General features: G+C 66.5%; 51 protein-coding genes and 2 pseudogenes (1 of these 53 only partly in view). 28 read left to right on the top strand and 25 right to left on the bottom strand.

Annotated features, from left to right (window positions below; genetic code table 11):
* The first annotated feature begins 19 nt into the window (after nt 1–19).
* Nucleotides 20–883 carry a helix-turn-helix domain-containing protein gene (locus tag KTC28_RS16000; RefSeq protein WP_216709828.1) on the top strand — a complete coding sequence of 288 codons (864 nt, stop codon included), beginning with the start codon at nt 20–22 and terminating at the stop codon, nt 881–883.
* Nucleotides 884–1,047: 164 nt separating this feature from the next.
* On the opposite strand, the gene tnpC is transcribed toward KTC28_RS16000, so the two are convergent.
* The 3 genes from tnpC to tnpA all read right to left on the bottom strand — a co-directional run bounded on the left by tnpC (nt 1,048) and on the right by tnpA (nt 3,521).
* Nucleotides 1,048–2,634, bottom strand: a complete 1,587-nt coding sequence (tnpC, locus tag KTC28_RS15995) for an IS66 family transposase (protein ID WP_219773985.1) — start codon at nt 2,632–2,634, stop codon at nt 1,048–1,050.
* An 81-nt stretch (nt 2,635–2,715) separates the two neighbouring features.
* On the bottom strand, nt 2,716–3,078 hold the full coding sequence (gene tnpB, locus KTC28_RS15990) for an IS66 family insertion sequence element accessory protein TnpB (protein WP_255602092.1): 363 nt from the start codon (nt 3,076–3,078) through the stop codon (nt 2,716–2,718).
* Nucleotides 3,075–3,521, bottom strand: coding sequence for an IS66-like element accessory protein TnpA (tnpA, locus tag KTC28_RS15985; RefSeq protein WP_223132255.1), 447 nt, complete (start codon nt 3,519–3,521; stop codon nt 3,075–3,077). Before tnpA ends, tnpB begins: the two co-directional genes overlap by 4 nt.
* A 127-nt stretch (nt 3,522–3,648) precedes the next feature.
* On the opposite strand from tnpA, the gene KTC28_RS15980 reads away from it, so the two are divergent.
* The 5 genes from KTC28_RS15980 (at nt 3,649) to KTC28_RS15960 (ending at nt 6,215) form a co-directional block, all read left to right on the top strand.
* Complete coding sequence (locus KTC28_RS15980) at nt 3,649–3,969, top strand: cupin domain-containing protein (protein WP_216708110.1); 321 nt, start codon at nt 3,649–3,651, stop codon at nt 3,967–3,969.
* A gap of 26 nt (nt 3,970–3,995) precedes the next feature.
* Entirely contained in the window at nt 3,996–4,820 is an 825-nt protein-coding gene (locus KTC28_RS15975; protein WP_216708109.1) for an alpha/beta hydrolase, read from the top strand.
* Between the two features lie 66 nt (nt 4,821–4,886).
* On the top strand, nt 4,887–5,306 hold the full coding sequence (locus tag KTC28_RS15970; RefSeq protein ID WP_255602091.1) for a carboxymuconolactone decarboxylase family protein: 420 nt from the start codon (nt 4,887–4,889) through the stop codon (nt 5,304–5,306).
* 75 nt (nt 5,307–5,381) lie between these two features.
* Complete coding sequence (locus tag KTC28_RS15965) at nt 5,382–5,645, top strand: hexameric tyrosine-coordinated heme protein (RefSeq protein WP_216708107.1); 264 nt, start codon at nt 5,382–5,384, stop codon at nt 5,643–5,645.
* A 36-nt stretch (nt 5,646–5,681) separates the two neighbouring features.
* A complete protein-coding gene (locus KTC28_RS15960) occupies nt 5,682–6,215 on the top strand; it encodes a TolC family protein (RefSeq protein WP_216708106.1) in 534 nt (177 codons plus the stop codon).
* 141 nt (nt 6,216–6,356) lie between these two features.
* Here the strand turns inward: KTC28_RS15960 and KTC28_RS15955 are convergent, their stop codons facing one another.
* The 5 genes from KTC28_RS15955 to KTC28_RS15935 are packed head-to-tail and all read right to left on the bottom strand — an operon-like array spanning nt 6,357 to nt 12,342.
* Nucleotides 6,357–7,613, bottom strand: a complete 1,257-nt coding sequence (locus KTC28_RS15955; protein WP_216708105.1) for a TolC family protein — start codon at nt 7,611–7,613, stop codon at nt 6,357–6,359.
* The gene (locus KTC28_RS15950; protein WP_216708104.1) at nt 7,606–10,035 is read right to left on the bottom strand and encodes an ABC transporter permease; all 2,430 of its coding nucleotides are present in this window, start codon (nt 10,033–10,035) and stop codon (nt 7,606–7,608) included. The genes KTC28_RS15955 and KTC28_RS15950 overlap by 8 nt, the downstream gene beginning before the upstream one ends.
* A gap of 11 nt (nt 10,036–10,046) precedes the next feature.
* Complete coding sequence (locus KTC28_RS15945) at nt 10,047–10,727, bottom strand: ABC transporter ATP-binding protein (protein ID WP_216708103.1); 681 nt, start codon at nt 10,725–10,727, stop codon at nt 10,047–10,049.
* A 10-nt stretch (nt 10,728–10,737) separates the two neighbouring features.
* Nucleotides 10,738–12,015 (bottom strand): efflux RND transporter periplasmic adaptor subunit, encoded by a 1,278-nt coding sequence (locus KTC28_RS15940; protein WP_255602090.1) that lies wholly within the window; start codon nt 12,013–12,015, stop codon nt 10,738–10,740.
* 27 nt (nt 12,016–12,042) lie between these two features.
* Nucleotides 12,043–12,342 (bottom strand): UrcA family protein, encoded by a 300-nt coding sequence (locus KTC28_RS15935; protein ID WP_216708102.1) that lies wholly within the window; start codon nt 12,340–12,342, stop codon nt 12,043–12,045.
* Between the two features lie 207 nt (nt 12,343–12,549).
* Here KTC28_RS15935 and KTC28_RS15930 point away from each other — a divergent pair.
* Nucleotides 12,550–13,935, top strand: a pseudogene (locus tag KTC28_RS15930) (sigma-54-dependent transcriptional regulator).
* Complete coding sequence (locus tag KTC28_RS15925; protein ID WP_216708101.1) at nt 13,925–15,259, top strand: sensor histidine kinase; 1,335 nt, start codon at nt 13,925–13,927, stop codon at nt 15,257–15,259. The pseudogene KTC28_RS15930 and the gene KTC28_RS15925 overlap by 11 nt, the downstream one beginning before the upstream one ends.
* Before the next feature lie 165 nt (nt 15,260–15,424).
* Here KTC28_RS15925 and KTC28_RS15920 read toward each other — a convergent pair whose 3' ends face one another.
* Entirely contained in the window at nt 15,425–16,195 is a 771-nt protein-coding gene (locus KTC28_RS15920) for a hypothetical protein (RefSeq protein WP_216708100.1), read from the bottom strand.
* 186 nt (nt 16,196–16,381) lie between these two features.
* On the opposite strand from KTC28_RS15920, the gene KTC28_RS15915 reads away from it, so the two are divergent.
* Genes KTC28_RS15915 through KTC28_RS15890 form a run of 6 tightly spaced genes read left to right on the top strand, consistent with a single transcriptional unit; the run spans nt 16,382 to nt 22,384 of the window.
* On the top strand, nt 16,382–17,014 hold the full coding sequence (locus KTC28_RS15915) for a hypothetical protein (protein ID WP_216708099.1): 633 nt from the start codon (nt 16,382–16,384) through the stop codon (nt 17,012–17,014).
* Nucleotides 17,011–18,261, top strand: a complete 1,251-nt coding sequence (locus KTC28_RS15910) for a DUF4350 domain-containing protein (RefSeq protein ID WP_216708098.1) — start codon at nt 17,011–17,013, stop codon at nt 18,259–18,261. The genes KTC28_RS15915 and KTC28_RS15910 overlap by 4 nt, the downstream gene beginning before the upstream one ends.
* A complete protein-coding gene (locus tag KTC28_RS15905; RefSeq protein ID WP_216708097.1) occupies nt 18,251–19,207 on the top strand; it encodes an AAA family ATPase in 957 nt (318 codons plus the stop codon). The genes KTC28_RS15910 and KTC28_RS15905 overlap by 11 nt, the downstream gene beginning before the upstream one ends.
* Complete coding sequence (locus KTC28_RS15900; protein ID WP_216708096.1) at nt 19,204–20,505, top strand: DUF58 domain-containing protein; 1,302 nt, start codon at nt 19,204–19,206, stop codon at nt 20,503–20,505. Before KTC28_RS15905 ends, KTC28_RS15900 begins: the two co-directional genes overlap by 4 nt.
* A complete protein-coding gene (locus tag KTC28_RS15895; RefSeq protein ID WP_216708095.1) occupies nt 20,502–21,488 on the top strand; it encodes a stage II sporulation protein M in 987 nt (328 codons plus the stop codon). Before KTC28_RS15900 ends, KTC28_RS15895 begins: the two co-directional genes overlap by 4 nt.
* Nucleotides 21,485–22,384 (top strand): RDD family protein, encoded by a 900-nt coding sequence (locus tag KTC28_RS15890; protein ID WP_216708094.1) that lies wholly within the window; start codon nt 21,485–21,487, stop codon nt 22,382–22,384. The genes KTC28_RS15895 and KTC28_RS15890 overlap by 4 nt, the downstream gene beginning before the upstream one ends.
* A 197-nt stretch (nt 22,385–22,581) precedes the next feature.
* On the opposite strand, the gene KTC28_RS15885 is transcribed toward KTC28_RS15890, so the two are convergent.
* From KTC28_RS15885 to KTC28_RS15865, 5 genes and pseudogenes are all read right to left on the bottom strand, one after another.
* Nucleotides 22,582–23,478 carry a glycerophosphodiester phosphodiesterase family protein gene (locus tag KTC28_RS15885; RefSeq protein WP_216708093.1) on the bottom strand — a complete coding sequence of 299 codons (897 nt, stop codon included), beginning with the start codon at nt 23,476–23,478 and terminating at the stop codon, nt 22,582–22,584.
* Complete coding sequence (locus KTC28_RS15880; RefSeq protein WP_216708092.1) at nt 23,471–24,268, bottom strand: glycerophosphodiester phosphodiesterase; 798 nt, start codon at nt 24,266–24,268, stop codon at nt 23,471–23,473. Before KTC28_RS15880 ends, KTC28_RS15885 begins: the two co-directional genes overlap by 8 nt.
* Complete coding sequence (locus tag KTC28_RS15875) at nt 24,265–25,548, bottom strand: MFS transporter (RefSeq protein WP_216708091.1); 1,284 nt, start codon at nt 25,546–25,548, stop codon at nt 24,265–24,267. The genes KTC28_RS15880 and KTC28_RS15875 overlap by 4 nt, the downstream gene beginning before the upstream one ends.
* 91 nt (nt 25,549–25,639) lie before the next feature.
* The gene (locus KTC28_RS15870; protein ID WP_216708090.1) at nt 25,640–28,360 is read right to left on the bottom strand and encodes a TonB-dependent receptor; all 2,721 of its coding nucleotides are present in this window, start codon (nt 28,358–28,360) and stop codon (nt 25,640–25,642) included.
* Between the two features lie 178 nt (nt 28,361–28,538).
* Nucleotides 28,539–29,518 (bottom strand): annotated as a pseudogene (locus KTC28_RS15865) (LysR substrate-binding domain-containing protein).
* A gap of 169 nt (nt 29,519–29,687) precedes the next feature.
* On the opposite strand from KTC28_RS15865, the gene KTC28_RS15860 reads away from it, so the two are divergent.
* Nucleotides 29,688–30,578 (top strand): PEP-CTERM sorting domain-containing protein, encoded by an 891-nt coding sequence (locus tag KTC28_RS15860; protein WP_216708088.1) that lies wholly within the window; start codon nt 29,688–29,690, stop codon nt 30,576–30,578.
* Nucleotides 30,579–30,893: 315 nt separating this feature from the next.
* A complete protein-coding gene (locus KTC28_RS15855) occupies nt 30,894–31,214 on the top strand; it encodes a glutathione binding-like protein (protein WP_216708087.1) in 321 nt (106 codons plus the stop codon).
* A gap of 199 nt (nt 31,215–31,413) precedes the next feature.
* On the opposite strand, the gene KTC28_RS15850 is transcribed toward KTC28_RS15855, so the two are convergent.
* The 3 genes from KTC28_RS15850 to KTC28_RS15840 all read right to left on the bottom strand — a co-directional run bounded on the left by KTC28_RS15850 (nt 31,414) and on the right by KTC28_RS15840 (nt 33,870).
* Complete coding sequence (locus tag KTC28_RS15850; protein WP_216708086.1) at nt 31,414–32,028, bottom strand: rhomboid family intramembrane serine protease; 615 nt, start codon at nt 32,026–32,028, stop codon at nt 31,414–31,416.
* A 133-nt stretch (nt 32,029–32,161) separates the two neighbouring features.
* Nucleotides 32,162–33,145 carry an amidohydrolase family protein gene (locus KTC28_RS15845; protein ID WP_216708085.1) on the bottom strand — a complete coding sequence of 328 codons (984 nt, stop codon included), beginning with the start codon at nt 33,143–33,145 and terminating at the stop codon, nt 32,162–32,164.
* 11 nt (nt 33,146–33,156) lie between these two features.
* On the bottom strand, nt 33,157–33,870 hold the full coding sequence (locus KTC28_RS15840) for an SDR family oxidoreductase (protein WP_216708084.1): 714 nt from the start codon (nt 33,868–33,870) through the stop codon (nt 33,157–33,159).
* Between the two features lie 470 nt (nt 33,871–34,340).
* On the opposite strand from KTC28_RS15840, the gene KTC28_RS15835 reads away from it, so the two are divergent.
* Nucleotides 34,341–34,700 (top strand): GIY-YIG nuclease family protein, encoded by a 360-nt coding sequence (locus KTC28_RS15835; protein WP_216708083.1) that lies wholly within the window; start codon nt 34,341–34,343, stop codon nt 34,698–34,700.
* 107 nt (nt 34,701–34,807) lie between these two features.
* Nucleotides 34,808–35,065 (top strand): glutaredoxin domain-containing protein, encoded by a 258-nt coding sequence (locus KTC28_RS15830; RefSeq protein WP_216708082.1) that lies wholly within the window; start codon nt 34,808–34,810, stop codon nt 35,063–35,065.
* A 132-nt stretch (nt 35,066–35,197) separates the two neighbouring features.
* Here the strand turns inward: KTC28_RS15830 and KTC28_RS15825 are convergent, their stop codons facing one another.
* Nucleotides 35,198–38,386, bottom strand: a complete 3,189-nt coding sequence (locus tag KTC28_RS15825) for a DEAD/DEAH box helicase (RefSeq protein WP_216708081.1) — start codon at nt 38,384–38,386, stop codon at nt 35,198–35,200.
* Nucleotides 38,387–38,707: 321 nt separating this feature from the next.
* On the opposite strand from KTC28_RS15825, the gene KTC28_RS15820 reads away from it, so the two are divergent.
* Nucleotides 38,708–39,568 carry an alpha/beta fold hydrolase gene (locus KTC28_RS15820; protein WP_216708080.1) on the top strand — a complete coding sequence of 287 codons (861 nt, stop codon included), beginning with the start codon at nt 38,708–38,710 and terminating at the stop codon, nt 39,566–39,568.
* 340 nt (nt 39,569–39,908) lie between these two features.
* The gene (locus tag KTC28_RS15815) at nt 39,909–40,382 is read left to right on the top strand and encodes a BLUF domain-containing protein (RefSeq protein ID WP_216708079.1); all 474 of its coding nucleotides are present in this window, start codon (nt 39,909–39,911) and stop codon (nt 40,380–40,382) included.
* Between the two features lie 77 nt (nt 40,383–40,459).
* Here the strand turns inward: KTC28_RS15815 and KTC28_RS15810 are convergent, their stop codons facing one another.
* From KTC28_RS15810 to hpnI, 4 genes are read right to left on the bottom strand one after another with little or no spacing between them, the layout of a single operon-like run.
* Nucleotides 40,460–41,449 carry a lysylphosphatidylglycerol synthase domain-containing protein gene (locus KTC28_RS15810; protein ID WP_255602088.1) on the bottom strand — a complete coding sequence of 330 codons (990 nt, stop codon included), beginning with the start codon at nt 41,447–41,449 and terminating at the stop codon, nt 40,460–40,462.
* The gene (gene hpnK / locus KTC28_RS15805; protein WP_216708078.1) at nt 41,416–42,213 is read right to left on the bottom strand and encodes a hopanoid biosynthesis-associated protein HpnK; all 798 of its coding nucleotides are present in this window, start codon (nt 42,211–42,213) and stop codon (nt 41,416–41,418) included. The genes KTC28_RS15810 and hpnK overlap by 34 nt, the downstream gene beginning before the upstream one ends.
* Nucleotides 42,214–42,217: 4 nt before the next feature.
* A complete protein-coding gene (gene hpnJ, locus KTC28_RS15800; RefSeq protein WP_216708077.1) occupies nt 42,218–43,639 on the bottom strand; it encodes a hopanoid biosynthesis associated radical SAM protein HpnJ in 1,422 nt (473 codons plus the stop codon).
* The gene (gene hpnI, locus KTC28_RS15795) at nt 43,632–44,906 is read right to left on the bottom strand and encodes a bacteriohopanetetrol glucosamine biosynthesis glycosyltransferase HpnI (RefSeq protein WP_255602087.1); all 1,275 of its coding nucleotides are present in this window, start codon (nt 44,904–44,906) and stop codon (nt 43,632–43,634) included. The genes hpnJ and hpnI overlap by 8 nt, the downstream gene beginning before the upstream one ends.
* Before the next feature lie 67 nt (nt 44,907–44,973).
* Between hpnI and hpnA the strand changes: the two genes are divergently transcribed.
* The 8 genes from hpnA (at nt 44,974) to KTC28_RS15755 (ending at nt 54,372) form a co-directional block, all read left to right on the top strand.
* On the top strand, nt 44,974–45,966 hold the full coding sequence (gene hpnA, locus KTC28_RS15790; protein WP_216708076.1) for a hopanoid-associated sugar epimerase: 993 nt from the start codon (nt 44,974–44,976) through the stop codon (nt 45,964–45,966).
* The gene (locus tag KTC28_RS15785; RefSeq protein WP_255602086.1) at nt 45,963–47,219 is read left to right on the top strand and encodes a glycosyltransferase; all 1,257 of its coding nucleotides are present in this window, start codon (nt 45,963–45,965) and stop codon (nt 47,217–47,219) included. Before hpnA ends, KTC28_RS15785 begins: the two co-directional genes overlap by 4 nt.
* Nucleotides 47,216–48,019, top strand: coding sequence for a squalene synthase HpnC (hpnC, locus tag KTC28_RS15780; protein WP_216708075.1), 804 nt, complete (start codon nt 47,216–47,218; stop codon nt 48,017–48,019). The genes KTC28_RS15785 and hpnC overlap by 4 nt, the downstream gene beginning before the upstream one ends.
* The gene (gene hpnD / locus KTC28_RS15775; protein ID WP_216708074.1) at nt 47,989–48,852 is read left to right on the top strand and encodes a presqualene diphosphate synthase HpnD; all 864 of its coding nucleotides are present in this window, start codon (nt 47,989–47,991) and stop codon (nt 48,850–48,852) included. Before hpnC ends, hpnD begins: the two co-directional genes overlap by 31 nt.
* Nucleotides 48,849–50,093, top strand: a complete 1,245-nt coding sequence (gene hpnE / locus KTC28_RS15770) for a hydroxysqualene dehydroxylase HpnE (protein WP_216708073.1) — start codon at nt 48,849–48,851, stop codon at nt 50,091–50,093. The genes hpnD and hpnE overlap by 4 nt, the downstream gene beginning before the upstream one ends.
* Before the next feature lie 103 nt (nt 50,094–50,196).
* Complete coding sequence (gene shc, locus KTC28_RS15765; RefSeq protein ID WP_255602085.1) at nt 50,197–52,140, top strand: squalene--hopene cyclase; 1,944 nt, start codon at nt 50,197–50,199, stop codon at nt 52,138–52,140.
* Between the two features lie 10 nt (nt 52,141–52,150).
* The gene (locus tag KTC28_RS15760) at nt 52,151–52,741 is read left to right on the top strand and encodes a phosphorylase family protein (RefSeq protein WP_216708071.1); all 591 of its coding nucleotides are present in this window, start codon (nt 52,151–52,153) and stop codon (nt 52,739–52,741) included.
* Nucleotides 52,738–54,372 (top strand): amidohydrolase, encoded by a 1,635-nt coding sequence (locus KTC28_RS15755; RefSeq protein ID WP_216708070.1) that lies wholly within the window; start codon nt 52,738–52,740, stop codon nt 54,370–54,372. The genes KTC28_RS15760 and KTC28_RS15755 overlap by 4 nt, the downstream gene beginning before the upstream one ends.
* A 222-nt stretch (nt 54,373–54,594) precedes the next feature.
* Here the strand turns inward: KTC28_RS15755 and KTC28_RS15750 are convergent, their stop codons facing one another.
* The 3 genes in view from KTC28_RS15750 to ispH are tightly spaced (at most 10 nt apart) and all read right to left on the bottom strand, a layout consistent with a single transcriptional unit that may run on beyond the window.
* Entirely contained in the window at nt 54,595–54,954 is a 360-nt protein-coding gene (locus tag KTC28_RS15750) for a hypothetical protein (RefSeq protein WP_216708069.1), read from the bottom strand.
* A 10-nt stretch (nt 54,955–54,964) separates the two neighbouring features.
* A complete protein-coding gene (gene hpnH, locus KTC28_RS15745) occupies nt 54,965–56,110 on the bottom strand; it encodes an adenosyl-hopene transferase HpnH (protein ID WP_216708068.1) in 1,146 nt (381 codons plus the stop codon).
* A 9-nt stretch (nt 56,111–56,119) separates the two neighbouring features.
* Nucleotides 56,120–56,244: the final stretch of a 4-hydroxy-3-methylbut-2-enyl diphosphate reductase gene (ispH, locus tag KTC28_RS15740; protein ID WP_216708067.1), read on the bottom strand. It continues 859 nt past the right edge of the window; 125 of the gene's 984 nt are visible here — the last part of the coding sequence; its start codon lies beyond the right edge, outside the window; it ends in the stop codon at nt 56,120–56,122.

Genomic DNA, 56,244 nt, shown 5'->3' with positions numbered 1-56,244 from the left:
CGCAACTAGCAACCTCGACATGGCGTATTTCGAGGCACCCGAGACACAGACCATTATCACCAACACACTCGATCGTGGCGTCGTCAGTTTCTCGCGGGTCCGCGCTCTGCATGCATTGGGCTATATTACAACGCCGGTCCGGGAAGATGCCATCATGTTGGGCTTCCAGCACCGCGACCTTCAAGCCGATCTTTTCCTCGATAGCCGCAAGGTCGACGTGCGCGGACCGAATTATGGTGCATTCACGATGTACGATTACCGGCGCGAGTGGGCGTGCTCGATCAACACCGGCTTCGAGGCGACGAACCTCTACGTGCCCCGAGCGGTGCTGGACGCTGCCTCCGACGACGGCCGGTCGGGCGACCTGGTCATCGAGGCCGGCGTCTGCGTCGTCGATCCTGTCATCGCCGGACTCGTGATGGCGCTGGGCGGCGTCTTCGGCGGCAGCAGCCGACCAACGACCCTCTTTCTTGATCATCTCGGCTGGGCGCTGGCCGCGCATTGCGCGAACAATTTCCTCGCTGCCCGCGGGCCCTTGACCGTGCCCACGGGCCAACTTGCGCCTTGGCAATTGCGCATTGCCAAGGACTTGATGGCCTCACGGCTAGACGGTGACATTCGGCTGAGCGAGATAGCTGCCGCCTGCGGCCTGTCGGTCAAGCACTTCGCACGGGCATTCCAGCGGTCGACGGCTTCACCGCCGCACCGCTGGCTGATGCAGCGTCGGATCGAGCGAGCTGAGAGCCTGTTGCTGTCGACGACCCGTCCACTGGCGGCGATCGCACTCGAGTGCGGCTTCACCGACCAGAGCCATTTCACGACGGTGTTCCGGCGGATCGTTGGCGTCCCACCAGGTGCCTGGCGTCACATCAGAAGAAACTGATCGACAGCGCGGCTTTCGTGCAAGTCGAGCGCCTTTCCTGAAAGATCGGGTGGCACCGTCAAGCTAGGTCCCCGAAATGAGACGTACGGTCGGGGCGCCTATTCCATGAATGCTAAAAGTCTTTCGGTCATGCTGCTGCTGCGTAAGCGATGTTTTGAGGCCCTTTAGCTGCGGAAGTTCCAGGGCATGAGCTGATCGAGGTTTTGGCTGGAGTGGCCGCGGGCGAGGCGCTCGAGGGTGTCAGTCAGCCAGGCGAGCGGATCGACGGCATTGATCTTGGCAGTCTCGATGAGGCTGGCGATGACGGCCCAGTTCTCGCCGCCATCGTCGGAGCCGGCAAACAGGGCATTCTTGCGATTGAGGGCAATAGGCCGGATGGCGCGCTCGACGATGTTGCTGTCGAGCTCGACGCGGCCGTCGTCGACGAACAGCGTCAGGCCTGTCCAGCGCGTGGTCGCGTAGCGGATCGCTTCGGCGAGCTTGCTCTTGGCACTGACCAGGCCGAGCCGCGCGGTCAGCAACCGGTGCAGGGCGATGATTATCGGCAGGCTCTGTTCCTGACGGACCGACCGGCGCATGTCCGGCGACTGACCGCGGATCGCGTCCTCGACGGCGTAGAGTGCCTTGATCAGCTGCAGCGCCTCGGTGGCTGTTGGTGAGGCGTCGGCCTTGGCGAGCTCGAAGAACTTGCGGCGCACATGGGCCCAGCAGAACGCCAGCGCCACGTCATTGCGGCGGCCGAGCTTGTTGTAACCGGCATAGCCATCGACCTGCAGGATGCCGCTAAATCCGGCGAGATGCGCCAGTGGCCGCTCGGACTTCCGGTCGGGCGCGTAGATGAATGCCACTGCCGGCGGATCGGCGCTGCCCCATGGCCGGTCGTCCCGCGCATACGCCCAGATCTGCCCGGTCTTGGTACGTCGTCGTCCCGGATCGAGCACCGGTGCCGTCGTCTCGTCGGCGAACAGCCGTGGTCCCCGCTTCAAAACGGCGAGCAGGTGGTTGCGCAGCGGGGTCAGCCACCAGGCAGCCCGGCCAGTCCAGTCGGCCAGCGTCGAGCGGTCGAGGTTGACGCCCTGACGGGCGTAGATCTGGGCCTGGCGGTAGAGAGGCAGATGGTCGGCGTACTTGGAGACCAGCACCTGGGCGACCAGCGCGTCGGTCGGCAGCCCGCCTTCGACGATCCGCGGCGGTGCTGGCGCCTGCACCACCTCGCCTTCGCACGACCGGCAAGCATAGCGCGGGCGGCGCGTTACCAATACACGGAAGCTTGCCGGAACCTTGTCGAGACGCTCGGCCACGTCCTCGCCGATGGCATGGAGGTCGCCGCCGCAGCAGGCGCACTGCTTGCTGTCGACGTCGATCAGCTGCTCGACGCGCTCGAGATGCGCGGGCAGCTGGCCGCGGTTGGTACGGCGCTGCTTCTCGGCCCGCGCCTTGGCCGAACTGGCGGCATCGAGCTTGGCTTCCACCTTGGCGATGGCGATACCGAGATCCTCGAGCACCAGCTCGAACTGGTCGTCGTCGAGCTTCTCCGAACGGGGTCCGAAGCGGTGGCGCATGAAGGCCGCGATGATGCTGTTCAGCCGCGCGATCTCGCCATCGGCCTCGGCCTGGGCGATCGCCCTCAACTCCACGTCGGCGTTGATGCGCTCGACCTCCGCCGTAAGCAGCGCCGTCCTGGCGTTGGCGGCGACGATCATGGCGCGGAGCACCTCTGGATCGTCGGGGAGATCAGCTGCGGCGAGCATGATAGGGGCAGTGAATCACGCGCGCGCACGCGCGTCGAGGACTTCCGGAAAGCCGAGTCAATCTACCGCAGATACAACGCGTTATCCCGCGATCTGCGGTACTCGCGTGCGCCTTGCCTGATGCACGCGGCGCCAGTCCAGGCCTTCGAGCAACGCGCCGAGCTGGGCGGCGGTCACTCGCATCATGCCGTCATGCACCGATGGCCAACTAAAGGCGCCGGCTTCCAGCTTCTTGGCCATCAGGCACAGGCCGGTGCCGTCCCACCAGACCAGCTTTACCCGGTCGGCCTTCTTGGCGCGAAACACATAGACAACACCCGAGAACGGATCGCCGCCGAGCTGGGCTGTCACCAGCGCCGCCAACCCGTCCATCCCCTTGCGAAAATCTACCGGCCGCGTGGCAACCAGCACGCGGGTCGCACCGCTTGGCCCCAGCGCCGTCAACGGCTGCCCTTCAGCGCATCGAGTACAGCAGCGATCAGAGTCGCGTCAGCGCCCCGGCCGATCCGCACCGAAATGCCGTCCATGCTCACCTCGATCGGGGCTGGGCTACTGCCGCGGCGAGCTGATCGGCGACGCTGCTGCCGCTGTGCCGGTAGCGGCGCCGGAGCGGCTTCACGCTCGACGATCGCCGGCACGAACAATAGCGGTTCGGCGCTCTCCACCGGACGGCGCAACTGCCGCCGCCAAGTGAACAGCTGGCTGGGGCAGATGCCGTTGCGGCGCGCCACGTCACAGACGGTGATGCCGTCGCCGGCATAGCTCTCTGCAACGATCCGCGCCTTCTCATCATCGGACCAGGGTCGCCGCCGCCTCGTGCCGGTGAAAACCTCAATCCGCGCCGCACGACCGCCCATCGAGCTAGCATCGTCACATGACATCATCATAGCATCAGCACCGGCAGCCCCAGGGACCAGCAGGACTCGCGCGTTATGACGTCGTCAACAAGGCGGGGTCAGCACAGCGCTTACGCTGCTGCTTGGCGCAGGCTCGTTAGCGTCGGCGGAAGAGCGGGTGACGCCACTTGCCGCTTATGATCTGATGGACGGTGCCAAGCGCTTCAGTGCGGTTGAGGTCACTTTCCTGCCCGGCGCGCGTGCCGCGCCGCACCGGCACGGCAGCGCGTTCCTCTATGCTTATGTGCTGGAGGGCGAGGTTCGCAGTCAGCTGGAAGGCGAGCCGCTGCGAACCTACCGAGCCGGGCAGAGCTGGATTGAGCGACCGGGTGCTCATCATCTGGTCACGGAAAATACGAGTGCCACCCGCCCGGCCCGTGTCTTGGTGACCTTCGTCTCGCAGGGCGGCGAGCCGCTTAAGGTTCCCGACGTCCGATAGAGGCGCATGGCGAGGAGCAAAACCGCATGACTGATCCGCAGAAATTCTTGAGCCGCGACGGGGGCCGTATTGCCTTCCGGCGTTGGCAGCCTGCCGCGGCCGCGCGAGGCATCGTCGTCATCGTTCCGGGATTTAATTCCCATAGCGCCTATTATGAATGGGTTGCGGAGCAGCTGAACCACGACGCCTTATTGGTCTTTGCGATCGACTTGCGGGGTCGCGGACAGTCAGACGGTGAGCGGTTCACGGTCGCGTCATTCGCGGAGTATGTCGGCGACGTCGACCAACTGATCGCGCTTGCCAAGACTCAGGAACCGGGGCTGCCGCTGTTCTTGCTCGGCCACTCGGCGGGCGGCGTGGTCGCGGCGCTATACGCGAGCGAGCGACAGGACGAGTTGCAGGGGCTGATCTGTGAAAGCTTTGCCTACGAGCTACCAGCCCCGGACTTCGCGCTTTCGATAATTAAGGGCCTGAGCCACGTCGCGCCGCACGCGCATGTCCTCAAACTCAAAAATGCGGACTTTTCGCGCGATCCTGCAGCTGTCGCCGCCATGGACGCTGACCCGCTGATCGCGAATGAGGCGCAGCCGGCCGAGACGCTCGCCGCGCTGGTGCGGGCCGATGACCAACTGCGGCAGAGTTTCGGCCGGATCGTCCTGCCGTTGCTCATCCTCCACGGCGTCGAGGATAAGGCCGCCAAACCAAGCGGCAGTCAGTATTTCTTCCGCGCGGCCGGGGCCACCGACAAGACGCTCAAGCTCTACCCTGGGCGGTACCATGACTTGCTCAATGACATCGGACGCGACGAAGTCATCGGCGACATCTCAAACTGGCTCGATCTCCACCTTTAGCCAGTCCTTACGACGGAGGCAGGAATGACGGCACGACTGGACTATAACACCGCCAGCCCGCTTGGCATGAAGGCGCTCGGGCACGTTTATGGATACATCCGGCAATCTGGCCTTGGTGCGGGACTTGTCGACCTGGTCTACCTCAGGGTCAGTCAGATCAATGGCTGTGCCTATTGCATCGATGCCCACACCCGCGACCTGCTCAAGCGTGGCGTCGCACAAGACAAGCTGACGCTGCTTCCAGTATGGCGCGAGGCCGCCGCATTGTTTGGTGGCGAGGAACAGGCGGCGCTGGCCTGGGCCGAGACTGTCACGCGGGTCGCCGTCACCGGCATACCCGATGCGGACTACGAAGCGGCGCATCGCAGTTTCGATCCGCAGCGCCTCACCGACTTGACCATCGCGATCGGCCTGATGAACGCCTTCAACCGGCTCGGCGTCGGCTTTCGGGCTGTGCCGGCCGCCGCCCAGCAAGGCGCGGGCTGATCGCCTCGAAGACGCCGAATATCCCTGTCCGGGGGCCGCCGTATGACCCTCCCATCTCGAAACTGGAGATAGATCGTGACCCAAGTACCCCAACGCCCTCTCATCCCCGAAAACAGCCTGCTGACAAGGACGCCGGAGGACGGCCGGGCGCTCGCTATCATGCTTGCCCGCAACTCAATTCACGCAATGCAGGGTGAGCTGGAGACACTGAAGACAGGTCGTCCTCAGTACGCGCACGATCCCTATGGCCTGATCGCGGCAAGCCATGTCATCGCCGTGGAATTTGCGACGATCGCGGCGGCGAACAACTACTGGCGGCAGCAGCCGCCGGCGTCATGAGATCGCCGCAAACCCGATCCTGTGTGCAGACGGCACATGCGATCTCGTCCGCCGGCCGCAGCGTCTCTACCCGACTTTGAGCTGACCGCCGCGGCGGGATATGTTGCATCCACTCTGCTCGGCAATCCGATCGGCGTATTCGCGCTCGGCGGCAATGTGCTTGCACCGCTCGTCAACGGTGGGCGGTTGCAAGCCCAGCAGCAGATCGTAGCGGCGCGGCGCGATCAGGCATCCTTCAATTATCGCCGGACCGCGCTTGTAGCATTCCGTGAGGTCGATGACGCGCTCGCAGCGGTCCGCCGGCTCGATGAGCAGGAGCATACGATCGTGCTGCAGCGCGTAGCGTTGGCCCAATCCCTTCAGATGGCCACAAACCGCTACCGCGCCGGCTACTCGACGTATCTTGAGCAACTCGACGCACAGCGCGGGCTGCTTACTGCCGACCTCGCGCTGGTGCAGGTTCGCGGCGGTCGGCTGACCGCAGTAGTGACGCTTTTCCAGGCGCTTGGCAGCGGATGGAGTTCAGCGAAACTGCAGGCGAACGCAGCAAACGAACAGCTAAGTCGATGACTATAAGATGCGGTGAAGCGGGATACCTGGTCGTTGGACCGTACGAACGAACGGCGGGAGTCTCGAGCCCAAGAATGCGCTCGGCCGCGAGGATGACCTCATCGCCGATCCGACTCCTTAGCTCCTGCTCGAAAGTGATGGCTAGATCGGAGCTAGGAACAAGCTCACGTCGAGCCTGCCGGTCGCGCGAAGGAGTGCCGCTTCGGCTTCGAGCGCGCGGCTGTGGTCGCCGGCCAGCGCCAGCTGCGCCGCGCGCAGGCTTTCGTCCGCGACCAGAATGTCGAGCGTCGTGCGCAGGCCGAAGGCATATTCGGCGCGAACCCCCTTTAGCGCCAGGTCCGCCGCCTCGACCCGGCCCGCATCGGCCCTGATCCGTGCGCGGGCACCCGCGAGCGCGGCCCAGGCGGCATCGACGCCGCGCAGCGTCTCGCGCTGTTGTGCGTCGGTATCGAACAGGTCGGCCCGATGCGCGGCGCTTGCCTGCCGGACCTGCGAGGCGACCAGCCCCCCGGTGAGCAGCGGCACATGCAGCCCGATCGTCACCGCCGTTGCCAGCGGATAGCTGTGCGCGCCGCCATCGGCGAAGCTCCCCGCATAGCCATATTGCGCCCCGAGCGCGACGCTCGGCGCGCGGTTGGCGCGCGCGACGTCGACCCGCGCGGCGGAGGCGTCGGCGCTGCGCAGGCTCGCCTGCAGCAACGGATTGTCGGCGACGGCGCGGCTGCGGGCCTGGTCAAGCGTGCCGGGGAGCGCCGGCAGCGCTCGTTCGGGCAGCGCCAGTTGGCCCGGATCATGGCCGACGGTCGCGCGGTAACGCGCTGCGGTGGTGATCAGTGTTGCATCGGCATCGGCGAGCGAAGCGACGGCGGAGGCGTGCTGTGCGTCGAGCTGCGCGACATCGGTACGGGTCGAAGTGCCGAGCCGGAAGCGGGCTTGTGCCTCTGCCACCTGCTGCTGCAGCAGCGCGATGTCGGCCTCGGCGATCGCCACCGCCTGCTGGTCGTACAGCAGCTCGGCATATGCGGCGACCACCGCGGTCAGCAACACCGCCTCGCTGTCGCGGACGTTCTGGTCGCCGGCAGCAACGTCGGCCTTGGCGGCGCGGATCGCCGACGGAACACGGTTGCCCGTCCAGATCGGCAGCGCAGCGGCAACAGTCGAGCTCGCGCCGCTGGAGTAGCCGAGCCGGTCATAACCCGCCGAAACATCGGCGGCGGCGGTCAGCCGCCCCCCGGCGCGAGCCTGCTCGACCGTCTCCCCCAGCGCCTGCTGCCGGGCCTGGGCGGCGGCAAATGTCGGATTGGTCGACCGCGCCGCGAGTACCGCCTCGCGCAACGTCTCGGCGGCGGCGTGGGAAGCGACGAGGATCGTGCCGAGCAGGAGCGCCCGCCTAATCATGCCGCAACGCCCATGCCGGGGTCGAGCGCGCCGCCCGTAGCGATTGGGCGAACACCGTCAGCACGGCGATGACGAGCGCCAGCAGTGTCGCCGCGACGAAGAACAGCGGCGAGAGGTCGATCCGGTCGTTGAACCCGGCCAGCCAGGTCCGCATGGCGAAATAGGCCAACGGCCACGCGAACAGGTTGGCGATCAGCACCGGGCGCAGGAACTGCCCGACGAGCAGCCGGACGATGTCGGTGGAGGACGCGCCCAGCGTCTTGCGGATGCCGATCTCCTTCACCCGCCGCGCGGTGTTGAAGGAGGCGAGCCCCCACAGACCGACGCAACCGATGACCACCGCCAGCACCGCGCCGATGGTGAACAGCAGCGCGGAATGGTCGTCGCGTTCATAATATTGGTTGAGCGCCTGCACCACCGTCTTGGCCTGGAACGGCACCTCGGGTGCCTCCTGCCGCCATGCCTGCTGCACCGCCTCGAGCATCGCCTTCGGGTCACCTGTGAAGCGCAATATGGCGATCGGCTGCCGCATGTCGCGCAACTGGAAGTCGTACATGGTCGGTGGCACCGGTGCGCGCGGGCTGGTGAAGCGCATGTCCTCGACGACGCCGATGACCGTGCGTGGATTCTTGCCGCCGACGGTCTTGCCTATCGCCGCCTGCGGGCTGGCGAAATGCAGCGCCGTGACGCCCGAGCGGTTGAGGATGATATTAGAGGGGATCGTTCCATCTTTCCCGACGACGTCGAGGTTGGCGTTGATGTCGCCAGGTCGGGCCGGATCGAACATTCTGCCGGCCACCAGATGGCCGCCGAGCGCCTCGAAGAAGCCGGGCGAAATCTCGAAGAAGGCGATCGTGGGGCCATGGCCCGGCTCCCCGGGAATCTCGACGTTGGTTTGCGCGCCGAACAGGCCGCCGCCGGGGACGCCATTGGCGACCGTGACGGCCTGCGCGGCGGGGAGGGAACGAAGGCGGTGAACGATCGAATCGCGTTGGCCGGCGGTCAGGCTGTCGCTGCCGAGCGAGCGCACGAGCAGCAGGCCCTGCCGGGTGTAACCCGGATCGGCCGAGCGAATATGGTCGGTCTGCGCGACCAACACGCCGGTGCCGATCATGAAGGCGATGGCGATGGCGAATTGCAGCACCACCAGCGCCTCGCGGACCCGTGTCCCCCAGCGGCCGCCCCCGGGCGACCGCGCCGAGGCGAGTACCGCCGCCGCCGGAAACCGCGACAGTACCAGTGCGGGATACAGTCCAGCACCGACCCCGACCAGGATCACCAGCAGCAGCCACGGCAACAGCGTGCCGTCCCAGCCGAAATACTGGATCGACAGTGAAAGGCCCCCAGCGGCATTGACCAGCGGCAGCCCGCTTTCGGCCAGCGCGAGGCCGATCACTCCGGCAATAGCCGCGGTGGCGACCGCCTCGCCGACATAATTGCGCGCGAGGACGGCACGGCTAGCACCCAGCACCTTGCGCATCGCCACCTCGCGCGCCCGCAACCCGGCTCGGGCCGTCGCCAGGTTCACATAGTTGACGGTGGCGATCAGCAGGGTCAGCACGCCGACGATGCCGAGCGTCGTCACCGCGAGCTTTGCACCCGCGGTCTCGAAGTGCACGTCGGCGATCGGCTGGAGCGAGATTTCGAATGTGTTGTCGGGATCGTCTGGGGTTTCGACGCGGCTGTGCCTAGCCGCGACGGCGGTCAACTGGCCGATCACCCGGCTGATGTCAGCGGGGGAAGGCAGCCGGACATAGGTCTGCGCTTCGAAGTAATTCCAGTAATGCGTACTGTTGAATGTGACGGGGGCAGGGGCCTCGGAAATGAGCAGCCGCACCAGCATGTCGAACTCAAGGTCGGTATTCTTCGGCAGGTCGGCGATCACCGCCGCGACGCGATAGGCGTGCGATGCCCCTTCATAGGTGATCGTCATCGCCTTGCCGATCGGGCTCGCCGTACCGAAATATTTCGTCGCTGTTTTTTGCGTCACGACGACGGCGGTCGGGTCGACCAGCGCCGCCGCCAGGTCGCCTGCCACGGTCGGCAGCCGGAAGACGGTGGCGAACGCCGGATCGACCAAGGCGAGCTGTTCCTGCACGCCGATCCCGTCCTTGAGCACAGTGGCGCTTCGGGGCACGAGGCGCGTGCCGACGATGCCGGGCACGTCGCGGTGGACCGCGCTCCACATGGCGATCGGGGAGTATTGGCCCGGCCGGGGATCGAGCGCCTTTTGCCGGGCCTCGACCAAATAGACCTGGTCATGGCCGGGCAGCCAGCGCTCGTAGCTGGTCTCGAAGCGGACATAGAGCCCCAGCACGACGAACACTGCGATGCCCACGGCGAGCCCGCCGATGTTGAGCGTCGCGTAAAGCTTGTGTCGGGTCAGCGAGCGATAGAAGGTAAGGAGCGCGAAGCGGTTCATGCCGTCCCCCCTCAGATCGCGCGGGCGACGGAGGCGACGATGCGGCCGTCCAGCATGTCGATGCGGCGCCCCGCGGCGTCGGCGTGGGCGGGCGAGTGGGTGACCATGACGATCGTCGCCCCTTCGGCATTCAGGGCTTCGAGGATTCCCATCACCTGCGCGCCATTCTCGGTGTCGAGGTTCCCGGTCGGTTCGTCCGCGAGGATCAGGCTGGGGTTGCCGACGATGGCGCGGGCGATGGCGGCGCGCTGCTGCTGGCCCCCCGACAACTGGTGCGGAAAGTGGCGGGCGCGGTGCGAAATGCCGACCCGGTCCATCGCCGCCGCGACCCTTGCCTTGCGGTCACCGGCGCCGGTCTTCCGATAGGCCAGCCCCAGTTCAACATTCTCGGCGATCGTCAGCTCGTCGATCAGGTTGAACGACTGGAAGACGAACCCCAAGGTCTCTGCGCGCAACTGCGCCAGTCCCGCCTCGTTCAGCGTCGCCAGATCGCGGTCGCCGAACAGATACGCGCCGCCGGTCGGACGATCGACGGTCCCGAGGATGTTGAGCAAGGTCGACTTGCCGCATCCCGATGGACCCATGATCGCCAGGAATTCGCCCTTGACGACGTGCAGGTCGATGTCGGCGAGCGCAGTCGTCTCGACCTCGTCCGAAGCATAGGTGCGTTGAATATTCTGGAGCCGGATCATGGGGCTGTTCCTAGCGAATGTTGATCATGGCGGCCTTGTTGAAGGCCGTGGTGCTGGAGGTGACGATGCGGTCACCGGCAATGAGACCCGACAGGATTTCGGCGCTTTCCGGGTTGCGCCGGCCGACCTTGATGGCGCGGCGGCGTGCCGTGTGGCCGCCGGGGTCGAGGACGAACGCCGAGGTACCGCCGCCGCTGTCGAGCCAGCCACCGACCGGGGCCAGCAACGCGGGGCGGGTGCTGCCGAGCGTCACGCGCACGTCGAGCGTCTGGCCGCGGTTGAGCCCGGCGGGCGGCTGCCCGTGGAATGCCAGCTCGACGCGGAAGCGCCCGTTAGTTACGGCGGGCAGCACCTTGGTGACGGTGAGCGCCAGCCCGGCATCGCCCGACGCCGGTTGCCCGACGGCGACGCGGCCAAGGTAATATTCGTCGACATCGGCGACCAGCTTCCAGCTGTTCTCGCTATCGATCTGCCCGGCCGGGTCGCCAGCCTTGAGCATCTGCCCCGGCTGGATCGTGAAGTTGGTCAGCCGCCCGGCGACCGGCGCGTGGATCGTCAAGGCATCGAGCCCCGCCTGCACGGCGTTCAGGGTGCCGGTCAGGCGACCGCGCGTGTCGGCCAGCCGCGACGCCTGGAGGGCGGCAATCCGGTCCTCCGACGCTTTGCCCGCCTGGAGTTGGGCGAGGCGCTCTTGCTGATAGTCGGCCTCCTCCGAAAAGCTTGCGACGCCGGCATCCGAGACGAAGCCCTGGTGGTGCAACTGCTGCCGGATCGACAGGTCGCGGCGCGCCTTGATGAGGTCGTAGCTGGTCGAGGCGGTCTGACTGGCGCGGTCGAGCCGGTTTCGCTCGAGCGTCAAATCTTGTCCCGAGACGTCGCCCAGCCTTCCGGCGATCTCAGCCTCCCGCGACAGGATATCGAGCTTCAACTGCGGGTTGGCGAGCGTCGCCAGCGGCTGGCCGGCAGCAACGCGCGCTCCGTCCTGCACCAGCAGCGCGGCCACTTGGCCGCCGGACTGCGTGCCGACAAAGGTCGTGATCCCCGGCGCCACGGTTGCGCGAACCGGCAGGTAGTCTGCGAACGGACCGCGGGTGACCGTGCCGGTCTCGACGTCGGCCGTAGCGACATCGGTCGAGCCGCTGGCCGGTAGCAGCCACCAGCCGATCCCGGCGGCGACCACGATCATCAAGCCGACGGCGATCCGGCGTACCCATTTGGGCACGCCGGCCGCGCGGACGACACGGCGGTCCATTCCGGCACCGCTCTCGGGGGTGGTCGTTGGGGTCACGCGAGCCTCACGCTTGACGATTTAACGTCACGACGCCGACCTGATGCGCTGCATCATGATGCGCGCGTCGACGAGCGCGGCGCTGCGACAGGCCTTGGTCGCGATCGGCGCGCTGGCATCGAGGCACACGCTGTTCGCTGCAGAGCGCAGGCGGTGATCGAGCGTGTCGCGACCGGCGGCGCTGGAAAGGTCGAGGTCGGCGTACGACACCGTCTTTTGCTGGACGACGATTTCGGGGGAGATGGCGGCAGCGGCCGGGGCAACGGCCACGGTGCAGGTCAGCACGCTTGCAGCGGCAATCAGGGAGCGGGCAAATGAGTTCGACATGATCATGTCCTTGCAGGGAGGCCGACACTGCGCCGGCCTCTGATCTGATCAGTGCAACCACCGTGCCAGTTATCCAATCACGCGTGCTTTCAGCGAGTTGACTACATCTGCCGTTGTTCGGGCGTTTTTGGAGTGTCCACATACGGACACTTCACTGTCCGCGAGCGGCCATTGGCACGCCCTGTGATTGCTGGCAGTCAGGCCGGCATGACAGTTTTGCCGAAGCTTTATGGCCTGTGCATCGTGGTCGACGACGACGATGATATCCTGCTGGCCGCCCGCCTGCTGCTGCGTGACCTGTTCGCCGAGGTGGTGACATTATCGTAGCCACAAGCCGCCTTCGACCTGATGGCGACGCGGTCGCCCGACGTCATCCTGCTCGATGCCAATTTTGCGCGCGGCGCGACCGACGGCGCGGAGGGGTTCGCTTGGCTGGGGAGAATCCTGGCGCACGATCCCGATGCGGTGGTCGTGCTGATTACCGCGCGCGGCGGCGTCCAGGTCGCGGTCGCGGCGATGAAGCAGGGCGCGACCGACTTCGTCTCGAAGCCGTGGTCGAACGACCGGTTGCTGACGACGGTTCGGACTGCCGCGGCGCTGCGCAGCTCGCGCCGGGCGACGTCGGTCGAGCGCGGCAAGATGGCGACGATCGCGTCCGTCCCCGGCGAGACGCCGCTGCTGGGCATGTCACCAGCGATGGCGCGCGTGCTGTCGTTGATCGAAAAGGCGGCTCCGACCGACGCCAACGTCCTGATCCTCGGTGAGAATGGGACCGGCAAGGAACTTGTCGCGCGCGAATTGCACCGCCTGTCGCGCCGCGCGGCGGGGGTGATGGTGTCGGTCGATCTCGGCGCGATTGCCGAAAGCCTGTTCGATGCGGAGCTGTTCGGGCACGTGAAGGGTGCCTTCACCGATGCGCGCGGCGATCGGATCGGGCGGCTGCAGGCGGCGGACGGCGGTACCCTGTTCCTCGACGAGGTCGGCAACCTGCCGCTCCACCTCCAGCCAAAGCTGCTGACCGCGCTGGAACAGCGGCAGGTGACGCCGGTCGGCGCCAACCGCCCGGTGCCGATCGATGTCCGCATCGTTTCGGCAACCAATCTTGGCCCGGCGCAGCTTAGCGACCCGGCACGATTCCGGCAGGATCTGTTGTTCCGCCTTAATACAGTGGAGATCGAGTTGCCGCCGCTACGCGGTCGACGCGAAGATATCCCCTTGCTGCTGCAATATTTTCTCGACGTCTACCGGCGCAAATACGGTAAACCGGAACGCTCGCTGCCGGCCGACGTGCTGGTCGAGCTGGTCGCCTATGACTGGCCCGGGAATGTTCGCGCTCTGCGTCATGCGGCCGAACGCGCGGTCATCCTGGCCGAGGGCGACCGGTTCACCGTCAGCGACTTCCCGCTTGCCCGCGGGTTGCCGACGACCAGCCTTCCGGCAACGGCACCATCCGACCTCAACCTCGACCGGGCCGAGCGGCACTTGGTCGAGCAGGCGCTGAAAAAGCATGCGTTCAACATCTCGAACGCTGCGGCCGAACTCGGCCTGACCCGAGGCACCTTGTACCGCCGCATGGAAAAACATGGGCTTTAGCCGCCGCTTCGATCTCCGGCTGGCGCTGCGGCTGGCGGTCTTCGCGGCGTCCATATTGCTATTTGGTTGGGTGCTATCGCTCGACAGCAGGCCTGCCACGACGCTCGTCATGGGCGGCGTCGTGATTTGGTCGGGGGCGGCAGTGTGGTCGCTCGCCCGGCGCACCAACCTCGAAGTCGCGCGCTTCGTGGCAGCGCTCGGACAGCGCGACCTCGTCCAGTCGTTCGCGCAGGCGGGCCGGGGCAGCGGCTTCGACGAGTTGGGAGAGGCGTTCGATGCGGCGATCCGGACGCTGCGCACGGCGCTGGCCGAAAGCGCCGGCCAGAACCGCTTCGCCAGCGCCTTGGTCGACGGTACTCCGACTGCGCTGCTCGCTATCGACGGCGACGACCGCGTCGAAATGGTCAACAAGGCGGCGCGGCGGCTGTTTGCCGGGGTCAAGGGTGTCCGCATCGCGGATTATGCCCCGCTCGGTGCCGCCTTTACCGAGGCATTGCAGGCAACCTCGGCGGGGCGGCAATCGACGCAGCTGCTCGTCGATGGCCTGCCGCAGCGCGCGATGCTGGCGGTCACCAGTGTCGAGCGCGGCGGTGCCCCGTGGCGGATCGTCTCGATCCAGATTATCCAGCACGAACTCGACGTCGCCGAGGTGCGGTTGCAGTCCGATCTCGTCCGGGTCCTGACGCACGAGATCATGAATTCGATGACGCCGGTGACCTCGCTTGCCGCCAGCGCGGCCACGCTGATGGCCGGGCTCGACGGCTGCGCGGACACTCGGATCGCGGATGCGCGCATCGCGGTCGAGACGCTGGCGAAAAGGGCGGCTGGCATCATGCACTTCGTCGAAAGCTACCGCGCTTTCGCGCAAGCCCCCGCAGTCACCATCGCCCCGTTCGACGGCCGGGCGTGGACCGACCAGCTGGCCCGGCTGTTCGCGGCGACCACGCTCGGGCCAACCGTTCGGTTCGAGGTGATGCCGATCGTCGCCGATCCGATTGTCGTCGGCGACATCGAGCTGCTGACACAAGTCGTGCTCAACTTGCTGAAAAACGCCGCCGAGGCGGCGTCGGATCACGGCGACACGCCGCGCATCGCGCTTTCGCTCGCTGCACTCCCGGACGGTCGCACCAAAATCGCGGTGTCGGACAATGGCCCCGGCATACGAGCGGAATATCAGCAGGACGTTTTCCTGCCCTTTTTCACAACCAAGCGCGCTGGCACCGGCGTCGGGCTGACCTTTGCCCGGCAGGTCGTTCTGCTGCACGGCGGCGCGGTCGGAATCGTTCCAACGGCCACTGGAGCCTGTGTCGAAATCGTTTTTTGAAGATACGCGTGTCGTGGGAAGGAGTCTCTAGGCGGGCTTAGAGCGACTGCGGTATGTCCCGCTTTCGGCGCCTATTCGAAATAATCAGGACACTCCGCGCTCCTGAGGCGAACCCGGTGCCGGACTGCTCTTCGACCCCGCGCAACAGCTTGCGTCAGCAAGTGCTTAGTCGAAGACGGCGGCGAGGCTTTCGACTGTTGCGCCTTCCTTGACCGTGCGCAGCTCGACGTAGGTCGCGGCGATGATCGTCGCGAGGAGCATCGCTGCCAGTGCGCTGAGCGAGCCCGCCAGGAGGACGGCGGGACTGAGCGGGGAAGGGATGCCGCCCTGAAGGCGCGCCGCGATCCCGCTGATGAGCGCCGGCGGCACCAGCAAGATCAGTCCCGCGACAAGGAACAGGCCGAACAGCCGCCAGCGCGACCCCTTGGTCAGCGCCCTGCTGCGGCCCATGCTGGCCAGAACGCCGCGGCGTTCTTCGACGAGAGCCGGGACCGACACCGACCACATTAGTGCGAAGATGATGCCGGGGACAAGAAGAAGCATCATGCCGAGCACGATGCCGAAATAAACGAGAATCCCCACGCCGATCAGCGGCAAAATGAGCGGTAAAGCCGTCTTGAAACAATTGCCGAAGGTCGGGCGGCTGCCGTTCAAGTCGGTGACCGTCGCGTGTGCCAGCATCGCCTGCGCGACGACGTTTAGAATTAGGCCGAACAAGCCCCCCGCGAGCGTATAGGGCAGCAACGTCAGCGGCTTGAGCGCCATGCCAGCGGCGATTTGCGGGGTCAGGGCGACCCGGATCAACTCGCCCGGGATAAACAGGCAGACGATGGCAATGCTAATATAAAGTAGCGGATTACGCCCGATCGCCCTGAACGCGTGGCTGAGAATCCGGCCGATATCGATCTTTTCGGCGGCAAACGGAGTTGTGGCCATAGTCTAAGTCCCCACCCTTGGCGTTGTCGCCAGTTTTCCCGAGATCGGCGGCGAAGTCCAGTGGTGGCTACGGCAATCGCTCGCCGCGCGACGACCCCCGAAACCAATGGAGCGCGGCCGCAGGAGCGCCCCTTGCGCTGTCACGGCGGGGCTGCGAAACCATGAGCCTAAGCGATCGGGGATCGGATGGGGGATCGAGCGACGACGGCGATTGACCGCATTGCGGCTGCGCACCAGCGGCTGCTCGCCGACGGGTCGACTCAGGTCGAACTGCCTGCATATCACTCGCCCGAGCCGCCAGCTTGGGCGAAGGCGCTTGGCGAGTGGTTCCATCGCCACGCCAGCGAGTTCGCCGCGCTCGGCCCGGTCGTCAAATTTGCCTTCTGGGGCGGGCTTGCGCTTCTCCTCGGCCTGCTTCTTCTCGGCGTATACTGCTGGCTCGCGCCGCGGTTTCGCCGCGACTCCACTGAGGCGGTTGCCGACGTAGGCTGGCGCCCCGACGCGGCCCCAGCACGGGCGTTGCTCGCCGAGGCTGATGCGCTCGCCAGCCGCGGCGAATTTGCCGCCGCCGCGCGCCTCGTCCTCCTCCGCAGCGTCGAGCAGATCGAGGCGCACCGGTCCGACAGCCTTGCTCCAGCGCTGACAAGCCGCGACATCGCGCGGTCGCCTCGCCTGCCCGGTGACGTCGCCACCGCCTTCGCGCTGATCACCGAGGTCGTCGAAACCGGGCTGTTCGCCGCGCGCCCGGTCGGGGCGGACGCGTGGACCCGCGCGCGCACGGCGTACGAAGGTGTGGCGTTTCCGGCGGCGTGGGCATGACGACCCCCGCCGCCGGAGCGGCGTCGAACAAAGCCGCCGGAGCGGCATCGACCCGCAAAGCCGCCCCGTTCAACCGCGTCGTCCTGTTCGTCCTGCTGTCCGTCGGCGTCGTCAGCGCGGTCGCCTTCGCCTTCCTCACTGCCTACGCCCCCGCACTCGACGCGGCGCATAACCGTGGCGGCCATGCCCTGTCGCGCGCCGGGACCGGCTTCAGCGCGATCGTCGACCTTGCGACGGCGAGCGGGACGCCGACCCGCTTGTCGCACGATGACCGGCCCGGCGACGCGGGGCTGCTCGTCCTTACCCCCGAAGCCGGCACCAGCCCGGCGCAAGTGGACCGGCTGGTCCGCGCGCGCGACGGCGAGCCGACGCTGATCATCGTCCCGAAATGGGAGACCTCGCCGAATCCGATCCGCCCGACGTGGATCGAAACCCACGGCCTCGTCGCCGCACCGGACGCACCGCTATCGACGGTCGCCCCCGGTGTGGGCGTGACGACACGAGCGGCGCGGCGTGGCGAGCGTCTGATCGCGCCGGGCATCGCCGGGGTCGACACGTTTCCCGCGCCGGCGGTCCTCCAGCGCCTCGACCCCGCCGCCGGCCTCGACGCGATCGTGACCGCCGCCGACGGCAGCGTCGTTCTCGGCTGGCAGACGAAGCATAATATCTTCATTCTCGCTGACCCCGACCTGCTCGACAACGCCGGGATGCGCGATCTCGCCGCTGCGCGCATTGCCATCGCACTCCTGCGCGACCTCGGTGCGGCAAAGGACGGTGGACTTGTCTTCGACGTCACGCTCAACGGCTTCGGCGGCGGCCGCGACCTGCTGCGGCTAATGCTCGAGCCGCCGTTCCTCGGGCTGACGCTCGCGCTCGTCGCCGTCGCCGGGCTCGCCGTCTGGCAGGCAGCGATCCGCTTCGGGACGCCCGCCGCGCCGGGCCGCGCGATAGCCTTCGGCAGTGCCGCGTTGATCGACAACATCGCCGCGGTGATCGCGACGGCGAAGCGCGAAGGCGCAATCGCCCCGCGCTACGCGGCGCTCGCAGGCGCGACCGTCGCCGCGCACCGGCATGCTCCGACGGGATTGACCGACCGCGAGCGGGCCGCATGGCTCGACCGTGTCGGTACCACGCCGCGCTTCAGCGTCCTCGCCCACGACGCGACCCTCGTCGATACGCCCGCCGCGGCGCTGGCCAGCGCGCGCGCCCTTCACCGCTGGCAGATGGAAGCCGTTCATGACCGTTGACGACGTCAGGGGGCTCGCAGCCCGGATCGAGGCCGAGGTCGGCAAGGCGGTCGTCGGGCAGGGCACCGCCGTCCGCCGCCTGCTCATCGCGCTGTTCGCGTCGGGCCACGTGCTTCTTGAGGGGCCGCCCGGCGTCGCCAAGACGCTGCTCGCGCAGTGCTTCGCTGCGGCGACCGGCCTCGCTTACGGCCGCGTCCAGTTCACCCCCGACCTGATGCCGGGCGACATCATCGGCGCGAACCTGTTCAACTTCCAGACGAGCGCGTTCACGCTGACGCGCGGGCCGATCTTCACCGAATTGCTGCTCGCCGACGAGATCAACCGCACCCCGCCCAAGACGCAGGCCGCGCTGCTCGAGGCAATGCAGGAACGCCAGGTCACGATCGACGGCACGACGTACCCGCTGGGGGCGCGGTTCATGGTGGTCGCAACGCAAAATCCGATCGAGAACCAGGGCGTCTATCCGCTGCCCGAGGCACAGCTCGACCGCTTCCTGTTCAAGTATGTCCTCGGCTACCCCGACGCCGCCGACGAACGCGCCATCGTCCTCGCCCACGGCAACCGTTTCGGCGTCGCGACGCCGGCCGGGTGGCAGGTCGTGGCGCAGGCCGACGCGGCGTTGCTCGGCGAAGCCGTCGCGACGGTCGAGGCCGTCCGCCTCGTTGATGAGGTAATCGACTATATTGTCGCACTCGTCCGCGCGACGCGCACCACGGTCGACCTGTCGTCGGGGGCGAGCCCGCGCGCCGCAGTAATGCTCGCCGGCGCGGCGCGGGCAGCCGCCGCGCTCGACGGCCGCGATTATGTCCTGCCCGACGACGTCAAAGCGCTCGCTCCCGATGTCCTGCGCCACCGCGTCGTCGTGTCGCCCGCGGCCGAGATCGACGGGGTCCCGGTCGATCGCGTGATCGCTAGCCTGATCGAGGCGACGGCGGCCCCAAGGTGATCTACCCGACGCGGCGCCTCGTCCTCGCGGCGGCGCTCGGCGCGCCGGTGGCGCTGCTCGTCGGGATCCTCGCGCCGGCTTTGTGGCTGTTACCGCTCGGCTGGGTGGCGCTGTTGCTGCTGCTCGCGGCCGCCGATGCCGCCGCCGCGGTGACCCCGGGCACGCTCACACTCGCGGCGCCGGCGGCGGTCGGCGTCGGCGAGCGCTTCGGGCTCGCCTTGTCGTTGTCCCAGCCGCACTCGCGACGCGCCGAGGCGGCGGTTGGCGGCGACGCGCGGCTCGACCTTGGCGGCGGCCGCTCGTGGCTCGCGGCGGGGGCGACGGTTTCGGCGACCGCGCTGATCCCGGCGACGGCGCTGCGTCGCGGCATCGCGATGCTCGGTGACCTGACGTTGCGCTGGCAGGGGCCGCTCGGACTGGTCTGGCGGCAGCGCGCGACGCGTCTCGACCGCAGCGTGCTGGTCACCCCCGACGTCCGCAGCGTGCGCGGCGAGTCCGTCGCGCTGCTTAGCCGGGAGGCTCGAACGGGCTCGACGGTGTGGCGCGAAACCGGCCAGGGCGGCGAATTCGACGCGCTCGCCCAGTATCAGCCCGGCATGGACCGGCGGCGGATCGACTGGAAGGCGTCGGCGCGGCATTCGGCGCTGTTCGCCAAGGAATATCGCGCCGAGCGCGACAACAACATCGTCCTCGCCTTCGACTGCGGGCGGACAATGGTCGAACCCGTCGCCGGCGTCGCGCGGCTCGACCGGGCGATCAGCGCCGGACTGCTCATCGCTTATCTCTCGCTCAAGCTCGGCGACCGGGTGACGCTGTTCGGCTTCGACTCGCGGCCGCGGCTGGCGAGCGCGGCGCTGACTGGCACGCCGGCCTTCGCCGACGTCCGCCAACTAGCAGGCAGGCTCGACTATAGCTCCGACGAGACCAACTTCACGCTCGGCCTGTCGACGCTCGCGGCGCGGCTCGAGCGCCGGTCGCTGATCATCCTGTTCACCGATTTCACCGATGCGATTTCCGCGGAGCTGATGCTGCGTTCGGTCGGAAGGCTCCTCGAGCGTCACGTCCTGCTGTGCGTCGTGCTCAACCACGAGGTGCTCGAGGTGCTCGTCGCCGCCGAGCCGCTCACCGCCGACGGTGTCACCCGGGCCGTCATCGCCGCCGACCTGCTCCGCGAGCGGCGCATCGTCCTGACGCGGCTGCGGCGGATGGGGGTCGAAGTCCTCGAGGCGTCGTGGCGCGACCTCGGCCCGGCGCTCGCCGAACGCTACCTCGACGCGCGCCGCCGGCGGTTGCGATGACCGGCCTCGTTGTCGGCAGCCGCCGCTTCCGCGCCGACCGTGAGGCCGACTGGTCGGCGCTCGAGGCCCTGCTCGACCGCGCCGACAAGACATTGCTGCGCAGGCTGTCGGACGACGATCTTCTGGCGCTGCCGCGCCTGTATCGTGCGGCGGTTTCGTCGCTGTCGGTTGCGCGCGCGACGTCGCTCGACGCCGACCTCGTGGCCTATCTCGAGGCGCTTTCGGCGCGCGCGTATTTCTTCGTGTACGGGGTGCGTGGCGGGCTGGCAGCCCGGGCGGCGCGCTTCGTCCTGCGCGATCTCCCGGCGGCGGTGCGCGGGCTCGCGGTCGAGACCCTGGTTGCGCTTGCGCTGCTCGCGCTCGGCACGGTGATCGGGTTTATCCTCGTGAACCGCGACCCCACTTGGTACGCGTCGTTCGTGCCGGAAGCTCTCGCCCACGGTCGCGATCCGCAAGCGACGACGGCGAGCCTGCGGGCGACGCTGAGCGGAGGCGGCGGCCAGCCGCTCGCGCTCCTTGCGGGCTTTCTGTTCACGAACAACGCGCGCGTTGCGATCGGCGCGTTCGCGCTCGGCTTTGCCGCGGGCGTCCCGACGGCGCTGCTGATGCTGTCGACCGGGACCATGCTCGGCGCGATCGTCGCGCTGTTCGGCGGGCGCGGGCTCGGCGTCGAGCTCGGCGGCTGGCTGATGATCCACGGCACGACCGAATTGTTCGCCGTCCTTCTCGCGGGGGCGGCGGGGCTGCGGATCGGGGGCGCGGTGATCTTTCCGGGAAACTCGACGCGGATCGCCGCGGCGCAGGCCGCCGGGCGGCAGGCAGCGACGGTGATGATCGGCGTCGCGGCGATGCTGTTCGTCGCCGGGCTGCTCGAAGGCTTCGCCCGCCAGCTCGTTACCGGGACGGTGGCGCGCTACGCGATCGCGGGCGCGATGTTCGCGCTCTGGTCGGGCTATTTCTATCTTCCGCGACGGCCGCGATGAGCGTCCGCCGGGCCGACGACGACGCCCGCGCGCTGGTCACGCCCGAGGGCGTCGTCCTGACGCTTCAGCTCGCCGGCACCGGGCAGCGGTTATGGGCGTTCGTTCTCGATCTCGCGATGATGACGGGGATGCTTGTTGCGCTCACGATCGCCGCGCTGGTCCTCGCGGGGTCGCTTGCGCTGACGCTGCCTGGAGGCGGCTCGGTCATGTTCCAGATCGTCGGCGTCATCTGGCTACTGGCCGCCTTCGTCCTGCGCAATCTGTGGTTCGTGCTGTTCGAGGCGGGGCGGCGGACGGCGACGCCGGGCAAGCGGATCGTCGGCCTGCGGGTCGCTGCGCGCGACGGCGACCGGCTAACGATCGACGCCCTCGTCGCGCGCAACCTCGTCCGCGAGCTCGAATTCTTCCTGCCGCTCTCGTTCCTCGCGTATCAGGCGGGAGCCGGGCAGGCGAGTGCGTGGACCGCGCTCGCCGGCATCGGCTGGACGATCGGCTTTGCAGTGCTGCCGCTGTTCAACCACGACCGGCTCCGCGTCGGCGACATCCTTGCGGGTACCTGGGTGCTGCGCGCGCCGCGCCGTCGCCTCGGGGTCGATGTCGCCGAACGCGGCGCGGCCACCGCCGGCCTGATCTTCACCGACGCGCAACTCGCCGCCTACGGCGTGTTCGAACTCCAGACGCTCGAGGACGTCCTTCGCCGCAGCGAGGTCAACCCGATGCGCCGTCGCCCCGACGATCCCGTGATCGCGGTCGCCGCGAGCATCCGCCGCAAGATCGGCTTCAAAGGCGGCGACGACTTCGCCTTTCTCACCGCTTATTACGCCGCGCTGCTGGTCCGCCTCGAACGGCAGAACCTATTTGGCAAGACGCGGCGCGACAAGCACGAAATGATGTAATCCGGCGACGCACAACCGGCGCAATGTGTCAGCGCTTTTCATGCAATTTTAGATCGTGATGAAGACGTTGTTGGAGTCGGACGACTGTGCTCTCGCGTTTATATTTGACGGTGAAGGTCGTCCGACTTCAGGAGCCACCAGGCATTTGGCAATTACATGCTTTACCAACTAAATTATGTAATTGCCGTCGCAGTCGATCAATCGAGATCTGCACCCCAGTCGAAACCCGATACCGTGCTGCTATAGACCCCGAGTTCGGCCATTCGCCGCACGTCATCGCCGAGTGCGAGGCCCCACGGACCGACGCGCAGGCCGTGCGTTTCAGCCTCGACGACCCGGTCGGCGGTGACATCCTTGAAGTAAGGCGACCATTCCATGCCGCCATGCGCCTTGATCGCGGCCATCTCCGATCCGAACTCGGCGGGATCGTGACCGTCGCGCCAAGGTGAGCGACCTTCGGCATCAAGCTTCGCCTGCGGAGCAAGTGCGGCAGGAATGGTGAGATGCGCCGTCATCACGCCAGGGCTGCGCAGGGCGGACAGGCGCAGGACCTGCCAGTCGAACGCGATAATCTTGGCGTGGTCGACATAGCCGGCAGCTTCCAGGTCGCGGAATACCGCCTCAACGATCAGCTCGGGAGCCGGCGCTTCCGCCGGGTTCTGCGGGTCGGTCTTGATCTCGACATACAGCAGCCGACGTGGACCGGACGCTGCCGTCAGCGCGGCCAGCAACTCGGGCAGGGTCGGTACGTGGACGCCGTCCATCTGTTCGCGATCTGGATACTGCAGCGGCGTGGCGAGATCGGGCCGGGTCCGACCGACGTCGTACCGGCGCAGCTCGGCGAGCGTCATGTCCTTCAGCGGGCCGCTGGCCGCATCGAGCCAGACACCATCCATCCGGGTATGGTCGGCACTGAACCGATAGTCGTGGTGCGCAACGACATGCCCGTCTGATGTCAGTTGCACATCGATCTCGATGCCGTCGATGGGCAAATCGAGGCAGCGCAATGTTGCCTCCAGCGTGTTGGCGGGCCACAGCGCATATCCGGTTGCGCCTGCGATCAGAAGGGGCTTGGGCGAAACGGGCTCAGACATCGGAATTCCTTGCGTCTAGGGATGAAAGAATTTGCAGCATGGCGTCGGGCCGATCGGTGGTGACGGCGTCGACGCCAAGCGCCAATACGCGAGCAAAATCGTCTGCGGAGTTCACGGTCCACGCCCATACGGCAAGACCGAGGACCCGTGCGCGGGCCACCGCCTGCGCTGTCAGGTCCCGATACTGGCATGACCAGATCGTCCCGCCGGCGGCGTGGATTCGGTCCAGCGCGGAAAGCGCTTCCATGCCCGGTCCGAAATCCTGCCGCCAGCGTTCGAGATAGGCGAGATAGTCGCGGGTGTCGGTCATTCCCGTCTGCTCCTGCGTCAGTCCGGCCAACCAGCGCACCGCCATCGTGTGGAATGCGGTGGGGTATTCGGGCAGGATCGCGCGGGCGTGGGTCATCGCACCAAGGTCGAACGATGCAAGCGTGACCCGTTCGGGCCGCCCGTGCTTTCGCAGCAGCGGCGCGGCACGTTCCAGCACCCTGCGCCCGTGGTCCGCCAGGCCGTCCGCCCAGGGTGTAGCCTTGACGTCGATGACCAGCCCCATGTCGGGCCTGATCTCGGCGACCAGCGCCAGCACGTCGGAGAGCGTCGGTGCACCGTCGGCGACGCTGGCCGGGCCGAGCAGGTCATGGCGCGCCACCAGCGATCCATCGCCCAGCAATTGCAGGTCGAACTCGAAGGCATCGGCGTCCGATCGCATCGCGCGGGCAAAGGCAGCGAGCGTGTTCTCCGGTGCATGTTCCAGCCCGCCGCGGTGCGCGATCAGCAATGGACGGCTCATCGTGCCGCCACCAGCGCAAGGCCGTCGAGCCGCCGCCGGATGGTCGACAGCGCGCGGGCGTCGAGCGGAAACCGCCAGATCAAAGCGATCGCCCCGAACTTGAGCAACGACGGCAGGTAAAGGTGCGACGCCTGCAGGCCGAACACCGCCAAGGCATTGTGAGTGTGACTGCCCGGATCATAGCCGAACGCGCCGAGCAGCATGAACGCCAACCCCGCGCCGAATGCGATGCCGAACTTGTTGATCAGCGCCTGCACCGCGAAGAAGGTCCCGGCCTTGCCCGATCCGCTGCGCAGCATCTCGTAGTCGACAACGTCGCCGAGCACCGCCGGCGATGCAACGTTGGCGATCGAGTACGTCGCGCCCGCGAGCGCCACCAGGATGAGCATCGGAATAAGCGACGCTTCGCCTGGGGGCAGCAGCGCCATCGGCGGGTAGCACAAGGCGGTCAGGAACAGGCCGGTCGCCCAGGCACGGTGCTTGCCGATCCGGGCGATGACCCGCGTCCACAGCGGCAACGCGAGGAAGTTCGCGCCGACGTAGACGACGAGCACCAGCCAGATCCAGCGGCCGAAGCCCATGTAGCTGGCCTGGTAAATGAAGACCAAGGCGCTGAAGACGCCATCGGACAGCCCGTTCAACGTCGCCGAGCCGATATAGATCTGCAACGGCCGGTTGCGGCGCAGTGCGGTGACGAAGCTACACAAAGCTGCGGGTTGGCGCAGGGTTGTTTGACGCTCCCGGGGCACCAGAAACAGCGCGAGCGGCACGGTAAGCAGCAGCAGTATTGCCACCGTCCAGACGATGAAGATTAGAACTTCGGGCGAGTATTCGGTGCTGCGAAAGATCGGCAGTGCAGGAATGAGCGAAAACACCAAACTGCCGACATAACCGGCACCGGCACGATAGGTGAACAACGTGGCGCGCGTTTGATAGTCGCCGGCGAGTTCACTGCCCCAAGCGTCATAAGGAACGCTGAACAAGCTCCAGCCCAAGAAGAACGCCATCGACGCCCAAAGGAAATAGGCGACGCTCGCACCCTGTTCCGGCATCACCAGAGCGGCAAAGGCGATGTACAGCACGACCGCGCCGGCGATCAGCCATGGTTTACGCCGCCCGATTGGCGACCGCGTTGCGTCCGACAGCGCGCCCGCTCCGAAATCGAACACCACGTCGGATAAACGGGTGACCAGCAGCACCAGCCCGATCGATGCCGCCGACAGCCCGACGAACGTGCCGTAAAAACCGGGGACGATGACCCCGGCGGCATAGATCATCATTGCTGCCGGGACGCCGGGCGCGGAATAGCAGAGCAGTTGCCAGGCGGAGAGCTTAGACCGGGCCACAGCCGGGGGTACGGACATTCCGGCCTCAGAACCGCTTGCTGATGCTGAAGCCGAACAGGCGCGGATCGAGCAGCACCACCGAACGGGACACCCCGAGCGTTTCGGAATTGACGCCGATGCCGGTGACCACCGTCTTGTCGAAGACGTTCTTCACGTACATCTGCACCTGCAGATCCGTGTCGCGAAGGTTGAACGAAACACTCAGGTTGACGGTGTTCCAGCCGTTCAGCCGATTGTCCTCGTTGTTGTAGATATCGGTGTAGAAACTCGACTGATGGTAGACGTCGCCGCGCGCGACCGCCTGCCAGTCGTGGCCGAGGTCGAGCGCATATTGCGCGCCGAGCGTGGCGGTGAAGCTCGGCGCATTGGGCAGGCGCTTGCCCTTTAGGTTGACCGGAACGCCGGTGCTGGTCGGCAGGACGATGCCGAGCGCGGCAAGCGAATTCTTGCTCGGATCGCGGCTTGCATAGGCGCCGTTGGGCGCTGCCTCGGTCGGGCAGGCACCGGTCAGTGCGTTGGCTGCCACCTTGCCCGCGTTGATCAGCGTGACCAGCTTGGCGACATCGGCGACCGCTGCGACACAGCCCGAAGTCAGCGACTTCAGATAGATCAGCGACGGGTCGCCTTGGAGTCGGTCATAGGTATCGACCGACGATCCCGCGCCGATCGAGCTGTGCAGATAGCCGGCCTGCGCGTTGAACCGGAGGCGATCGGTCGGCGACCAAGTGGTCTCGACTTCGACACCATAGATTTTCGCATCGACGTTGGCGGTCGCTTCGTTGAGCCCCTGAACCTGGGAGATCTGGTAGCCCTTGTAGTCATAATGGAAGGCCGTCAGGTTCAGCGTCGCGTGATCGTCGAACAGCGTGTTTTTGGTGCCGATCTCAAACGAATTGACGAACTCCGGCGCATAGATCGGCGGTACTTCGACGACGTTTGGCGGATTGAAGCCGCCTGCCTTGTAGCCGCGCGAGAAGGATGCATAGACAAGTGTCTTGTCGGTGAACGACAGCACCGGCCGCCAGTCGACATTGGCGCGCCCGGTCAGTTCGCCGAAATTGGCACGCTGCTCGACGAGCGTATCCGGAAAGCCCTTGCCGTCCGTCAGGATCGTTATCGGATAGTTGGTATAGTCCTTGTGGTCACTGGTGTAGCGAAGGCCTGCAGTGACCCGCACCGTGTCGCTGGCCTGCCAATAAATCTCACCAAATGCCGCGCGCGAGTTCAGCGTATACGGGTTGTAGGCATCGAAGTAATTATGCCCCTGGCTGTTCGGATTGAGATTGGGATCGATGTAGGAGTTGCCACCCAACAGATTGCGGATTGCGGTAACCGCAGTCTCCCCGTTCGACAGAATGAAAATGTTATTGAAGCGGTTCAGGTGCATGTAGAACGCACCGAGGTTGAAGTTGACTGGTCCCGAAAAGGACGATTGCAACCGGATTTCCTGACTCCACTGCTTGGTGCGGTAGACATCGTAGTCGGTGTCGAGGTTGAGGAAACGCGATGTACCTGTCTGGGGGTCGGTAAAGACGCCGCCAGGCGTCACGACCGTATTGTTGAACGGGATGGTAGCGCTCTGGAACTCGGCGCGCGTGTCCAGCCGATCATTGGAATATGCAGTCAGCGAGGTGAGCTGCAGGTTGGGCGTGACATCCCACTGCAAGTTCAGCTGGAACAGGTCGTTGCGCGCCTTGTAGGTCGGATCGATGTTCTGCGAGAGGGTGCGCTGGTCGCCCGATTGGCTGCCCCCGTTCACATCCCCGGACACCAGGCCGTAAAGGTAGGACAGCGACCCGCCGAGCGTCGCCACGCTGTTGACGTTGCCGGTCTGCGCCGACTGGCTGTGGATCGAGTCCTTTAGGCAGCCGCGGCTAAGGAAGTTGCGCGCTGCCAAGGTGTTAACCGCGACGCCGCCGACGCTCGATGGGCCGACGTCCTTGCTGCACAGGAACTTCTGGCCACCGAACCGCGAGTCGTCCTCATTGAAATGTTCCCACATCGCAAAGGCGTGGAAGTTCGAACTGGGAGTGAAGGCGAGCGTGGCGCGAGTCGAATACAGGTTACGTGCGTCGATATCGTTGCCGGTCACCGAGTTCTGCTGGAACCCGTCTCGCTTTAGCGCGCTGCCAGCGACGCGCAGGCTGAACACCGGTCCCAGCGGCACGTTGATCATGCCCTGCAGCTTGCGGCTGTCGTAATTGCCATAGCCGCCGCTGAGGCTCGCTTCGAATTTGTCGACCGGCTTGTTGGTGATGACGTCGATGACGCCGCCGGTGGCGTTGCGACCATAGAGCGTACCCTGCGGCCCGCGCAGCACCTCTATCCGCTGGACGTCGAAGAATTCGGCATCGGCAAGCCGGTTGACCGCCAGCGGCGCATTATTCTCGTCCACCCCGACGCCGGTGTCCGCCGTCGTCGAAACGACCTGATAACCGACGCCGCGGATCGAATAGTTGGTCGACCCAAAGGCAGCACGCGTGAACGACATGTTCGGCACGGCCCGTTCCAGATCGGACCCGTCACTGACCTGGCGGGTCTTCAAGTCGGAGCCGGATAGCGCGGTGATTGCGAGTGGCACATTGTTGATCAGCTCTGATCGACGCTGCGCGGTGACGACGATTTCGCCGTCGCCGCCTGCCTCGGCCTGCGCCGCCGCGACATCCTGCGCCAATGCGCCCTGCGGCACCGTCAGCGCGAAGAACGACAAGGCTGCCGTCTGTAGAAATGTAGACTTCATGGTCATTGCGAGCCCCGCGATTGCAAAATATGCGATTAGATAATCTTGGGCTGCGAATAGGCAGGAACGCTGCTGGCGCAAATCGCAATTTCTGGCGCTGGAGTTGAGCTGGATGCAACGTGCAACACAGAAATACAGTGATTCTGACGCAAATTAATATTATGATTGACGTAATTCGGTAACATCAGCCATTTGATATTAGCTGACGTGAGGCGAGCACGACCTCTGCTTGAGCGAAAAGCCAGCTACGAAAGCGACGGACCATCGGTTTGTCGACGTCGGGTTTGCGGCAGACGAAATACATCGATCGCGCACTCACCAGGCGCTGCGGAAACGGCGCGACCAAGCGGCCCTTCTGCAGGTCGCGATGACAGATGATGTCGGTGCCGATCGTCAGCCCAAGTCCGTTGACTGCTGCGTCGAGTGCCAGCGAGAACGTGTCGTAGCGGTGCCCGCGGCCTTCGAGCAGGTCCGGGCGCCCGACAAGCTGCAGCCATTCCGCCCAGATCGACGGCATCGTATTGAGATGCAGCAGCCGGTGGTCGGCAATCTCGTCGAGCACCGCCGGATGACGGCTTGCAAAGTCGGACTGCACACCGGAAAAAGCTCCAGGCTCAACAGCCGTTCGGCGTGGAAGCCCGGCGGCGGTTCCTTGGCGACCTGCAGGACGACGTCGATTGCCTCGCTGTCGAGCAGGTTGAAGTAACCCAGGCTGTCGAGCCGCAACTCCGTATTTGGATATTGCTCGTAGAACGAGGAGACCCGCGGCAGCAGCCAATAGGACGCGAACGATTGCGGCAGGGCGACACACAAAGTGTTGGTCTGGCGCGTCCGCTTCAATTGCGCCCCCGCGGCGCGCAGCGAACCGAAGGCGGGACCGGTCAGCTTATAATAGGTTTCGCCGTCCGGGGTCAGCATTAGCGCCTTGTTGCCGCGGATGAAGAGCTGCACCTCCAGGTCTTCTTCGAGACTCTGGATGCGGCGGCTGATTGCCGATTTGGTGATGTTGAGTTCGCCGGCAGCCTTCGTGAAACTGAGCGATTCTGCGACAAGGACAAACGCCTCGATGGCGCGCAACGGGGGAAGACGCTGAACCAAGCGCGTACCTGACTGGAAACTCGATAATCGCAGCCTGCCTACGTCGATCGTGTGACAACTTCGCACCAAGCTCGAAAGGGGAGGTCGGCTTTTGGGAAATGGCCTAGCGGCTTGGAACGGTTGAGATTGCGTCCATCAGCCGACCACTATCTATCAGTGCACCGAGCTCATGTCCTTGAGCAGGCAGCGCGACCCGCGCATTAGGTGGCAAATCGAGCTATCTCAGGAACGCCTCATGCCTTCTTTGCTGCGACGTTGCGTCAACCGAATTGCCGGCATGTTGCTGCTCTGCATGATGATTTCCGGCAGTCCGGCGCCGGGTCGTACGATCCTGTTCGTCGGGAATAGCTTTACATTCGGCGCGAACTCGCCGGTCATGCGTTATCATCCCGAGCGGGTTGCCGATCTTAACCGCGAAGGGATCGGCGGCGTCCCCGCCCTGTTCAAGACGTTTGCCGATGAGGCCGGGCTGGACTGGACAGTGAGCCTGGAGACGTCGCCGGGCAAGGATCTGGCGTGGCACCTGGTCAACAAGCGTGGGTTGATCGACCGCCCTTGGGACGTGGTGATCTTGCAAGGTTACAGTACGCTGGACGCGGAGCGGCCGGGCGATCCGACGCGCCACATCGCCGCCGCACTGACCCTGGCCGCCCTTTTTCACGCTCGAAATTCGCAGGTGCAGGTGGATCTGATGGCAACCTGGTCCCGGGCCGACCAGACCTATCTGCCGGATGGTCATTGGTACCACCAGCCGATCACTCGAATGGCAGACGATCTTCTCGCCGCCAGTCGTCAGGCGCTGACGACTGGCCCGGGGCTGCATGCGGTCGTGCCGGTCGGGACCGCGTGGAACCGTGCAATGCGCGACGGCCTGGCAGACTCAGACCCGTATGATGGATTGGCCTTTGGGCAGGTAAGCCTGTGGACTTGGGACCAATACCACGCCAGCGCTGAAGGATATTACCTCGATGCTCTGGTCGTTTTTGGAACGGTGACCGGCCTTGATCCGCGCAACTTGCCTGAAAAAGAGCGTGCCGCTGACGACCTCGGTCTCAACCCCAAGGTGGCGGCTCAGCTGCGGAGCGTCGCTGCAGCGGAGCTCGCAGCCCAGCGAAACGCAAAGTGACCAGGTGTGGAGGCTCACCGGTCGACGAGCGCCCGTTTACCGGAACCGGCATGATCGGGTTGAGCGTTCGCAATTGGGTCGTCCCGGCGGACGGCGGTTGATGGAGGGAGAACGTCGCGCCGGAACCAACGTCCAGTGCCTGGGAGCGAATAATTGCCCTGAGCGGTCGGCATTGGGTCGAAGCCGCCAACATATCGCTGCTGGGCAGATGGCGGGATCGCTAGTCTCGATGGCAAGCGCCTCCAACGCGGCCGCGTTGTCCTCGCGATAGCGCCTGGCGACCGCAGCGCCGAGATCGGCCTTGCTCGGAAAATTATGCTAAATGCTTGCGGCTTTGATCCCGACGTCGTCCGCGAGATCGCGGAAATGCAGCCCGCCATAGCCGCGCGCCTGGACAAGGCGCTGCGCGGCGCGCGTTTTTTCGATGGAGTCCTTACACCCCAGCCGTTTGTGGCGGGCGAAGCCTTTTCGATGGCGGACATCACCGTGATCGCGGGATTTGTCTTCGCAAAGATCGTGGGTCTGGAGATCCCGACCGAGCTGGTCAGCCTTCATGCCTGGTATGTTAGAATGCTCGAACGTCCGAGCGTGATACACTGGCAGGAGATGCACTTGACCGATCGGCGGGCAGCTTGATCAGACCCGGCGTTCTAGGCGGCGTAGACCGCAAGGGCTTCCAGCGCCGCACATTATGCGCATGCAAGTATGGATCTATGGCGCAAATCCGGTTGAAGCGTCGATACGTAGACCTGCCGGACTGTCATCAGCCAAGACCGAACTGTCGCCCGATATCTGTCAGGCGACAACCGACCCCGCGCTGATAGCTGACGTGCGATCAGGCTCGGCTGCGTGTCGGCCGGATGCCGAGAGCGACCGCCGCATATGCTGCACCGATCAGGACTGCGGCCCCATGGATGTCGTACCGACAGCAGAGCGCGACGGCGATCATCAAGCCAATCACGCCGCTCAGCCTTGGCCGGAGCGAGCGCGCGTCCTTGAGCGTTGATACAAGCAGCGCGCCTGCCAAGCTCATGTAAGCAATGGAGTTGCCAGCGCCGATGGGTTGCCAGCGTAGGGCGATCAGCTCGGTTAGGACGCCGCCGCCGAAGTAGATGAGGCTCCAGTGCAGTCGACCGAACCTACTCTCCGCTATCCGTCCGACAACCACCATCATCGTAACGTTGAACAAGCCACCGATCAGCCAATGATCCTGGACGAAGAGGGATGTGACGACGCGATACCATTCGCCCGATCTGATTGCCCCCGCATTCCTGCCGAAAAGTGCCAGCAGCGTCGGGTATACGAGTTGCCCCAACAGGCCTGCTGCAACCAGCGACGCAAGGGAGATTGTGAGTACCGGTAAAGCTTGGCGGCGGGTTGCAGCAGCCCCGGAATTACCGACGCTGCAGAAAACGATGGCGATCAGGCTCAGGACACCGACGAAATCCATGCTGGAACCTACGACAAGTCCAGCTCGACCGGAAAGGGGGGTGATCGAGCGGCGGACAAAAACTCGGTCGCGATGCACCCGATAACCAAAAAGCGTCCGTTCTCATGGAAAGGTTTGATCCTCTAATCGATCGCTACTGAAGGCACGAAGCCGTTAGCCGGAGCCAATTGCCGTGAGCGAACGCGGCCTTGCCGGAATCGTCCAGTCCACATTCAGAAAGGAAGCGACGGGCGTCCTCGCCGGGCCGGTACTGGTAGGGATAGTCGGTCGAGAACAATAGCCGGTCCGTGCCGACAATCGCCACCGCTCGCTTGAGATAGTGCGGAAGAAACATGCCGCTGGCGGTCACGTAAAGATTGTGGCGCAGGTAGTGCGCGATCGGGTGCGACAGACCCGAAACGCGGTCCATCACCGCAAGACGCTCGGCGTAGAAAAGGACGAGCTCGCCCCAATGGCCGAGGATCACCTGAAGGCCGGGCAAGCGATCGAAGGTGCCAGCCAGGACCAGCCGCAGGAACTGTATGCCGGCATCATAATGCCAGCCAAGCCCCACGGTCGCGAAGCCGGCATCGACGAGCGGCGAGAAGCCTGAATAATAAGCGTCGCGCACCGCCATTGGCGGCGTGCGGGGATGCAGCAGCACGGGCACGCCTAGCATTGCCGCACAATCGAGGATTGGCGCAAACGCCAGATCGTCGAGATGGCGCGCGCCCACCCGGCCACACAGCATCGTGCCCTTGAAGCCTAGCGTCGAGATGCAGCGGTCGAGTTCGAGCGCTGCTTCATCGGGTATGGACACCGGCAATGTCGCCATCGCCTGAAACCGGGTCGGGTGGCGCGCAACCGCCTCCGCCACGGCGTCGTTGGTGCGCTGCGCCAACTCAACGCTTTCCCGGCCGAGATCGTGCAGCGCCGGCGTGGTCAGCGACAGCACCTGGATATCGAGGCCGCTTTCATCCATCAGCGCCAGCCGTTCGCCGGCGAGGTCCGCAAGGCGTCGCCCGACCACGCCTTGATGGTAGCCGACACTCGGATCGGACATTTCAAGACCGATCGCATTCCAGGCATTCGCGACCGCGGACGTGAGAAAGTGTTCCTCGATGCCGATCAGCTTCATCGGTGGCTCGATCACCATGGGACCGTGTTCCCGTTGCGATCGAGGAAGGCGAGGCCTGGTTGACCCTGACGGCCGAGCAAAACGTCGACGATCAGCGGAACGCTCTCCTCGATGCCGAACGGCGCCTTCGGACCGCCGAGCTGGGTTCGGATCCAGCCAGGCGCGATCAGTACGAGCGCGCGCGAATCATCGGCATAGCGTGCGGCGTAGCTACGAAAGAGTTGGTTAAGGGCTGCCTTGCTGCTCCGGTAAACCTCGTGGAGTCCGTTGGTGTTGTTGGTGATACTGCCCTGGCCCGAAGACATGACTCCGATCAGGCCGTCCGCGTGAACGAGGTCCCGGCAAGCTTCGATCACGCGCAAGGGGCCGAGCGCGTTCGTCACCAGCACGCGCGCATATTCGTCGGTCGCGATTTCGCCGGCGATCTCGTCCTGCATGTTCGCGGTTCCGGCGTTGACGAACAACATGTCGAATTGACGTCCAACGAGGCGATCGCGCAGAGCGGCGATCTGGTCCGGCTGCGCGATATCGACGATCTCGATTTCGACGCAATCGGGATGCGCGTCGGCCAGTTCGTGCAGTTGAGTCCGCGTTTCACCGCGCACCGTGGCGACGACATGCCACCCACGCTTAGTGAACTCAGTGGCCATGCCGAGGCCGAGGCCACGGGAGCCGCCAACGAGCAGGATCGTGCTGAGGGTAGGCTTCGTCGTGTCTGGCGTCATACTGTGCTCCGAATATGTGTCGGCCAGATAGCGTCTCCTCTAATCACTGCGCCAGATGCAGCGAATGCATTGTATAGTTGCATGAGACGCAGGTGTTGTGGTCTCCGGATAGACAGCGATGGACGCCGTAAACGATCTCGATCTCAACCCCTCGGTGCGCTGCTGACAGCCGCGTTACCGCCGCCTGCCGATACGTCGCGGCCTCCCACCGTGGAGCATTCACCGGTCTGGTCGATGCCGCGCTGGCTGAGCTCGGCCTAAGACGCGACATGATGGTCGTCGTGCGGGGCTTCTCCACCGCGATGCGGATCGCGAGGCAGTCAAATCTGGCAAATTCCTTCTGCTTGTCAGCAAGTGGATGTTTAAACGCCGACCACCGGTTCTTGATACGCTTCGACCGAAGGGTGCTCGTCCTCGCCCGCCTGAGCGGTTAGCGATACGTGTCGCCGCAGCAGGACTGGCCAGCACCGATGCCCGCACCATCATGGATGAAGAACGCCGAGCGAGCCGCTCGCGCGCTTGGTGCATCCACGGCGGGCCATGCCAGGGCCCGACACTCGGTCTACGTCGTCCTGCTCGATAACGCCGCGCGACGCGACCCATGGGGCCTTTATGTGGGCCAGACGTCGCGGGATCCGGACTGGCGGTTCGATCAGCACAAGGCCGGCTACAAGGCGAGCAGCGCGGTCCGCCGCTTCGGCGTCCGCCTGCTGCCGGACCTCGTTCGGCACCTCAACCCGCTCCAGGGTTGGGAGTCGCTCGAGCTGGAGGCAGCGCTCGCCGACGCCTTCCGCGAAGCGGGAGTCGACTGGGTCGAGGGCGGCCATTGACCACGGCTGTGCGATCGGGTGCGGCGGCACGACGAGGGTGCCAGCGGGAACGCCATGCCGCTTAACTCGCTGTAGCGGCGTGGGCGCTTGTGTCCGAGGAGGCTGGTATGGCTCAAGAACAGACGGCAACGCTCTATCGCATGATCCTGCCCGACCACACCTGCCCATTCGGCGTTCGCGCCAAACAGATGCTGGAAGAAGCCGGGTTCCACGTCGACGACCGTATCCTGCGGTCACGCGAGGAGGTCGATGCGTTCGAGGCGAAGCACAGTGTCGACACGACCCCGCAGGTTTTCATTGATAATGAACGGATAGGCGGCAGCGACGATCTCGAGCGCTATTTGGGGCAGGGCAGGAGCCTCTAACGGTCGACTTCTAACATCAACAGGTCGCCAGCCGGACGAACGCCAGCTGTTTGCGACTAAGCCCGCTGAACGATGCCAGTCGAAAACCGCCCTTTGGCTAGCGACTAGCTCAGCTGATGTCGCTCGGAGCGGTCACGTCTCCATCTGGGCGAGGAGTTCGCGGGTTCGCTCGACCCGCCTGGCACCGTCGTCGAGCGCTTCGGTCAGTAGGTAGCGTCCCTTCTTCCCCACCAGTCCAGCCGCAGCCGCGTCAACGCGCGAGTGCGGCCGGAGCGTCATCGCTATCGCCGCTGGCCCGGCTTCGACCTTGGCGATCGCCAAGGCGCGGGCCATTGCCCGAACCCGGGCGATGTCGAGCAGGACGGCGGCATCCGACGCGATCGGGCCGAAGCGGTCTTCGAGTTCGGCCTCGAATGCGTCGATTGCGTCGGGGTCGAGCAGACGAACGAGGCGACCGTAGAGCGACAGTCGCGCCTCGACGTCCGGAATCCAGTGTTCGGGCAGACGGCCGGCGAAGCCCAACCGCAGATCGGGCACCCAGTGGTCGACTGCCTCGCCGCGCGCAGCGCGCAAGGCAAGGCTCAAGAGATGCTGATACAGGTCGACGCCGATCAGCTTCAAATGGCCGGCCTGCGTGTCACCGAGCAGATCGCCCGCGCCGCGCATGTCGAGATCGCGCGCACTGATCGCAAAGCCCGCCCCTAGCCGATCAAACGCCTGCAGCGTGCGTAACCGCTTGAGCGTTGCGGCGGCGATCGTCGCGCCCGGCTCGGTGACCAGCAGGACCTGCCCGCGTCGACCGCCACGCCCGACCCGCCCGCGCAACTGGTGCAGCTGCGACAGACCGAAACGGTCGGCGCGCCAAACGATCATGGTATTCGCGCGCGGAACATCGAGCCCCGCCTCGATGATGTTCGTCGCAAGCAGCACGTCGCCGTCGCCGGCGCCAAACCGCACCATCGCCTCGTCGATATCGGCCGCCGCCATCTTGCCGTGCGCCTCGCGGGTCGACAGCTCAGGGGCGATTTTGGCGAGCCGTGCGGCCATCGCAGCCATATCCTCGATCCGGGGAACGACGACGAAACTTTGCCCGCCGCGGCTCTTCTCGCGGAGCAGCGCGGTGCGAACGGTCACCGCGTCGAACTCGCCGACGCTTGTGCGGATCGGCTGCCGCCGCGCTGGTGGCGTGGCGATAACCGATAGCTGCTGCAGCCCGACCAACGCGGTCTGAAGCGTTCGCGGGATGGGAGTCGCGGTTAGCGTCAGGATGTGCGCGTTTTCACTCAGGGCGCGCAGCTTCGCCTTGTCGGCCGCGCCAAAGCGCTGCTCCTCGTCGACGACGATGAGCGCAAGGTCGGCGTAGGCGACGCCTTTGCCGGCGACTGCGCCGGTGCCGACGACGATGTGCACCGTGCCGTCGGCAAGACCGGCCTTGACCGCCTTCTTTTCGGCGGCGCTCGACAGGCGAGAGAGTCCGGCAACCACCACATCGGTCCGGGCGAACCGCTTGCGGAAGGTGTCGAGATGCTGGCGGACGAGCACCGTCGTCGGCGCTGCAATCACAACCTGCCGACCGGCGAGTGCAACCATCGCGGCGGCACGCAGCGCAACCTCGGTCTTGCCGTAGCCGACATCGCCGACGACGAGCCGGTCCATCGGACTGCCGTCGGCAAGGTCATCGCGGACGGCGGCGATCGCGCGGAGCTGATCGGGCGTTTCGGTAAACTGGAACCCGGCGACAAAGCGTTCATAGGCGGCAACGTCGGGCACGATTGCGGGACATTTTCGATCAGCGCGCGCGGATGCCAATGCCGTCAGCCCGCGTGCGCTCTCGGCGATCGCGGCATCGATCTCACCGCGCCGCTTTTGCCAGCCTGCGCCGTCGAGGCGATCGAGGGTAACCGCGTCGGCGTCTGCGCCGTAGCGCCATATGCGGTCGGCGTCGGCAACCGGCACGAGCCGCCGCGCACCAGCGGCGTATTCGAGCACGAATGCATCGCCGTCGTCTCCGGGCAGCGCTTCCAGCCCGAAGATTACGCCGATCCCGAAATCCTCGTGAATGACGACGTCGCCGAGGCGCAGTTCGCTGATTTCCGCCAGCAGCGGGCTGCCGCCACCCGTAAGCGCATCGGCCGTCAGAGCGCGGCTGCCGAGCACGTCGGCCGCGGCGATAACGAGCAAGCCGGGTGCCTTCCAGCCGCGGTCGACCGGCATTTCCAGCATGGCGACCGCAACTCCATTGAGGTCGATAGCGGCTGCCCATGACGCGGCAGCTACGGTTTCGATCTTTGCCTTATGCAACTGGCGAGCGATGAACCGGTTGTCGCGCGCGGCACCGGCGATGATGACGCGAACGTCGGCAGCAAGGGCCGCCCTGATCGCTCGAACGAGGCTGCGCAACGGGGACTTGCCCTCGACGAAGCGCGGCGCGTCGGCTGCTTCGCCGTCATTGAGTTCGATCTTGCATCTGCCGGCAAGAGCCGTCGACCAGCGCGATTTGTCAGCGACCGGCTCGACGCGTTGACCAGGCCGCGCACGGGCGGCGTCGGCGACGAGCGCGACGAAGCGGTCGCGGCGGCTTGCGACATTGGGATCAAGTCCGACGTCAGCGCCGGGAAGATGATCGAACAGCGTCACCGGGCAGTCGCCAAGCGACGGATCGGCGCTGCGTCCGATCTCGACGGATGCGAGTTCATTGCTGCTCAACTGGGTCGCGGGATCGTACACGCGAAGCGCCGTAATGCGCCCGTCGGCAACCTCCGCGCGAACCGGAAGGTCGGAGTCGGCCGGAAAAAGGTCGACAACTTGACCACGCACGGCGAACTCGCCTGGTTCGTCGACGCGGTCATCGATCACGTAGCCGAGGTCGCCGAGCACGGTGCCGACTGTCTCGAGATCGCAGACTTCGCCGACGCGGAGAACGGGCAACGCAGCATCGAAGGCTGCGACCGGCGGGTACAGCCGTGTCGCGGCCTCGGCGCTGGCGATCAGTGCGACGCGCTGCTCGCTGTGTGCTGCCCTGGCCTTGTATAGCGCAGCGACGCGGCGACCGATATTGGCGGGCGACGCCGGCGCATCGTCGCCTGGCAGCGCGTCGCTCGAAGGCACGTGCAAGATCAATGCCTCTGGAGCAGCTTGAGCCAGCGCGTTGGCGACGGCAGCAGCGCGTTGCTCGTCGGTCGCGACGTAGATGACGTTTCCCTTGGCGAGGACTTCTGCAAGCCGCGTCGCAACCAGGCCTATGGATGCCGGTGTCGACCGATGCTCGACGGCCTCGCCGATATTGGCCGCTGCATCGCCCTCGTCACCCGCTGCTTGCATGAAGATCGAGAGCCTTTGCGTTGGAAGACAACGGGACACCGGGCCTGACCACGGCGTGCTTGGTGAAACGGAGTGGCCCAAGACGTCGTGTCCGGGTGGGCCCTGTGAACTGCGCCGCGCGCATCACCCGATCAACGGTCCCGGTTGACGCAGGGCCGACCCGTCGCATCTCGACTAACTTCGCACGACGGTCCGAGGCCCTACCAACTTTCGATAGAAAGCATTCCGATGATGCACGCTGCCGGGCGGCGATCGAAAGGGCCAAAGCAGCTTCGACACGACGGCGGTCCGCCGAGCGCGCGCAAACCAGGAGCAGCCGTCATGACCACCCAAATTCTGCACCGCACCGCCACGGTGAATGGCCGCACCATTTTCTACCGCGAAGCGGGTGACCCCAGCCGGCAGACCATCCTGCTGCTCCACGGGCTGCCGACCAGCAGCCAGATGTTTCGCGATCTGATGCCGGCGCTGGCCGACCGGTTTCATTTGATCGCGCCGGATTACATCGGCTTTGGTCACTCCGATGCGCCGTCGCGGGATGAGTTCGCCTACACCTTCGACAATCTCGCGAGCCATGTGGCGGGCTTGGTCGACGTGCTGGGGCTGGCGTCCTACGTCCTCTATATGCAGGATTACGGCGGCCCCGTCGGCTTCCGCCTCTTCACCGCCCGTCCTGACAAGGTCGACGGCTTCATCATCCAGAACACCAACGCCTATATGGAAGGCGTTGGAGACGGCCCAAAAGCGGTGCTGATGCCGCTCTGGGAAAACCGCACGCCCGAAACCGAAAAGGCAGCGCGCGACTTCGTCAGCCTGGCGGGGACCAAATATCATTGGCTGGTGGGCGCCAAGAACCCCGAAGCGATCAACCCGGACAATTGGGTGCTGGATCAGGCTTTGCTCGACCGGCCCGGCAATCAGGATTGCCAAGTCGATCTTCTCGAGAACTACAAGAGCAACATTGCGCTCTATCCCGAATGGCAGGCGGCCTTCAGGGCGCATACGCCCAAAACCCTAATAGTCTGGGGGGAGCAGGACCCCTTCTTCATTCCGCCCGGGGCCCGCGCCTATCTGAACGACTTGCCCGACGTCAAGCTAATCTGGCTTGATTCTGGACATTACGTGCTCGATGAAAACGTCGTGCAGGTCGCAGCCGAGATCAAGACCGTGTTCGCCGCCTGACGCAACTGCCGGCGGCCCGCGAGCGTCATCTTCGATGAACCTCCACTTCGGGCTGCCGGTATTTGCAGCTTCAAGTCGCAGCAACCGTGGTTCGCGGCCACGCTTACTCGCTCTTCGAGCGTTTAGCAGTCCGGCCGCTATCGGACTCTGCGGCGCTCGACGTCTACGCCTTGTGCGTCAGGCCCGTCGGGCTGGAAGTGAACGCCTGCGTCTTCGGGCAGCGGATAGTGGAGATGGACGGCATCGGTTCGGGCGGGTTACGCAGATAAAAAAGATGCGCTAACTCGGCCTCATGCACCGGGCGATACGGTTGCCTGGCATAGACACAGCGAGCCATTCCATGTTCGATGAACCCGGTTTCCCGCGCGGCGCTGACCAAGACGAAGCCGCGCCCATGCTTTATACGTTCGTCTACTGCAGCCGTGCCGCCGAAGGCATTGACGACGTTGCGGTCGATCGGATCGTCGAGGCGGCACAACGCAGCAATCTCGCCCGTGGCATTACCGGGGTTCTGGTTTTCGGCAGCGGCGTCTTCTTCCAGTGGATCGAAGGGCCCGCCGCCCACGTCCAAAATCTGATCGCGAGCCTGCGTGGCGATCCGCGCCATTACGATGTCGTTTCGCTCGATTGGAGTGAGGAACGGCGCGAGCGGCTCTATCCGAACTGGGAGATGGAGCAGGTCAAAGCCGAGGACATCCGCGCGGTACTGCAGGACGCGCTCGGAAGCGCCGAAGACGAGACCAACGTCGCGGCTCTCAATCGGATTTTGGAACACCTTGATTCGGGGCCGCTAGCGTCACTAGGCCGAAGCTGATTGACGTCGCCTGGGCGGAACATCGACGGAGCATTGAGCCATGCGGCTGGCCGGCGCGAAGAGGCAGACCGCAGGCGCTACGCCAGTAACTTCCGCCCCTCGCTCGCCTGCCACCATAAGAGCGCTGGCACCCCGATCGTCAGGTCGCGCGCGCGCTTGAGCAGCGACAGCGCCACCGCGACCTGCGGGTCGAGCCCGAACAAAGGGGCGAGGAGGAGGTACGCGCCTTCCTGTACACCCAGCGCGCCGGGGACGACGAAGGCGATCGAGCGGACGGCGAAGATCAGGCTTTCGATCGCCAGCACCGCGACCGGGCCGATCGCGACCCCCATCAGCCGCAGCGCGAGCCAGGCGCCGATGCCGCTCGCAACCCACGCCGCGAGGTTGAAGCCGAACGACCAGGCGAGTGCGGCGCGGTCGCGGTAGATCGCCGCGAGCCGCGACTGGACGGCGGCGAGGCCGGTAACCGACGCGGGCAACAGGCGCTCGCCGATCCGGGCGGCAGCGCTCAGCATCGGCTGCTGTCCGAACGCCAGCGCCGCGAGCAACGCGCACGTCAGGCCGAGGCCGCCGAGGACGAGTTTGAGCACGCCGCCGCTGTCGAACCCGCCGCCGAGCGCGAGCAGCAAGGCACCGACGCCGAACAGGGTGAAGATCAGTTGCGACGCCATCTCGGTCGTCAGGTCGGCGATCATCGAGGCGTAGGCGAGGTCGCTCGGCACACGCTGCGCGGTCAGCGCGCGCCCGCCGACGACGAGGCCGCCGATCTGCGCAAAGGGGAGAACGTCGGTCGCCCCCTCGCGCACCGTCCGCGCCCAGACGTACGCTCCGATTGGACCGCCGCCGGGCGCGACCGCACGCCATGCCGCGCCGAGCAGCCCGAGGACGATCGCGGTGTAGGCGACGTACACGACATAGCCGCCGACGCCGATCGCGCGGATCGCGGCGATGACCGGCTCGACCCCGACCGAACCGACGATAAGCGCGGCACCGATCAGTCCGACGACGGTGAGGAGGAGGATGATGACGCGCGTCATGCCGAGGCGAAACTTCCCAGCCGGGCGCACGCCGCGACGACTGCCGCGCGCACCTCGGGATCGATCAACGCGGCGAGTTCGTCGCGGTGACGGTAGGCGGGGCCGTGCCCAGGGTAATCGTCGCGCGTCGCGGGGTGAAAATAGATTTCGCTCAGGCCGTCGGGGAGATGCTGGATAATTTCTCGAACACGGTCGGCGGTCATCGCTCCCGACCAGCGCAGCCCGAACACCGCGTCGGGGACCCCGATCCCGTGTCCGCGGAAGCGGCGGCGCACGAGCTTCGCCCACGGGTCGGTCAGCGACGGTGCCCCCGGCTCGATCGGCGCGCGGACCGCACGCAGCCCATAGCGCGCGCCAATGCTGGCGATCAGCCCGGCGATCGTCGGGTGGAGGTGGAAATGCTTGTGCGCGTTGACGTGGTCGAGCGGCAGCCCGGTCGCGGCGAACGCGGCAAACTGCGCCTCGATCTCCGCGGCGAGCTGGCGACGGGTCGCTGGGAGAAAGAACATCGCCGCCCCGGCGAGCGCCATGTTGTCGCGAAACCGGCCGCGCGCGTCGACGAGGCCGGGTACCTGTTCGGGGGGCAGGACCGGCGTGCTGTCGACGAGGACCAGATGGAGGCCGACCCCGAGGTCTGGCATCGTCTTGGCTCGGGCGACCGCATCGGCGGCAGCGGGCGCGCCGACCATCAGGCTCGCAGCCGTCAGGATGCCGCTGCGGTGCGCGATCTCGACCGCCTCGTTGACCGCAACGTCGTTGCCGAAGTCGTCGGCGGTGACGACGAGCCGCTTCAAGCGGTTACGCCGCCTCTTTCCGATGGCGCAGGAACTCGAAGAACTCGACGCCTTCGCGCAGGCGGCGCTTCATCATGTTCCAGTCGCGCAGCATCTCCCAGACGATGTCCTTGATCTTGCTGAAGCGGAAATAATAGCGGCGGTAGAAATCCTCGACCGCATCGAAGATCTGCGCGGCGGGGAGGTGGGGGTAGCTGAGCTGGGCAATCTGCTCGCCGTCGTCGTTGAGCAGGTCGGTCGAATTGTCGAACCAGCCGTTCTCGGTCGCCTGCTTGTACAGAAACGTCCCCGGATACGGCGCGGCGAGCGACACCTGGATCGTGTGCGGATTGAGCTCTTTGGCGTAGTTGATCGTCTCCTCGATCGTCTCGGCGGTCTCGCCGGGCAGGCCGAGGATGAAGGTGCCGTGGATCACGATGCCGAGGTCGTGGCAGTCCTTGGTGAACTGGCGCGCGACTTCGGTGCGCAGGCCCTTCTTGATGTTGATCAGGATCTGCTGGTTGCCGCTCTCATAGCCGACCAGCAGCAGCCGCAGCCCGCCTGCCTTCATTATTTCCAACGTCTTGCGCGGAACATTGGCCTTGGCGTTGCAGCTCCACGTCACGCCGAGCTTGCCGAGTTCGCGCGCGAGCGCCTCGACGCGCGGGGCGTTGTCGGTCAGCGTGTCGTCGTCGAAGAAGATTTCCTTGAGGTCGGGCCACGTCTTGATCGTGTACTTGACCTCCTCGACGACGTTCTCGATCGACCGCGTCCGGTAATTGTGCCCGCCGACGGTCTGCGGCCATAGGCAGAAGGTGCAGCGCGATTTGCACCCGCGCCCGGTATAGAAGCTGATGTACGGGTGGAGCAGGTAGCCGCCGAAATACTTGGTGTGGTCGAGGTCGCGCTTGTAGATCGGCGTGACCCACGGCAGCGTGTCCATGTCCATGATGACGGGTCGGTCGGGATTGTTGACGATCTCCCCCGCGGCGTTCCTGAAGCTGATGCCGGCGATGTCGGCGAGCGGAATGCCGTCGGCGACGTCCTTGATCGTGAAGTCGAACTCGTTGCGGCACACGAAGTCTATCGCGGTCGACGCCTCGAGCGACTTCTGCGTCTCGACCGCGACCTTCGCCCCGATCATGCCGATCAGCGCCTTGGGATTGCGCGCCTTGATCAGCTCCGCAGTGCGGATGTCCTGGCGAAAGCTCGGCGTCGAGGTGTGAAGAACAACGAGATCCTTGTCGTCGACCTCGTGCGCGATGTCGTCCCACGACAGGTCGTGCGCCGGGGCGTCGATCAGCTTAGACCCTTCGACGAGCGCGGCGGGCTGCGCTAGCCATGTCGGGTACCAGAACGACTTGACCTCGCGCTTCATCTGATAGCGCGCGCCGGCACCGCCGTCGTAGCCGTCGAACGACGGACCCTGAAGAAAGAGACTACGCATCGGACGTGCCTTCGTTGTGTGTGGTCGAGCGACCACGGGCGTTGTGTGATCGGGCGACCACGGGATCTTGACCAGAAATGCTGCCGTCGCGGGCGACCTTCAAGCGGGCACCACGCCAGTCGACCGATTGCACCAGAAACCCGGCAATAAAAAGTCCGAACGTCAAGAAATCGCGCGCCGGTAGCCACCAATACGGCGCAGCGCGGCTCGCGGTTACACGGTCGACCGCCGCGACGACGAGCGCGCGCGCCGCCAGTGCCACCGGCAGCAGGGGCCACGCGACCGGATGGACGAGCGTCGCCGCGACCGCGAACGGCAGCGGATTGACCAGTCCATGGCCGAGATAGCCCAGTGGATCGAGCCGCCGGATCGTCACGTTCCAGCGTAATTCGTGGCGCATCAGCGCGCGCAGGCTCGGGTCGACGCAGCCGTGCGCGACGGTGAACGGCGGGACGGCGACGTGGAGGCCGGGGACGCGGACCGCGACGCCGATCGCATGGTCGTCGGCGAGAACATCGGCGAACGCCGAGAATCCGCCGATCGCGTCGAGCGTCTCGCGGCGCAGCGCGATCGTGGAGCCCATGCATGGTTCGGCGAGGCCCAGCCGCAGGCCGACGACGACCGCGGGCAGGAAGCCGTAGCTGATCCCCTGCGCCGCGAGCTTCGACCAGCCGCCGGAGTCGCCGCGCCCGTGGTAGAGGCACGTCACCGCGCCGATGCCGGGGAGCGCGAGCGCGCCGACGACGCGCGCGAGATAGTCGGGGCCGACCGCGATGTCCGAGTCGCTGACCACGAGGATATCGTGCTTCGCCGCCGCCATCATGTTGACGAGGTTCGACACCTTGGCATTGCTGCCATGGCGGACGCCGTCGACGACGAGCGCGATATCGGCGTTGCTCTCCGCGCGGAGTGTCTCGACCGCGCCGATCGCGCCGTCGTTGCCGGCGCTGACGCCGCAGACGATCTGACACCGTCCGCCATAGTCCTGGGTGAGGAAGCCGCCGAGGTTTGCCGCGAGCCGGGGCTCAGCCCCGTACAGCGGCTTGAGCAAGGTCACCGACGGGGCATTGCCGATCCAGATCGGTTGCGGGGCGGGAGCAATCGTCCGCCACACCGCGAATGCCGAAACCAACTGATAGCCGATGCCCGCCACCGCGAAGGCGATCAGCACCGCGGTCACCGTCGCCACGCCGATCATCGTTGAAGTCGAAACTGAGTCACGCGCGGCTCCATAGACCCGCGCGCGCGACTTGTCGCGTGGTTGCACGATAGTATTCCGGCTGCACAGCCGGTGACACTATCCACGCCGCGCGCTTCGCGGCTAGGGAGGCGCGATGAACGGTGAGACGATCCTGGTAACCGGCGCGGCGGGGTTCGTCGGCGCGAGCGTGGCGCGCGCGTTCGGCGCTGCGGGGTACCGTGTCCGCGTCCTCGTCCGGGCGAGCAGCCCGCGCGACAACCTGCTCGGGCTCGACGCCGAGATCGTCACCGCCGACCTGATGGATCCGGGCGCGGTCGCGGCGGCGTGCGGGGGAGCGGCAGGGGTCGTCCATGTCGCCGCCGACTATCGGCTGTGGGCGCGCGACCCCGAGGAGATCGTCCGCAACAACCGGACGCAGACCGAGAACGTCATGCGCAGCGCGCTTGCGGCGGGGGTGCAGCGGATCGTCCATACGAGTTCGGTGGCGACGCTCGGCCTCGACCGGCTCCCGGCCGACGAGACCGATCCGCTGACCCACGACCTCGCGATCGGCGCGTACAAAAGGAGCAAGGTCGTCGCCGAACGCCTCGTCGAGGCGATGATCGCTGCCGACGGTCTCCCCGCGGTGATCGTCAACCCTTCGACCCCGATCGGCCCGCGCGACGTCCGCCCGACGCCAACCGGGCGGATCATCGTCGAGGCGGCGACGGGCAAGATCCCGGCGTTCGTCGATACCGGGCTCAACCTCGTCCACGTCGACGACGTCGCGCGCGGGCATGTGCTGGCGTTCGAGCGCGGGCGGATCGGCGAGCGCTATATCCTCGGCGGGCAGGACGTCAGCCTGCGAACGATGCTCGGCGATATCGCGCGGCTGGTCGGGCGCAAGCCGCCGACGATCTCGCTGCCGCGCGGCCCGCTGTTCCCACTGGCATGGGCGGCGGAGGCGGTGGCGCAAATCACCGGGCGCGAGCCGTTCCTCACTGCCGACGCGCTGCGGATGGCGGGACATCATATGTATTTCACGAGCGCGAAGGCCGAGGCCGAGCTCGGCTACACCGCGCGGCCGTACGGCGTTGCGCTTGCCGACGCGCTGGCATGGTTTGGCGCGGCCGGGATGCTGCGGTGAGCGGCGTTCTCGGCGGGCTCGTCGTGGTCATCTGGGGGATATTGCTGTTCGCGCGCGGCGGATGGTGGCGGATGGCCGAGCGCGACGCGGGGATGCTCGCCACTCCGGGGGGCTGGCCGAGCGTCGTCGCGGTCGTTCCTGCGCGCGACGAGGCGTCGGTGGTCGGACGCGCGATCGCGAGCCTCGCGGCGCAGGATTACCCGGGGGAGTTTCGGATCATCCTCGTCGACGATGCGAGCAGCGATGAGACGGCCGAGGTTGCGCGGCGGGCTTACGCTGCCTCTGCGAGTTCCCAAGGCGCTGCGTCTGCCCCCCTGCCCTTCAGGGGAGGGGCCGGGGGTGGGGCAGTCGTTCGGGATAAGACCCGAGCGCGCGGCGTACTCCCCACCCCCGACCCCTCCCCCAAGGAGGAGGGGAGGTTTTCCGTCCTCCCCGCATCCCCGCTCGCCCCCGGCTGGACCGGCAAGCTAGCCGCCGTCGCGCAAGGCATCGCCGCCGCGGGTGAGCCAACCTACCTCTGGCTGACCGACGCCGATATCGTCCACGCCCCCGACACGCTCCGGTCGCTCGTCGCCCGCGCGGTGACTGAGCAACGCGTCCTCGTCTCGCTGATGGCGCGCCTCCGCTGCGACAGCGCCGCCGAGCGCTTCCTCGTTCCCGCCTTCGTCTGGTTCTTCGCGATGCTGTTCCCGTTCCGCGCAATCGCGCGCCCGGGGAAGGTCGCGGCGGCGGCGGGTGGGGTAATGCTCGTCGATCGAGCCGCGCTTGAGCGCGCCGGGGGGATCGCGGCAATCCGGGGATCGCTGATCGACGACTGCGCGCTGGCGCGGGTGATGAAGGCGCAGGGGCCGATCGCGCTGCTGCTGACCGATCGCTCAGTGTCGCTGCGCGCGTACCCGCGGATTGGCGATATTGGCGCGATGATCTCGCGCTCGGCGTACGCCCAGCTCGATTATTCGCCGCTGCTGCTTGCCGGGACGCTGGTCGGCCTCACGCTGACCTTCGTCGCGCCGCCGCTGCTGACGTTCGTCGGCTCGGACGCGGGCAAACTCGGCGGTGCGCTGGCGTGGGGGATGATGTCGGCGGCGTTCCAGCCGATGCTCCGCTTCTATCGCCGCTCGCCGGTGTGGGGCGCGGCGGTGCCGCTGATCGCCTTGGTCTATGGCTGGTACACGCTGGTTTCGGCGGTGCAGACGTGGCGCGGGGCAGGGGGCCAGTGGAAGGGCCGCGCCCAAGCGAAAGCGAGCGCATGACCCCCAACCGCACCGCAACAACGGAAAACTTCCCTGTCGCCTCATGGCTGATCCGCCCCGCCAACCGCGCGCCGATCATGGCGTTCTACCGGTTCGCTCGCGCTGCCGACGACATCGCCGACCACGCCCCTATCCCTCCCGCAGCCAAGCTCGACCGGCTCGAGGCGATGCGCGCGACGATCGCCGGGGAAGCCGAGGCCGAACCCACCTCGCTCGCGCTGCGCGAAGCGATGGCCGCCCGCCGCCTCGACCGCGACCACGCACTCGACCTGCTGAAAGCATTCGTCCGCGACGTGACGACCCCCAGCACCGCCACTTACGACGATCTTCTCGGTTATTGCGCGAAGTCTGCAATGCCGGTCGGGCGCTTCGTCCTCGACGTCCACGGCGAGGATCGCGCGACATGGCCCGCGTCGGACGCGCTGTGCGCCGCGCTCCAGATCATCAATCACCTCCAGGATTGCGGGAAGGACTTCCGCGAGATGGGCCGGGTGTATATCCCCGACGACATGCTCAACGCCGCAGGTCTCGATATCGACGTTCTCGGCGGCACGCGCTCGCCGCCCGCCTTGCGCACGATCATCGCCGACCTCGCCCGCCGCGCCGAGGCGCTGCTCGCGCAGTCCGCGCCATTTTCGGCGATGCTCCGCGACCGGAGGCTCGCGGCCGAGGTGCGCGTGATCCAGCGCCTCGCCGAGGATCTCGCGCGGCAGTTGCAGGTGCGTGACCCGCTCGCCGAGCGCGTCGCCCACTCGAAGCCTCGCGCCGCATGGCTGGCCCTGACCGCGGTGGTCGCGTGACCGACGACGACCGCGTCGCGCTCAACGGCCAGATTTCGCGCAGCTCGTTCTACGCCGGGATGCGCGTGTTGCCGAAGGCCGAGCGCGAGGCGATGTTCGCGGTCTACGCCTATTGCCGCGCGGTCGACGACATCGCCGACGATATCGACCGCGGCCGCAGCGACCGCGCCGCCGCGCTGACCGCATGGCGCGGCGATATCGAGGCGCTCTACGCCGGGGGACCGCCGGGGCGGGCGTCGATGGTCGCCGATGCGGTCGCGCATTTCGGCCTCGCCAAGGAGGACTTTCTTGCTGTCATCGACGGGATGGACATGGACGTCGCCGCCGATATCCGCGCCCCCGACATGGCGACGCTCGACCTGTACTGCGACCGTGTCGCGAGCGCGGTCGGGCGGCTGTCGGTGCGGATCTTCGGCATGACCGGCGAGCCCGCCATCGCGCTCGCGCATCACCTCGGCCGTGCGCTGCAACTGACGAATATCCTGCGCGATATCGACGAAGATGCCGCGATCGGGCGGCTGTATCTGCCGCGCGAACATCTGGTCGCGCACGGGATTGTCGGCGACGATCCGATGGTGGTCGCCGCCAACCCGGCGATCGACGGCGTCGCGCGTGACCTCGCGGCGCTCGCGCACAAGCACTACGCCCATGCCAAGGCGATCCTTGCCGAGCGTCCAAAGGGCTATCTGTTCGCGCCGCGGCTGATGGCGGGGGTGTACTCCAAGACGCTCGCGATGATGGAGGCGACCGGCTGGCACCGCCCGCGCTCGCGGGTCAAGCTTCGGAAGGCGGCTTTGCTGTGGACGGTGATCAAGGTCGGCGTGTTGCGGTGACCGTCCACGTTATCGGCGCGGGGCTCGCGGGCTTGTCGGCTGCGGTCGAGCTCGCCGCTGCCGGGCACCACGTCATCCTGTCCGAATCCGCTCCCCAAGCCGGTGGTCGCTGCCGGTCGTACGCCGACGCCGCGACCGGACTGACGATCGACAACGGCAACCACCTCGTCCTGTCGGGCAACGGCGCGGTGATGGCGTATCTCGGACGGATCGGCGCGAGCGATCAGCTGCGTGGCCCCGAGCATACGGCGTTCGGCTTCGTCGACCTGAAGAACGCCAGCCCGGACAAGGGCGCCTTCACCGTCGCGCCCAACGACGGGCCGGTACCGTGGTGGATTTTCTCCGCCGCCCGGCGCGTGCCCGGAACCGGCCCGCTCGATTATCTCGCGCTCGCCAGGCTGCTGCGCACTCCCGCCGGAGCGACGGTCGGCGAGGTCGTCGCGACGCACGGCCCGCTGTGGGACAAGCTCCTCGAACCTGTCCTCCTCGCCGCGCTCAACACCCCACCCGCAGCAGCGTCGGCGACCCTCACCAGCGCCGTCGTCCGCGGCTCGCTCGCGCGCGGTGGTGCCGCCTGCCGCCCGCTGATTGCGCATCCGACGCTCGCCGCCGCGTTCGTCGACCCGGCGCTCGCGTACCTTCGGGAAAGGGGCGCGGACATCCGCACGCGGCGACTGACCGCATTAGAATTCGGTGGCAAGCAGCTGACATCGCTGACGTTTGCCGATGGCATCGAACCTGTCGACGGCGCGGTGATCCTTGCGGTCCCGGCCCCGGTCGCGGCGACGCTGCTCCCCGGCCTGCGCGTGCCGACCGCGTTCAACCCGATCGTTAGCCTGCACTTCGCGGTCCCGCCGCCCCCAAATGCCCCCGCGATCCTCGGCGTCCTCGGCGGCATCACCGAGTGGATCTTCGCCTTCCCCGATCGCATCTCGGTGACGATCAGCGCGGCGAACGCCGTCGTCGACCGCGACCGTGCCGACCTCGCCGCCGCGATCTGGGCCGAGGTCACCGCCGCACTCGCCCTGACCGCGCCGATGCCCGCGTGGCAGGTCGTCAAGGAGCGCCGCGCGACCTTTGCCGCGACGGTCGAGCAGGACGCGTTGCGCCCCCCGGCCGCAACCGCGACGCGCAACCTGTTTCTCGCGGGCGACTGGACGCAGACCGGCCTGCCGTCGACGATCGAGGGCGCGATCCGCTCGGGCGTGACCGCTGCGACCCTGGCGCAAGCCAAGTCCTGATCCCCCAAGTCGAGCCCTGACCTTACAAAGTTTGGCGTTTCGACTCCTTCGGCTGTAAACAGGGGCAATGTCAGTCATTAACCATCCGGCATTCGCGTCCGCCGTGACCACGGCGACTGGCTCCGCCGTCACGATCGCCGAACTCGACGCCGCCGTCGGTCGCGCCGCCGATGCGCTTGCCCGCCTCCAGCAGCCCGACGGGCATTGGGTGTTCGAGCTCGAGGCCGACGCGACGATCCCCGCCGAATACATCCTCCTCCGCCATTTCCTCGGTGAGCCCGACGACCTCGACCTCGAGGCACGCATCGGGCGCTACCTGCGGCGGATCCAGGGCGATCACGACGGCTGGGCGCTGTTCCACGGCGGCGCGTTCGACATCTCGGCGACGGTCAAGGCGTATTTCGCGCTCAAGATGATCGGCGACGCCGTCGACGCGCCGCATATGGCCCGCGCCCGCGCCGCGATCCTCGCCCATGGCGGGGCGGCGGCGGTCAACGTCTTCACCCGTATCCAGCTCGCTCTGTTCGCTGCCGGGCCGTGGCAGACGGTGCCGACGATGCCGCCCGAGCTGATCCTCGCGCCGCGCTGGTTTCCGGTCCATTTGTCGAAGATGGCGTATTGGGCGCGGACGGTGATCGTGCCGCTGCTCGTCCTCGCGGCGCTGCGCCCGGTGGCGAAGAACCCGCGCGGGATCAAGGTCGACGAGCTGTATTTGCCGCGCGCGACGGTCAAGCCGAAGTCGAACGTCGCCGGGGCGAAGGCGTTCTGGAAGGCGGCATTCGGCGCGCTCGATGTCGTGCTCAAGGCGGGCGACGGCTTGTGGCCGAAGCGGTTGCGCGCGCGCGCGATCGACCGCTGCCGCAGCTTCGTCGTCGAGCGGCTCAACGGCGACGACGGGCTCGGTGCGATCTACCCGGCGATGGCGAACAGCGTGATGATGTTCGACGCGCTAGGCGACCCCGTTCACCGCGACATCGCCCGCGCCGCCGTCGAAAAGCTCATCGTCCGCCGCGAAGACGGCGAAATCTATTGCCAGCCGTGCTTCTCGCCGGTGTGGGACACCGCGCTTGCCGCACACGCGATGCTCGAAGTCCGCAGCCCCGCTGCCGAAGCCGCCGCCGACGCCGGGCTCGACTGGCTGATCCCGCGCCAGGTCCTCGATGTGAAGGGCGACTGGGCGGAAAACGCCCCCGACCTGCGCCCCGGCGGCTGGGCGTTCCAGTACAACAACGCGCATTACCCCGACCTCGACGACACCGCCGCCGTCGTCTGCGCGCTCGACCGCGCGCGCGGGCGGGTCGGTGCGCGCTACGACGAGGCGATCGCGCGCGGGACCGAATGGACCGTCGGGCTGCAGAGCAAGGACGGCGGCTGGGGCGCGTTCGACGCCGACAACAGCTACCATTACCTCAACAACATCCCCTTCGCCGACCATGGCGCGTTGCTCGACCCGCCGACCGCCGACGTCAGCGCGCGCTGCGTCTCGATGCTCGCGCAGCTCGGCGAGCCGGTCGGATCGGCGCGAATGGCGGCGGCGCTCGCGTATCTCCGCAAGGAGCAGGAGGCCGACGGCAGCTGGTTCGGGCGCTGGGGCGTCAACTACATCTACGGGACGTGGTCGGCACTGTGCGCGCTCAACGCGGCCGGGCTGAGCGGTGCCGATCCGGCGGTCCGGCGCGGCGCCGACTGGCTGATCGCGGTGCAGAACGCGGACGGCGGGTGGGGCGAGGGGTGCGACAGCTATGCGCTCGACCGCAGCGGCCATGTCGCCGCCGACAGCCGCGCATCGCAGACCGCATGGGCGCTGCTCGGGCTGATGGCGGCGGGCGAAGCGCAACACCCCGCGGTCGCGCGTGGCGTCGCGTGGCTCGCGGCGAACCAAAGCGATGACGGCGTGTGGCCCGAGGAGGATTACACCGGCGGCGGCTTCCCGCGCGTCTTCTACCTCCGCTACCACGGCTATGCGAAAATCTTCCCGCTGTGGGCGCTGGCGCGGTATCGCAACCTGCGCGCGAGCAACAGCGTCCACGTCGCGCACGGGCTTTGATCCCCGCGCTATGATCCTCGTCGCGACCGGGCTGCTGCGCGAGGCGAAGCTGATCGCCCGCGACGGCGTCGTCGTCATCGCCGGTGGCGGCGACGCGGCGCGGCTCGAACGCGAGCTCTCGGCGCTGGCGGGGCAGGCATCGGCGATCCTCAGTATTGGTCTCGCGGGCGCGCTCGTCGGCGGCCTCAAGCCCGGCGACTGGGTCGTCGAGGGCAAGGTCGCGCCGTTCCTTGTCCCCGCCGGCGCACGGCGCGGACGCGTCACCGCGAGCGAGCGTCCCGTCGCCGACGCGATCGCCAAGCGCGCGCTCTATGCCGCGACGGGTGCGATCGCGGTCGACATGGAGAGCGGGGTCGCCGCGCGAGTCGCCAAGCGCCACCGCCGCCGCTTCGCCGCGCTGCGGGTGATTTCCGACAGCGTCGAGCACGGCCTGCCGCCTGCGGCGCTGGTCGGAATGCGGCCCGACGGCGCGATGGACTTGCCCGCGGTTCTGCGGTCATTGTTGCGCCAGCCGGGGCAGCTCGGCGCGCTGATCCGCACCGGCTGGGCGGCGGAGCGCGCGTTCCGGGCACTGGGGCGGTTGCAGATGGGGGCGAAATGACGATCTGGCACATCGGCATCGTGGCAACGCTCGTTCTCGCCGCCCCGCTCGCCGCGCGGACGGTGGTGGTCAACGCCAACGGCTATACGCTCGACGATGCGGGCACGCTGACGCGGTTCGGCACGCTCGTCGTCGGCGACGATGGCCGGGTCGAGGCGACGCTGGCGAAGGGCGTCGCCGCGCCCGCGGGAACGGTGGTCGACGCGCACGGTGCGACCGTCCTGCCCGGGCTGATCGACGCGCACGGCCACATCATGGAGCTCGGCTACCGCGCGCTGTCGGTCGACCTGACGGGCACGAAATCGCTCGCCGAGGCGCTCGCGCGGGTCAAGGCGTATGCCAAGGCGAACCCGACCGCGCGCTGGATCGTCGGCGGCGGGTGGAATCAGGAGATCTGGCAGCTCGGGCGCTTCCCGACCGCAGCCGAACTCGATGCCGCCGTCGGCGACCGCCCGGTCTGGCTCAACCGCGTCGACGGCCACGCGGGGTGGACCAACTCGGCCGGGCTGCGAGCGGCGGGCGTCACGGCAGCGACCGCTGACCCCGCCGGGGGGCGGATCGAGCGTGGCCCGGGCGGCGCGCCGTCGGGAGTGTTCGTCGACGGCGCACAGCAGCTCGTCGACAAGCACCTGCCGCAACCGACTCCCGCGGAGGCCACCGCGGCGCTGACCAAGGCGCTCGCGATCATGGCGTCGGTCGGGCTGACCGGGGCCGCCGACATGGGCATCGATCCGGGGACTTGGAAGCTCTACCGCGCGTTCGATGCCGACCGCCGCCTGACCGCGCGGATCACCGCGATGGCGGGCGGAATCGACTCGCTTCGTGCGATCGCGCCGAGCGGCCCGGTCGGCTGGAGCGGCGACGAATTTCTGTCGCTGCCCGGGGTCAAGCTGTACGACGACGGCGCGCTCGGCTCGCGCGGGGCGTGGCTAAAGGCCGATTACAGCGACGCGCCCGGCAACCGCGGGCTGCAATTCCACAGCGACGCCGAACTGCGCGGCTGGGTCGACGATGCGACGGGCCACGGCTTCCAAGTCGCGACCCACGCGATCGGCGATGCCGCCAACGCGCAGGTGCTCGATGCGTATGCGCGGGTCCCGGCGGCGACGCGGCAGAGCCTGCGGCTGCGGATCGAGCATGCGCAGATCGTCGACCCCGCCGACCTGCCGCGCTTTGCTTCGCTCGGGGTGATCGCGTCGATGCAGCCGACGCACGCGACGTCGGACAAGAACATGGCGGAGAACCGCCTCGGCGCGGCGCGACTGGCGGGGGCGTACGCGTGGAAGACGCTGATCGACAGCGGTGCGCGCTTCGCCGGTGGGTCGGACTTTCCGGTCGAATCGCCCAACCCGTTCTACGGACTGTATTCGGCAGTAACGCGGCAGGACCACGAGGGCAATCCGCCGGGCGGCTGGCGTCCGGCCGAGAAATTGACCACGGTACAGGCCTTGGCGGCGTTCACCACCGGCGCCGCCTATGCCGCGCACGCCGAGACCCGCGTCGGCACGCTCACCCCCGGCAAATGGGCCGACTTCATCATCGTCGACCACGACCTGTTCGTGGATGACCCCGCGACAATCTGGCGAACGAAAGTCAGCCAGACGTGGGTCGGCGGGAAGCGGGTGTTTTAGAGCTTGGCCACGGCGGGACTACGGGGTCGTTGTTTCCGCAGCAAGTCTGTGCGGCGACTTAGCTATTAGTCCTTCGCTGGGTTTAGCCGCAACAGGACGCCATTCGCGACTTCCTCAACGATCAATTCGGTATTCGCAGTCCAACCCGCAGTTTGCGCAAGTCGGCGGGCAAGGTCAGCCTACCGCCCTCAAGTAAAGTAACGACTCGGAGACGCTCTGTGCTCATTCAAAACCCCGCTGCTCTCGCATGAGCTTCATAGCGATTACGGAGCACATCACGATCCTAATCGTCAGAAATAAATAATATACAGATAATGTCCCAGCGGTGACGGCGAACAGCGGAGCTATCAAAAAGCCGAGCCCGGGTGGACCATCGCCGTTATCATGTGCGGACCAAACGATGAACTGGACGCAGCCCAATTCGACCGCGCAAATTACCGGGCCGGCAATCAGATGAAGCCACCACCTTTGCGGGCGGTTGGTGGCCTCGCGCCAGAAAAACTTCGCGAGACCGACCGGCGCTGCCAAGCCACCAAACCAACCGGCCAATCCTGCCAAAATGGCCGGAATGGCGTTGATCATCGGTCGACTTCTAAGCCGCGCGCTGAACCCGCTTCCACCCCTCGGGGTCCGCCGTCTTGATCCGCTCCAGCTCCTTCTCGACATGGTCGGAGAAGTTGTCCTCCGCCGGGCGAGCATTCGACAAATCAATGTCCGCCGCCATCGGGCCTTCGGTGCGGATGCCGTTGCGGCCGATGCCGAACATCTTGAGCGGGTGCTTGATCGAATCGGTCGCAGCGGTGCCTTCGAAGCCGCAATGGACCATGCAGTTCGAGCATTTGGCGTACTTGCCGACGCCATACTGGTCCCAGTCGGTGCCCTCCATCAGCTCGGCGAAGGTCTGCACATAGCCCTCGCCGAGGAGGTAGCACGGCTTCTGCCAGCCGAAGACGGTGCGCAGCGGCATTGACCACGGGGTGCACTCGTAGCTCTGGTTGCCCGCGAGAAAGTCGAGGAACAGCGGCGAGTTGGTGAACTTCCACGCCTTGCCGCCGTCGCCGCGGCGGAACACGTCGCGGAAGAACGTCTTGGTCCGCTCGCGGTTAAGGAAATGCTCCTGGTCGGCGGCGCGCTCGTACGCGTATCCGGGCGACAGCGTCACCTCGACGTCGCGGCGGGTCATCTCGTCGAAGAAGCCCGCGAGCCGTTCGGACGATGCGCCATCGAACACGGTGCAGTTGACCTGGACGCGGAAGCCCTTCGACTGGGCCAGCTCGATCGCCTCGATCGCGACCTCGTAGGTGCCGTCCTGGTCGACCGCGTGGTCGTGCATGCCCTTATCGCCGTCGAGATGGATCGACCACGTGAAGTAAGCCGACGGCGCGTAGTCGTTGATTTTCTTCTTCAGCAGCAGCGCATTGGTGCAGAGGATGACGAACTTCTTCTTGGCGATATAGCCCTTGACGATCTTGGGCATGTCGCGGTGAAGCAGCGGCTCGCCGCCGGCGATCGAGACGGCGGGCGCGCCGCACTCGTCGATCGCGGCCATGCACTGGTCGTAGCTCAGCCGCTGGTTGAGGATCGTATCGGGATAATCGATCTTGCCGCAGCCGGGGCAGGCGAGGTTGCAGCGGAGCAACGGCTCGAGCATCAGCACGAGCGGATATTTGCCGCCCTTGATATGCTGCGTCACGGTATACGTACCGATGCGGAGGAGGGGGGCGAGGGGAAGGGTCATGACGCTGTCCTAGACGCTTGCGGCGGTCGACGCCAGTTCAGCCCCAACGCCGCTACGGTGCTGCGGTGCCGCACGTTCGAGGCTCGGGGGTAGGCGGAACGACTGGTGCTCCTCGATCCCGGCCATTGTCGACA

This window comes from Polymorphobacter megasporae, from assembly GCF_018982885.2.
Taxonomy (GTDB): Bacteria; Pseudomonadota; Alphaproteobacteria; order Sphingomonadales; family Sphingomonadaceae; genus Polymorphobacter_B; species Polymorphobacter_B megasporae.
This window is presented reverse-complemented; position numbering and strand designations above follow the sequence as displayed.

What these genes read in the sequence shown, in the direction of transcription:
- KTC28_RS15950 (WP_216708104.1), bottom strand. Translation starts at nt 10,035, where the DNA reads ATGAACCGCTTCGCGCTCCTTACCTTCTATCGCTCGCTGACCCGACAC.
- KTC28_RS15820 (WP_216708080.1), top strand. Translation starts at nt 38,708, where the DNA reads ATGACCACCCAAATTCTGCACCGCACCGCCACGGTGAATGGCCGCACC.
- KTC28_RS15915 (WP_216708099.1), top strand. Translation starts at nt 16,382, where the DNA reads ATGGGGGATCGAGCGACGACGGCGATTGACCGCATTGCGGCTGCGCAC.
- hpnA (WP_216708076.1), top strand. Translation starts at nt 44,974, where the DNA reads ATGAACGGTGAGACGATCCTGGTAACCGGCGCGGCGGGGTTCGTCGGC.
- hpnJ (WP_216708077.1), bottom strand. Translation starts at nt 43,639, where the DNA reads ATGCGTAGTCTCTTTCTTCAGGGTCCGTCGTTCGACGGCTACGACGGC.
- hpnD (WP_216708074.1), top strand. Translation starts at nt 47,989, where the DNA reads ATGGCTGGCCCTGACCGCGGTGGTCGCGTGACCGACGACGACCGCGTC.
- KTC28_RS15875 (WP_216708091.1), bottom strand. Translation starts at nt 25,548, where the DNA reads ATGATGATCTATGCCGCCGGGGTCATCGTCCCCGGTTTTTACGGCACG.
- KTC28_RS15835 (WP_216708083.1), top strand. Translation starts at nt 34,341, where the DNA reads ATGCCCGCACCATCATGGATGAAGAACGCCGAGCGAGCCGCTCGCGCG.
- KTC28_RS15860 (WP_216708088.1), top strand. Translation starts at nt 29,688, where the DNA reads ATGCCTTCTTTGCTGCGACGTTGCGTCAACCGAATTGCCGGCATGTTG.
- KTC28_RS15970 (WP_255602091.1), top strand. Translation starts at nt 4,887, where the DNA reads ATGAAGGCGCTCGGGCACGTTTATGGATACATCCGGCAATCTGGCCTT.
- KTC28_RS15890 (WP_216708094.1), top strand. Translation starts at nt 21,485, where the DNA reads ATGAGCGTCCGCCGGGCCGACGACGACGCCCGCGCGCTGGTCACGCCC.
- KTC28_RS15870 (WP_216708090.1), bottom strand. Translation starts at nt 28,360, where the DNA reads ATGACCATGAAGTCTACATTTCTACAGACGGCAGCCTTGTCGTTCTTC.
- tnpC (WP_219773985.1), bottom strand. Translation starts at nt 2,634, where the DNA reads ATGCTCGCCGCAGCTGATCTCCCCGACGATCCAGAGGTGCTCCGCGCC.
- KTC28_RS15755 (WP_216708070.1), top strand. Translation starts at nt 52,738, where the DNA reads ATGACGATCTGGCACATCGGCATCGTGGCAACGCTCGTTCTCGCCGCC.
- KTC28_RS15910 (WP_216708098.1), top strand. Translation starts at nt 17,011, where the DNA reads ATGACGACCCCCGCCGCCGGAGCGGCGTCGAACAAAGCCGCCGGAGCG.
- KTC28_RS15955 (WP_216708105.1), bottom strand. Translation starts at nt 7,613, where the DNA reads ATGATTAGGCGGGCGCTCCTGCTCGGCACGATCCTCGTCGCTTCCCAC.
- KTC28_RS15850 (WP_216708086.1), bottom strand. Translation starts at nt 32,028, where the DNA reads ATGGATTTCGTCGGTGTCCTGAGCCTGATCGCCATCGTTTTCTGCAGC.
- KTC28_RS15760 (WP_216708071.1), top strand. Translation starts at nt 52,151, where the DNA reads ATGATCCTCGTCGCGACCGGGCTGCTGCGCGAGGCGAAGCTGATCGCC.
- KTC28_RS15845 (WP_216708085.1), bottom strand. Translation starts at nt 33,145, where the DNA reads ATGAAGCTGATCGGCATCGAGGAACACTTTCTCACGTCCGCGGTCGCG.
- hpnC (WP_216708075.1), top strand. Translation starts at nt 47,216, where the DNA reads ATGACCCCCAACCGCACCGCAACAACGGAAAACTTCCCTGTCGCCTCA.
- KTC28_RS15880 (WP_216708092.1), bottom strand. Translation starts at nt 24,268, where the DNA reads ATGAGCCGTCCATTGCTGATCGCGCACCGCGGCGGGCTGGAACATGCA.
- KTC28_RS15855 (WP_216708087.1), top strand. Translation starts at nt 30,894, where the DNA reads ATGCTAAATGCTTGCGGCTTTGATCCCGACGTCGTCCGCGAGATCGCG.
- KTC28_RS15960 (WP_216708106.1), top strand. Translation starts at nt 5,682, where the DNA reads ATGCGATCTCGTCCGCCGGCCGCAGCGTCTCTACCCGACTTTGAGCTG.
- KTC28_RS15750 (WP_216708069.1), bottom strand. Translation starts at nt 54,954, where the DNA reads ATGATCAACGCCATTCCGGCCATTTTGGCAGGATTGGCCGGTTGGTTT.
- KTC28_RS15885 (WP_216708093.1), bottom strand. Translation starts at nt 23,478, where the DNA reads ATGTCTGAGCCCGTTTCGCCCAAGCCCCTTCTGATCGCAGGCGCAACC.
- KTC28_RS15840 (WP_216708084.1), bottom strand. Translation starts at nt 33,870, where the DNA reads ATGACGCCAGACACGACGAAGCCTACCCTCAGCACGATCCTGCTCGTT.
- KTC28_RS15975 (WP_216708109.1), top strand. Translation starts at nt 3,996, where the DNA reads ATGACTGATCCGCAGAAATTCTTGAGCCGCGACGGGGGCCGTATTGCC.
- KTC28_RS15815 (WP_216708079.1), top strand. Translation starts at nt 39,909, where the DNA reads ATGTTCGATGAACCCGGTTTCCCGCGCGGCGCTGACCAAGACGAAGCC.
- KTC28_RS15895 (WP_216708095.1), top strand. Translation starts at nt 20,502, where the DNA reads ATGACCGGCCTCGTTGTCGGCAGCCGCCGCTTCCGCGCCGACCGTGAG.
- KTC28_RS16000 (WP_216709828.1), top strand. Translation starts at nt 20, where the DNA reads ATGGCGTATTTCGAGGCACCCGAGACACAGACCATTATCACCAACACA.
- KTC28_RS15825 (WP_216708081.1), bottom strand. Translation starts at nt 38,386, where the DNA reads ATGCAAGCAGCGGGTGACGAGGGCGATGCAGCGGCCAATATCGGCGAG.
- KTC28_RS15925 (WP_216708101.1), top strand. Translation starts at nt 13,925, where the DNA reads ATGGGCTTTAGCCGCCGCTTCGATCTCCGGCTGGCGCTGCGGCTGGCG.
- tnpA (WP_223132255.1), bottom strand. Translation starts at nt 3,521, where the DNA reads ATGATGATGTCATGTGACGATGCTAGCTCGATGGGCGGTCGTGCGGCG.
- KTC28_RS15935 (WP_216708102.1), bottom strand. Translation starts at nt 12,342, where the DNA reads ATGTCGAACTCATTTGCCCGCTCCCTGATTGCCGCTGCAAGCGTGCTG.
- KTC28_RS15920 (WP_216708100.1), bottom strand. Translation starts at nt 16,195, where the DNA reads ATGGCCACAACTCCGTTTGCCGCCGAAAAGATCGATATCGGCCGGATT.
- KTC28_RS15830 (WP_216708082.1), top strand. Translation starts at nt 34,808, where the DNA reads ATGGCTCAAGAACAGACGGCAACGCTCTATCGCATGATCCTGCCCGAC.
- KTC28_RS15945 (WP_216708103.1), bottom strand. Translation starts at nt 10,727, where the DNA reads ATGATCCGGCTCCAGAATATTCAACGCACCTATGCTTCGGACGAGGTC.
- hpnH (WP_216708068.1), bottom strand. Translation starts at nt 56,110, where the DNA reads ATGACCCTTCCCCTCGCCCCCCTCCTCCGCATCGGTACGTATACCGTG.
- KTC28_RS15905 (WP_216708097.1), top strand. Translation starts at nt 18,251, where the DNA reads ATGACCGTTGACGACGTCAGGGGGCTCGCAGCCCGGATCGAGGCCGAG.